We start from the raw sequence: 56,175 nt of genomic DNA on the forward strand, positions 1-56,175 counted from the left end.
CTCGTCCTCGGACAGCGGCCCCCGTTTGGGTACGGCGAGCCCGTGGTCGGCTCCCGGGACCACGGCCAGGTCGGTGCCACCCGGCAGCGGGTCGGGGAACTCCTCAGGCCGGCCGAACGGGTCCCGCTCCCCCTGCACGACCAGCGTCGGCACCCCGGCCCCGGCGAGCTCGTCGAGCCGGGAGCGCTCCGGACGGCCCGGCGGGTGCAGCGGGAAGGACAGCGCCAGGCAGCCGGCGGCGCCCAGCTCCGTGGCGGTGCGGCAGGCCGAGCGGGCACCTGCGGAGCGGCCACCGAGGACCAGGGGCGTGCGGGTGCGCAGCGCCTTCGCTGCCGCGCGCAGTGCGACGTCGAGGGTGGCCGGTGGGCTGGCGACCTTGCGACCGGCCCGGCGCCAGGGCTGCTCGAAGCGGGCCACGCTGATCCCCTGGCCCGGCAGCTGGGCGGCGAGCGCCTCGAGGTCACGGGCCTCGATGCCGCCGCCGGCGCCGTGGCTGACGAGCAGGGTGGCCAGCGGCCGGCGGGCGCGGCGTACGACGAGCCGGCCCTCGCCGTACGGGGTCTCGACGATGCGCTCCTCGCTCACAGCAGAATCCCCTGTCCGTCGTCGTCGGGCTCGTCGGCGAACGGGATCGGCTCGACCAGCTCGGGTCCGTTGTTGGCGACACTGCCGACCGCCGTCGAGACGGGGTAGGCGGTCAGGCCGGTCTGCTGGGCGGGCCGCAGCCCGCGCAGCAGGCCGGGCAGGTCGGCGGCGGGGGTGCGCGGGTCGAGCCACTCGTGGCGCCGCTCGGCCTCGACGAGCAGCGGCATCCGGTCGTGGATCCGGCCGAGGTCGTCGGTGGCCTCGGTGGTCAGCACGGTGCAGGTCCAGCGGAACCGGTCCTCGGCGTCCTCGGCCTTCGCCGGGTCGCGCCAGATCTCGTAGAGGCCGGCCATCGCCAGGCTCGAGCCGTCGCCGGAGGTGATGAAGAACGGCTGCTTCTTGGCCTTCCCCCCGGCCGTCCGCTGGTGGGTCTCGTACCACTCGAAGTAGCCGTCGGCCGGCACCACGCAGCGCCGGGCGGCGAACGCCTTGCGGAAGGCGGGCTTCTCGGCGACCGTCTCCATCCGGGCGTTGATCATCCGGCTGCCGATGCTGGCGTCCTTGGCCCACGCCGGCACCAGCCCCCAGCGCAGCGCGCGGAGCTGGCGGACCGGCTCGTCGCTGGTGAGGTCGCGGGACACGCGCTCCATGACGACGTACACCTCGTCGGTGGGCGCGACATTCCACGACGGCGGGAGCGCCCGCTCCAGACGCGGGTCGAGCACGTCGAACTCCTCCGCGAGATCCTCCGGGCTCCGGCTGGAGGCATAGCGGCCGCACATGCGCAGCAATCTATCGGTCTGCCCGGACAGCGGCCGGGTACCGCCCGACCATGGCACTGAGCAGACTGATCGCCCGGCCGCTGCTGGCGTCGTACTTCCTGGCGAACGGCGTCCAGGACCTGCGCGAGGCGCCGGCGCTGGCCTCCCAGGCGGCGCCGGTCACCGAGACCCTGGCACCCGCGCTCGACAACGCGACGCCCGACGCCCTGTCCGTGCCCCACGACCCCGTGCTGTGGGTGCGGGCCAGCGGCGCGGTGCAGGTCGTCGCCGGCCTGGCACTGGCGACCGGCCACTTCCCGCGGCTCTCCGCCGCACTCCTCGGCGGCACCCTGGTGCCGTCGACCGCGACCCGGTACCGGTTCTGGGAGGCCACCGACAAGGAGCAGCGCCGCGAGCAGCTCACCCACTTCGTGAAGAACACCGCCCTCGCCGGCGGTCTGCTCATCGCGGCACTGGACACGGCCGGCAAGCCGGGGATCGCCTGGCGGGCCCGGCACGCCACCCATGACGCCCGCCGCGAGGCCGCGCTGGTGGGCGCTCGGGTCAAGGCCAGGATTCACTAGACTCCTGCGGGATGACGACTCCCGCCACGCACGCCGACCCTTGGCCCGCGCCCACCACGACCGGGCCGCTCGACGCGACAGTGACGCTGCCGGGCAGCAAGTCGCTCACCAACCGGGCGCTCGTGCTCGCGGCGCTGGCCGACGGGCCGTCCGTCGTACGCCGGGCGCTGCGCTCGCGCGACACCCTGTTGATGGCGCAGGCGCTGACCGCGCTCGGGGCCCGGGTGGACACCTCCGGCGAGGACTGGACGGTGACGCCGCTCGACGGCTCGGTGCCGGGCGACCGGGCGGCGGTGGACTGCGGCCTGGCCGGGACCGTGATGAGGTTCGTGCCGCCGGCGGCGGGGCTGGTGCGGGGCGAGGTGGCATTCGACGGCGACGCCCACATGCGCCAGCGGCCGGTCGGCGAGATCCTGTCCGCGCTGGAGGCCCTGGGACTGCGGATCGACAGCGCGGACGGGGCGCTGCCGTTCACCGTGCATGGGTCCGGCGCGGTGCCCGGCGGGACGGTCGTGATCGACGCGTCGGCGTCCTCGCAGTTCGTCTCGGCACTGCTGCTGGCCGGTGCGCGCTTCGAGGCGGGCGTCGACGTACGCCACGACGGCAGTCCGATCCCCTCGCTCCCTCACATCGAGATGACCATCGCGATGCTGCGCGAGCGCGGCGTCGCGGTCGACGACTCCGACGCGAACCGCTGGGCGGTGTCGCCCGGCCCGATCGCGGCACACGACGAGGCGATCGAGCCCGACCTCTCCAACGCCGCACCGTTCCTGGCACTCGCTGCCGTCTCCGGCGGCTCGGTCGTGGTCCGCGACTGGCCGTCGACCACGACCCAGGCCGGTGACGCGCTGCGCGACCTGCTGGCCCGGATGGGCTGCGACGTCGCGCGGGTCGAGGCAGGGCTGCGGGTCACCGGGCCGGCCGAGGGCTGGCGCGGACTGCAGGGTCTCGAGGCCGACCTGCACGACGTCGGCGAGCTGGCCCCGGCGATCGCGGCGCTGTGCGCGCTCGCCCGGACGCCCTCGCACCTCACCGGCATCGCCCACATCCGGGGCCACGAGACCGACCGGCTGGCGGCGCTGGCCCGCGAGCTGGGCGCGCTCGGCGCCGACGTCGACGAGCACCCGGACGGGCTGTCCCTGCGGCCCGCCACACTGACCGGAGGGGTGTTCCACACCTACGCCGACCACCGGATGGCCCACGCGGGCGTGATCGTCGGCGCCGCGGTCCCCGGGGTCCTGGTCGAGAACGTCGCCACGACCAGGAAGACCTTCCCCGACTTCGCGGGCTTCTGGTCCGGGCTGTTCTGAGGCCACCGATGCCGAGGTACGACGAGCACGACGTCGAGCACTACGACCGGCCGCGTCGTCGTACCCGCCCCCGCACCAAGGACCGCCCCGCCCACGACGACGCCGTCGAGGGACTCGTCGTCACCGTCGATCGCGGCCGGTTCACGCTGCTCATCGACGGCCGCACCGTGCTGGCGATGAAGGCCCGGCCGCTGGGCCGCAAGGGCGTGGTCGTGGGCGACCGGGTGCGGGTGGTCGGCGACGTGTCCGGCGCGGACGGCTCGCTCGCGCGGATCGTCCAGGTGCAGGAGCGGCGCAGCACCCTGCGTCGTACCGCTGACGACGACGACCCGGTCGAGCGCGTCATCGTCGCCAATGTCACCCAGCTCGTCGTGGTCACCGCCCTCGCCGACCCCGAGCCGCGGCCGCGCTGGATCGACCGTGCCCTGGTGGCGGCGTACGACGGCGGGATGGCGCCGCTGCTGTGCCTCACCAAGGCCGACCTGGAGGACCCCGAGACCCTGCTGGCGACGTACCGGTCGCTGGGGGTGCCGTGGGAGGTCACCCGCCGCGACACCGACCGCACGATCATCGGCCTGGACGCGCTGCACGACCGGCTGCGCGGCGAGACCAGCGTGCTGATCGGGCACAGCGGCGTCGGGAAGTCCACGCTCGTCAACGCGCTGGTCCCCGACGCGCGCCGCGAGACCGGGCACGTGAACGCGGTGACCGGTCAGGGCCGGCACACCTCGACGTCCGCGCTGATGCTGCCCCTGGCGGACGGCGACGGCTGGATCATCGACACCCCCGGCATCCGGTCGTTCGGGCTCGCGCACGTCCAGCCCGAGCACCTGATCGAGGCGTTCCCCGACCTCGAAGAGATGACCGAGGACTGCCCCCGCGGCTGCACCCACGGCGACGACGAGCCGGAGTGCGGGCTCGACGAGGCGGTCGCGGCCGGCGAGGCCGACCCGGAGCGGGTGGCGTCCTTCCGGCGGCTGCTCGCCGCGCGGTCGGTCACCGACTACTGAGTCGGCTCAGCCGTCGATCTTCCAGGTGGCCTGGGCGCCGGCGTCGCCGGTGAGGTAGACCAGCACCAGCGTGACGGCCGCGGCGGCGACGGTCAGCGTCGTGAGCGCGCCGCGGGCGGCCCCCGAGCGGGTGTGGAGCCACGCCGCCGCGAACGCCAGCACCGCGAACACGCTGCCGCCGATCCGGAGCCGGTCGGCCCACGTCTCGTGGTCCTCGAGCCGCTCCTGGAAGCTGCCCGTGGCCGTGGCGAAGCGCTCGTCGCGCAGGTCGCCACCGGACAGGTACGCCACCCACACGCTGACCACCGACACCGCCGCGAGCACCACGAGCGGCCAGCGCAGCCGGTCCCGCCAGGCCGGCACGGCGTACCCGAAGGCGGCGAGACAGGCGAGCGGCGTGAACACCACTGCGGCGTGGACGACGAGCGGGTGGAGCGGGACGCCGTTGATCTCCATGGTTGAATCCTGCACGAGCCGTGGTCGCCCGGTCGGCACATCCTCCGGCGCGGCGCACTAGGGTGCCCCTGTGGCTGCCCCCGACTACACCGACGACCTGCGTCTGGCGCATCTGCTCGCCGACGACGCGGACTCGCTCACCCAGGCCCGGTTCCGCGCGCTCGATCTGCACGTGATGAGCAAGCCGGACCTGACGCCGGTGACCGACGCCGACCAGGCCGTCGAGGAGTCGATCCGCCGTACCCTCTCCAAGGCCCGCAGCCGCGATGCCGTCACCGGCGAGGAGCAGGGCACCTCGGGGCACTCCCAGCGGCGCTGGATCGTCGACCCGATCGACGGCACCAAGAACTACGTCCGCGGCGTCCCCGTCTGGGCCACGCTGATCTCGCTGGCCGTCGACGACGAGGTCGTCCTCGGGGTGGTGTCGGCGCCGGCGCTGCAGCGGCGCTGGTGGGCCTCGACCGGCCAGGGGGCGTGGACCGGCAAGTCGCTGATGAAGGCGACCGAGTGCCACGTGTCCGACGTACGGCGCCTGGAGGACGCCTCCTTCTCGTACTCCTCGATCAGCGGTTGGGAGGACCGCGGCCTCGGCGAGGACATGCTCGCACTGATGCGCCGGGTCTGGCGCACGCGGGCGTACGGCGACTTCTGGTCCTACATGCTGCTCGCCGAGGGCGCCGTCGACATCGCCGCCGAGCCTGAGCTCGAGGTCTACGACATGGCCGCGCTCGACATCATCGTGCGCGAGGCCGGCGGCCGGTTCACCTCGCTGGAGGGTCGCGACGGCCCGTGGGGCGGCAACGCGCTGGCCAGCAACGGGCACCTCCACGAGGCCGCACTGTCCTTCCTCGGCAGCGTCGGCGACCTCGACGACGACCCCGACTGGCCGCGTACCGGACCGGGCAGCGTGTCCGACCTGCGCCCGCGCCGGCACCGCGTGTCGAACGAGGGCAGTGACGGCGAGGGCGGCTCCGAGTAGCCTGCGTCACATGCGCATCGCTGACGTGCTCCAGTCGAAGTCGCTTCGCGACGTGGTCACCATCAGTCCCGAGGCCGGGGTCCGCGAACTGCTCGCGGTGCTCTCGGAGCACAACATCGGGGCGGTGGTGGTGAGCACGGACGGCACCTCACTCGAGGGGATCGTGTCCGAGCGCGACGTCGTACGCCGCCTCCACAGCGACGGCACCGTCATCAACAACGTGGTCTCGGCGATCATGACCACCGAGGTGAGCACCTGCTCTCCCGACGACGACCTCGACGAGGTGCTCGCCGTGATGACCGAGCGCCGCTTCCGCCACATCCCCGCCACCGACGGCGACCGGGTGGTCGGCATCGTCAGCATCGGGGACCTGGTCAAGCACAAGATCGACCAGCTGCAGTTCGAGCGCGACCAGCTCGACAGCTACGTGCACCAGAGCTAGTTCTCGCAACAGGTCAACCTGGGGCGCGAGCGAAGCGAAGCGCGGTAGCCGACCCGGCGGAAACTGCCCGCGAGCGCAGCGAGCCGGGGCAGTTTGCGCCGGGTCGGCGGGCGCGAAAGGTCAGTTCGCGCCGGGTCGACGGCGCCTCGAGGTCAGTTTGCGCCGGGTCAGCGTGCGCAGGCGGACCACGGGGCCGCGCCCGAGCAGCCAGCGGCCGAGCCGGCGCACGCGCCCGGCCAGCGCGCTCCGCACCCGGGCGAGGCCGGCCCGCCACGGCACCGACGCCAGCGAGAACCGGGCGAGCAGTCGACGCCACCAGGGCGTCGCCCTGCGGATCCGGCGCAGCGCGGTGTCGACGTCGGACCAGTAGGCGCGGGCCTCCTCCGGGGTCGGCTCGCCCTCGCCGTAGACGTGGCGGTCGGCGGTGTGGGCCAGTGTCACGACCGGCACCGCGTCGTACCGCTCCGCGACGGCGTAGGCGCTCTCGCGGCGGGTGGCACCCGGGGCGGCGCGCACCCCGAGGTCGCGGGTCCGGTCCGCGAGCTCGCGCCAGGCGCCGGTGAGGCGCAGCGTGGTGTCGCCGGCGCGGCGGCGGCGCCGGCGGCGCAGGTACTTGAACAGCAGCACGCCCCACAGCGGCGAGAGCAGCAGCGCGATCTTGGCGACGTCGAGGGCGATGCCGAGGATGGTGCCGAGCACGGCGAGGACGTCGATCTCCTTGCGATGCCCGTCGCCCTGCTGGAGGTTGTCGCTGGCCTCCTTCGGCTCGCCGGGCACGCGCGGCGGCTGCAGCACCTGCGGCTGGGGATCCTCGTTGGGGTCGTCGTTGGGGCGACGCAGCTTCTTCTCCTCCGGCGGGGTCGGGTCGAAGGGCACCCAGCCGGCGTCGGCGAGCTTGACCTCGGTCCAGGCGCTGATGTTCTCCCCGCGCACCTCGCCCCCGCCCGGCGGCACCTTGAATCCCATCACCACACGGATCGGCAGGCCCAGCCGCTGGCCGATCAGGGCCATCGCGGCGGCGTACTGCTCCGCGTCGCCGACCGGGGTCGGCGTCTTGGCGAGCTCGGCCAGCCGGCTGGCGCCGTGCCCGGCCGGGACGTCGTCGTCGATGCCGTCGGAGTAGAAGCCGTGCTCGCGGAAGGCGTCGCGGAGGAACTGGGCGAGCGGGCCGCCCTCGCCGCCCGCGAACCCGTCCTCGGCCTGCCAGCGCTTGACCCGCTCGACGAGCTCCTCGGGCACGATCGCGGGGGTGGGCAGCGACACGGAGCGGTCCGCCGCCAAGACGGCGATCTCCTCCTCGACGAGCGCCGCCGGCTCCACGGCCTCGACCTCGAAGGTGGTGCCGCTCTCGACCCCGCCGATCTGCGCGACGGTGCCGGTCTCGCGGTTGATCACGAGCTCGGCGGCGGCCTCGCCGTCGGTGCGGCCGTCCTTGATCGGCGTCATCGCCAGGGTCTCGCCGACGCTGGGCACCCACACGCCGGTGTAGCCCGTCACCGTGATCTCGGCCCGGACGGTGGCCCGGGCGGCGGCGTCGGGGTCGTTGCGCATCCGCCGGAAGGTGCCGGAGTCGTGAGCGGCGTCCGGGCCGCCGGACACGTTCCACACGATGCCGTCGTAGGTGTCCATCACCGCGAGCCGCACCAGCGTGCCGGACTCGAGGCCGTCGACGGAGAAGAGGGAGGTCTCGGTCCGCAGCGGCTCCTTCTTGTACGCGCGGAACTTCGCCAGCGGACTCGGGTAGTCGTGGGGGTCGAACGGCGGGTCGACGTGGTCGCGCAGCACGACCCGGTTGGCCTCGGGGTCGGCGAGGGAGCCCAGCCCGGTCGCGGCGCCGCCGGCCACGCCGACCACCACGAGGGTGGCCAGCACCCGGCGACCCCAACGGGCCCGGACGTGGCGCAGCGAGCGCCAGCGCAGCCACACCAGGCCGGCCACCGCACCGACCAGGCCGCGGGCCAGCGCGGCCTGGGCGGTGACGTCCCCGAAGGCGGAGGCCAGCACCAGGACCACGGCGAGCACCACGCCCGCCAGGCCCGGCCACCGGGAGCGCCACAGCAGCACCCCGGCCGCCAGTCCCCCGGCGAGCCCGGTCACGAGCGGGACGATGAGGACGACGCCGGTCTCGGCGAGCGGCACCGGCAGGGTCAGCGACTCGCGCCAGGACTGCACCAGGCCGACGACCAGGTCCCGCAGCGAGTCGGCGGTCGGCACGACCCCGTTGCGAGTCCGCTCCGGGACCGCGACCGCGGACCCGACGATCAGGTAGGCGGCGGCCACGACGAGCGCGGTCAGCCACGGCCCCAGGCGCCAGCGGGCGCCGGCCCAGGCGATGGCGACGCCGAGGACCAGGCCGACGACCACCGCGACCAGCCAGCGCTGCCCGACCCAGGCCTGCCCCAGCGGCCAGGCGCAGAGAACGCCCAGGCCCACGACCAGGGCGGCGTCGACCAGCACCAGCCACCACGGTGGCAGCGCGCCCCGGCCACGGCGGCGGTCCGGGACGATCAGCACCGGCCCGCTCCGGCTGGCCGAGCGCACGGGTGGCGCGAGCGGCGCGTCATTGGGCTGGCTCATGCCGACACCCGTCGTACGGCGACGCCCAGCTCCTCGAGGCGGCCCACCGTGGCGACGCCCAGGTCGCCGAGCCAGCGCACCGACGGCTCTTCGCCGACCAGGCAGCGTACGGCGATCACCCGGGTGTCGACGGGCAGGTGCTGGCGGGCCCGGCGCAGGTCGGTGATCGACACGCCGGAGCCGATGCACAGCACCATGACGCTGGCGGCCAGCTCGTCGGCGCTGAGGTGACGGGCCACGTCGACCAGCCGACCGGCCTGCCAGTCGTAGGTCAGCCCGGAGAGGCCGTCGAGGAACCGCTGGGCGCTCGTGGCCGGCAGCGAGCCGTGGGAGGAGGCGGCGCTGAGCTGCTGGCCGTCGGCGAGCGCCTGGGTGCCGAGGGAGCCGGCGACCGAGATGGCCAGCTCGAACTGGTCGTCGCTGGCGTAGTCCTCGAGCCGCGAGCTCACCATCGTCAGCAGGTGGGAGCGCCGGGTCTCCTCGAACTGGCGCACCATCAGGGTGCCGGTCTTGGCACTGGACTTCCAGTGGATGTGGCGGCGGTCGTCGCCGGAGACGTAGCCGCGCAAGGCGTGGAAGGACACGTCGTTGTCGGACACCTTCGGCACGGTGCGGCCCTCGAGGTCGCGGACCAGACCGGCGGCGGAGCCCTCGACGCGCAGGGTCTTGGGGTGGACGTAGAGGGTGTCCATCTCACTGAGGTGGCGCTCGCGGCGCAGCAGACCCAGCGGGTCCGCGCGCACCGCGGTGACCGGGCCGACGTCGAGCACCGCGCGGTGGGCGGTGGGGACCGCGAACAGCTCCTCGTGCTCGGCGCCGGGCGCCAGGCCGGGGAGCTCGAAGGCCGCCCGGCCGGCCCCGACGGGGAACTCCACGACGAGCGAGCGCGAACGGCGACCGCTCGGGTTGGCGACGGTCAGGTAGCCGTTGGCCCGCTCCCCCACGATCACCCGGTCCCGGGCCAGGTCCAGCCGGGCCAGCAGGGGCAGTCGGCCGATCACGAAGACCACGGCGAGGAGCAGCACGAGGGCCAGGAAGCTCCCGCCGACGACCAGCTCGCGCCAGTGCAGCATCGGCCCCGCCACGAGCAGCGCGAGCGCCATCACGGCGACCACCCAGCCGGCGGCGGTGACGGTCTGCGTGATCGGCTCGACCGCGCGGCGCGCCCGCCGGGTGCGCTCGGCGATGCCGTCGCGCAGCCGACCGCCCAGCGCCTGGCGGCGACGGGACAGATCGATGCGTATCCGGCGGACGCCGGCCGCCCAGGAGCGGGGGCCCTTCATGGACGAGCGGGCTCCAGCGGGACCGCCACGCGCTCGAGCACCCGGCGCACGACGTCCTCGGTCGTCGTACCGCGGAAGTCCTCCTCGGGGTCGAGGACCATCCGGTGCGCCAGGACCGGCACGGCGAGCGTCTTGACGTCGTCGGGCACGACATAGCTGCGGCCGTAGGACAGCGCCTGGGCGCGGGCCGCGCGGACCAGGGCGAGCCCGGCGCGCACACTGGTGCCGAGGACCACCTCGGGCGCCTCGCGGGTGCCCTCGGTGATGCTCGAGACGTACTCGTAGACGGACTGCTCGACGTGGACCTGCTGGGCGAGCCGGATCAGGTGGAGCACGTTGTCGCCGCTGATGATCGCCCGGAGCACTGTCGCCGCCTTGCCCTTCGGGGCGTTGGCGAGGATCTGGACCGTGTGCTCGTGGTCGGGGTAGCCGAGCGAGGTCTTGATCAGGAACCGGTCGAGCTGGGCCTCCGGGAGCCGGTAGGTGCCGGCCTGCTCGATCGGGTTCTGGGTGGCGATGACCATGAACGGCTGGCCGACCTGGTGGGTCACGCCGTCGACGGTGACCTGGTTCTCCTCCATCACCTCGAGCAGGGCCGACTGGGTCTTGGGCGAGGCCCGGTTGATCTCGTCGGCCAGCACCACGTTGGAGAAGATCGGCCCCTGGTGGAACTCGAACTGCTGCGAGCGCTGGTCGAAGATGGTGACCCCGGTGACGTCGCTGGGCAGCAGGTCCGGCGTGAACTGGATCCGGTGGTGGTCACCCTGGATGGTCTGCGCGATCGCCCGCGCGAGCGAGGTCTTGCCGGTGCCGGGGTAGTCCTCGAGGAGCAGGTGTCCCTCCGCGAGCAGGGAGACGAACGCCAACCGGACGACCTCGGTCTTGCCGACGATCGCCTGCTCGACGTTGGCGACGAGCTGGGCGAAGGTCTGCGAGAACCACTCGGTCTCCTCGGTGGTGAGCGACATGGCGTCCTTTCGTAGCGAGCTGGCGAGCAGTGGAGCGGGCTAGTGGAAGTCGAGCGGCGCGGTGCGGTTCTCGCCGCGCACGCTCACGGTGGCCGAGCCGTTGCCGGTCCACCGGCAGCCGCCGCCGGCGTAGAACGTGAAGCTCCCGTTCGACGTCGAGACGGACCGGTTCACCGCCCCGCACGAGTCGGTGGTGACGGTCTGCGTCAGGTTGGTGGTGTTGACGCTCAGGTCCTGGCTGCCCTTGAGGAAGCCGTCGCCGTCGATCAGGAGCAGGCAGCCCTTGACACTGCTGTTGTACTGGCAGCCCTCGAACCTGACGGTCAGCGACTTCTCCTTCGAGGTCGCGGTGAGGGTCACGACGTCGCTGAACTGGCGATCGCCGGTGGCGGTGGACTCGGTGCGCGCCCGGATCGACCTCGCGGCACCGCCCTCGGCGACGTCGAGGTACTGCGTGAGGTAGGGGTTGATGACCTCGAAGGGGCCGTTGTCGATGCTGACCTGGACGCTCTTGACGCTCTTGCCGTTGCCGTCGCCCGGCCGGATCGGGAACGCCGCCTTGTACGAGTCGTTGCTGGCCGTGCTGGACTGCAGCGAGGGCACCGTCGGCTTGCCCCAGGTCTCGACCCCGCCGATCGAGGCCTGTTCGCCGGTCACGGCACGGTCGCCGTTCATGGTCACCGCCCACACCGTGACGGTGTGCGCGCCGTCGTTGTCGGGGAAGACGATGGGCGTGCCGTTGCCGGGCGCCGCGTTGACCGTGACGCTGCTCGAGGGCCCGGTCTGCACGACGTAGTGGCGGATCGCGAGTCCCCCGTCGTCGGCCGGTGGGTCCCAGGCGATGACCGCGGTCCGGTCCGCCGGAGACTCGCCCAGCTGGCGCAGGTTGCGCACCTGGCCCGCCTTGGTCCACGGCCGGCCCGACACGCTCGGACTGCGGTCGCTGGTCCCGGCGTCGTTGGTCGCCGCGACGGTGAAGGTGAAGGTCCGCCCCTTCTGGATCCCGTCACTGGGGTCGAAGGTCTTCGACGTGGTCGCCGCGTCGACGGTGTACGTCGGCCGGTTGCAGCCGGCGCAGGTGATCTCGTAGGAGGTGATCGCGTTGCCGTTGCTCTGCGACTCCGACCACCGGCCCCAGTCGATGCGCACCCACGGGTCCTGGGTGACCGCGCCGGCCTCGCTGGCCGTCAGCTGCGGCGCGACCCCGGACTTCATCGGCAGGCCGAACGGCGCCACCGCCTTCGAGGGGCCCGAGAACTGCCGGCGCGGCTCGACGTCGTTGACCGCCCGGATCTCGAAGGCGTACGGCGTCCCGTTGGTCAGCCCCGGGATCACCCGGGAGGTGTCGTTGCCCCCGGCCGTCCAGGTGGTGGTGCTGCCCGCCTCCTTGATCTCGTACGACGTGATCGGCGAGCCCTCGTTGACGGGCGGCGACCAGCGCAGGGTGAGCTGGCGGTCCATCCGCCCTCCGGTCGGCTTCGACTCGATGACGATCGTCGGCGGCGACATCAGCTCCGGCGCCTTGTTGGGGACGATCTGCTCGGAGGCGGGCCCCTTCTCGCCCCAGCCCTCGCTGTTGCGGGCGCGGACCCGGAAGGTGTAGGCCTGTCCCGGCGTCAGGTCGACCAGCCGGCAGGTGGTGTCGAGACAGCTCTGCTGGAAGCCGTTGTCGCCGGTGACCTCGTACTCCTCGATCGGGGCGCCGTTGGTCGCCGGCTCCTGCCAGGTCAGCACCGCCGAGGACGCCTCGACCGAGGACAGGAACGGCCGGTCGGGCGCGTCGGGCACCGCGATCACCGTCACCGTGATCCGGGCGGTGGCGTCGCGCTCGCGGTCGTCGGAGGCGTCGGCGACGGTGACCCGGAGGATCGACGTGCCGGTCTCGGTGGGGGTGAACCGCACCCGGGAGCCGTCGGTCGCCACGCCCGCGAGCCGCCCGCCGCCGCCGTCGACCCGCGCCTCGCGGACCTCGATCGGCTCGCCGGGATAGGGGTTCACGGCGTAGTCGGCGATGTCGACGCTCTGCTCCTTGTCGCGCGTCGCCGTCACGCTGATCGCGGGGATCTGCAGCCGCGGGCGGTCGCTGCCGACCGCCCGCACGGTCACGATCCCCTCGTCCTGGCCACCGTGGCCGTCGTCGGCGAGCACCTTGACCTGCAGCGCGTCGCCGTCCTTCGCACCGCCGCCGACCTTGACGCTGAGGATGCTGCTCTCGGCTCCGATCTTGGCGCTCAGCCCACTGTCGGCCGACTCGACCGACCAGGTCATGGTTCTCAGGTCGTCCTCGTTGGGGTCGCGGGTCAGCCCCGCCAGATCGACCTCGCCGGGGTCGCCGTCCACGGTCACGTCGAGCGCGGCGTCGCGCATCTGCGGCGGCAGGTTCCCGGACGGCTTGACGTCGATCGGGACGGTCAGCAGCGAGGTGAGGGCGGCGTCCTCGGCGGCGGTGCGCCCGTCGGAGACCTTGACCGTCACCGACGCCGCGCCGACGTGGTTGCGCGCGGGCGTGAACACCAGCGAGGTCGGCGAGCCCTCGGCGACCTCGACCAGGCCGTTGACGGCCGACGGGACGGAGTCCGGGACGATCCGGGGCTCGCGGCCGGCTCGCGTGACCACGACGTCCTTGAGGTCGAAGGTGACCGGCTCCCCCGCGAGGGCCTTGACCGGCACCAGGTCCTTGTCGGTGGTCAGCTGCGGCGGCACGTTGTCGGTGCCGGTCACGTAGATCACGCCGAAGGTGTCCGAGGACTCCTCGTCGGCGTCGTCGAGCTGGTAGAGCACGACCTGGTCCTCGGCGGCCAGCTGGACCCGCACGCTGGCCTTGTCACCGCTGACCTCGCAGCGGCCCTTCTTGCCCGCGTCGCAGCCGGTGACCGACAGGTCGGCCTTGGCGCCGTCGAAGTCGAGGTCGTTGTCGAGCACCGGGACCTCCACCATGTCGCCGGGGTCGCGGCCGATGACGTCGCCGAGCTCGGCGACGTCGTCGCGGGCGATCGGCGCGTAGAAGGGCGCGTCGCGGCTCGCGGTCACCTTGAGCACCGCGTTGTCCTGAGCCCCCGCGGCGTCCTCGATGGTGTAGCCGATGTTGGTCGCCGAGGAGCCGGCCTCCGGCGCGTCGCCGACCTCGAGCTCGACGAAGCCGTTCTCGTGCTCGGGCTTCGGCTCGATGCTGCTGTTGAGCTCCGCGATCCGCAGCGGGTCGTCGTCGGGGTCGACGTCGTTGGAGAGCACGTTGTAGGAGATCGTGCGGTTCGGCTGGACCAGGACGCTGTCGTCGAGCGCGACCGGCGGCTGGTTCTCGCTCTCCTCGGGCACCACGCCGACGCGGACCTCCGCGACGCCGGTGGCGCCGTACTTGTCCTGGACCAGGATCTGGAAGAAGTCGGTGCCGAGCTTGTCGTCGAACGCCTCGTAGCGGATCCAGTCGACGCCGGTGTCGATGACCCGGCCCAGCGAGGGCGCGGTGAGGATGCTGCGGAAGGCCACCGAGTCGCCGTCGGGGTCCGCGCCCCCGAGGTCGACGCCGATCACCTTCGGCCGCCCGGCGATGACCCGGTCGGTGATCGGCTGGGGCAGCGGTGGGTGGTTGTTCTTCGGGGAGTCGGGGATCACGAAGATCGCGACCTCGGCCGTCGCCTTGAGGCCCTCGGTGTCGCGGACGCCGTAGATGACCGAGTAGTTGCCCGGCTCGTCGGGGGCCCGCAGCCGCAGCGCGTCGCCGGCCACCCACACGTCGAGGTCCTGGTCGTTGCGCAGATCGGACTGGAACAGCCGGGGCTTGCCGCCGTCGGGATCGGAGTCGTTGGCGAGCACGGGGATCGTGGTCACCGCGCCGGCCCGGACCGTGACCTGGTCCTTGTTGGCGATCGGGTGGCGGTTCTCCTTGGTCGAGCGCCGCTGGGCGATCACGAGCTGGCCGGTGACCGTGCTCCGGCCGTCGGACACCCAGTAGTCGACGGTCGCCGGCTGGCCGGTGAGGTCGGTCGCCGAGCTGACCACGGCGAGGCGCTTGTCGACCACGGAGACCTTGACGCCCGGGACCGACGGACGCCCGATCCGCTTGACGACGAGCACGTCGCCGTCGGGGTCGAGGTCGTTGAGCAGCAGGTCGACCTGGGCGGTGCCGCCCGGCGTGATCGCGGCCTTGTCGCGCACGGCGACCGGCGGACGGTTGTCCTTCGGCGGCGACTCGATGTCGAGCCGGATCAGCGAGGACTGGGTGGCCGAGGAGTTGTAGGCGGTGTACGACAGGTAGTAGCTGCGCGCCTTCTGCGAGGTGAAGGTGAAGGTGCCGGACTCGAGGTCCTTGGAGATCTCGGTGCCGGTGTCGTCACCGAGCACCTTCACGCTCTTGAGGGTGAGGTCGGTGCCCTCGGGGTTGCGGTCGTTGGTCAGCGGCTGGACCACGACGGCGGTGCCGGCGACGCCGGAGGCCAGGTCGGGGACCAGCTCCGGAGGGGCGGTGTCGCCGAGGATCTCGACCGGCAGCTTGCCGTCGAGCACGGTGGTGCCGTCCTCGATCGTGTAGTCGATCTCGGTGACCTTCGCGCCGGTGCCGTTGTCGGTGAAGGTGATGGTGCCGTCGGGGCGGTACTCGACCTCGCCGCCGCGCGCGTCGGCGTACGTCAGCGTGAGGTCGTCGCCGTCCTTGTCGTAGAAGTCGGCGAGCAGGTAGTAGCTGGAGCTGGCGCCGCTGGCGACGGTGAGCTTGGGGTCCCGCTTCGGCATCCTCTCCGGCTTGGCGTTCTGGTCGCTCTCGCGGATGTCGAGGGTCACCGTGGCGTAGACCTGCTCGTTGACCCGGCCGTCGGTGACGTAGTAGCGGAAGGTGGAGGTGCCGCTGGCGTCGGCGGGCACGCTGACCTGCAGCTGGGTGCCGCCGCCGACGATCTTGACCTCGAGCTCGGGGCCGCCGACGTGGGTCGTCTTGGCGATGCTGATGATGTCGCCGTCGGGGTCGTGGTCGTTGAGCGCCACCACCGGCAGCACCGTCGTGCGGCCCGGGCGCGCGCCGAGGTGGTCGTCCTCCGGCTCGGGCGGGCGGTTCTCCTGCTCGGGGACCTCCTCCTTGATCTCCTTGAGCTTGGACTTGTTCTCGTTCTGCGGGTCGACGGCCGGCCAGTTGTCGATCTTGGCCTTGCCGGGCTCCTGGACCAGCCAGGCGTCGCCCGTGACGGAGTCGTTGAGGACCACGACGTCGCGGTTGACCCGGAACTGTAAGAACGCGCCGGTCTGCATCCCGGGGATCGGCGTGGTGTCGTCCCTGTCGTCGCCGGCGCAGTCGCGCAGGTAGTTGTGGGGCGACTCGGGGTCGGACCAGGCGGCGTACACGCACCCGGTGCCGGTCATCTGCACCGGCGCGGCCGGGCGGCCGGAGACGGCGCCGGGGCCGACCTCGTGGAGGGAGCCGCCGGTCACCGGGGTGACCAGGAGACCCTCGCGGGTGGCGACGTAGACGTCGTCGCTGTCGTCGGAGGGCTGCTGGAGCTCGACCTCGGAGGAGTCGGCCGTCTCGATCACGACGGGCTTGGCGTCGGGTCGGGTGAGCTCGAAGGACGCCCGGTTGAACAGCACCGGCACCTCGCCCACGGCGGTGAGGGACACCATCGCCGGATCGGAGCCGACGCCGTCGCCGAGATCGGTGGTGTCGCCGGCCACCGCTTGGCCGTTCTCGTCGAGCGAGAAGGAGGTGACCTTGCCGTCGCGGCCGAGCACCCAGGCCCGTCCGTCGGTGCCGACCGCGGCGGTGAGCGCACCCTTGAGGTCGGGAGCCGTCTCCTTGGCCGCGAACCCGCGGAACCGCGCGGCCGAGCGGACCCAGGCGTTGCCGCTCACCGGGTCGACGACGGCGAAGGTGGCGCCGCCGTTGGCCACGACCGCGCCGGTCGGCAGCGAGGTCGGGTCGAGCACGTTCGCCCGGACGACGTCGACCTGCTTGACCGCGCGCTCGGAGGAGGCGTCGTCGACGTACAGGCTCGTGGCCCGCTGGAAGATGTCGAAGTCGGCGCTGCCGGCGTCGACGCCGAGGTCGAGCTCCTTGATCTGGGGGTTGAGCCGCGCGACCAGGCCGAGGTCGCGGTTGGTGACCCACACCCCGCCGTCGTTGAGGTCGACCTCGGTGAACGGCTTGCCGTCGTGCTCGAAGGCGAGCACCACGAGGGTGCCGACCACCAGCGCGAGCACGGTCGCGGACGCCGTACGGCGCCACCTGCGGATCCTGGTCATCGTCACCTGCCCGTCACGCACTTCTGGTCGGAGAGGGGTGAGGTGCGCCCGCCGTCGCGGGAGAGCGCCACCTGGACGCACACGGTCGCGTCGCGGCGCACGGTGAGCGTCTTGCTCGTGGCGTCGGTGTACTCGGGCGGCGCGGGGGTGACCCCGTCGCCGGTGATCAGCACCTTGAACTCGTCACCCTGCTGGGGATCGGCCTGGGTCCAGGTGAACGTCCAGCGGGTGCCCGTGCCGGACTTCGTCACCACCGGCGCCGGCGGGACGTCGAACGGCTCGATTGCGTCGGGCGGGTCCTCGCCGCGCAGGGTCCCGTCGTCGCCGTGGTCGTCGCCCGCGCTGCCCGCGAGCAGCGCCCAGCCGACCAGGCCGGCCACGGCGGCGACCGCGACGGCGATGCCGGCCCGGGCCGGTCCGCCGAGCCGGCGCTCACCCGAGCGCTCCGGGCCCGGACGGCGACCGGACCGGCCGCTGGACCGGCCACCGGACCGGCTGCCCGTAGCCCCGGGTCGGGAGTGGCCGGAGTGGCCCGGGTTGCGGACGTCGTCGGCGCGGCCGGGCTGCAGCGCGCCGGGACGATCGTGGACGGCGGCCGGGATGATCACCGACACCGGCCGGACCAGGGTCCGGGCGTCGTTGGGCTGTTCCTCGCCGAGCGCCGACGGCGAGGCGTCCATGACCTCGAGCCGGGTCGGCGACTGCCGCAGCTCGATCTGCACGTCCTGCAGCTGGCGCCCGAGCACCATCGCCGACACCGGCCGGCGCTCGAGCTCGACGGCCATCGCCCGGCGCAGCACGTCGACCAGGGACGCCGGCACGTCGGGCCTGCGCAGCGGCGTGAGCTGGCCACGCTCGATGCGGGTCATCAGGGTCGCGTTGTCGTTGGGCGCGTCGCGGCGCTCGAACGGCGGGTGCCCGATGAGCAGCGAGTAGAGGGTCGCGGCGAGGGAGTAGACGTCGCTGCGGACGTCGTGGCTGTCGGCGCTCAGCGACTCCGGCGGCGACCACGGGATCGACAGGCCCTGCGCCCCGGCCCCGGTCTCCCCCACGACCGAGGCGATGCCGAAGTCGGTGAGCAGCGGAACGCCGAAGGTGCTGGTGAGGATGTTGTGGGGCTTGATGTCACGGTGCAGGATCCCCGCGCGGTGGGCGGTCTCGACCGCGCTGGCGATCTTCACGCCGATGTCGAGGACCTCCGCGACGGCGAGCGGCCGGGCGCGGTAGCGCTGGGCGACGTGGGGCGGCGGGCAGTACTCCATCACCAGGAACGCGCGGCCGTCGGAGCTCACCCCGGCCTGGTAGATGGGCACGATCGAGGGGTGGTTGGACAGCTGGGCCATCACGTTGGCCTCGGCACGGAACAGCTCGATCGAGGCGGCGTCGTTGCCGCTGCGCAGCACCTTGATCGCGACCTGCCGGGTCGGCAGCTCCTGCTGGTAGCGGAAGACGTCGGCGAAGCCGCCCTCGCCGACGAGGTCGACGAAGGTGAAGCCGGGGATCTGCGGTGGCTGTTGCATGGGAGTCTCGCTCAGACCTCGTCCGGGGCGGGGACGACGGTGGCGGTCAGGCCCTTGGACAAGGTCAGCACGTCGCCGAGCGCGACCTCGGTCGCGACACCGCGGTCCAGCGGGACCGGGACCCGACCCTGGCGGGCCAGCAGCGTGCCGTTGGTGGACATGTCGGTCACGCTCACCCGGCCGCCGTCGGCGGAGACCTCCAGGTGGGTGCTGGACACGTACGGGTCGTCCACGGTGACCAGCGCCGGCAGGTTCTGGCTGCCGCCGACCTGCTGGATGCGGGGGCTGCGTCCGATCAGCACCCGGCGGCGGACCGGGACCACTCGCCCGGTCGACAGCGCCAGCGCCACCACCGCCCGCACCGGGGACGCGGGCGGACGCATGGTCGGTGGCGGGGTGCCCGGGGCCGCGGCGTCGCGCAGCGCCTGGAGCTGGGCGGGGGTGATGGTGCGGCCGTCGTGCTCGGGCGACGGGGCGCCGCCCGGCGGCTGCCAGCCCGGCGGCGGGGTGGACGGCGGTGGCACGGACGGAGGTGGCACGGGCGGGCGCTGGCTGCCGCGGACGACGGTGTACTCGGACGCCGGGGCGTGCGAGACGACCGGCGCGGGCGGCGCGGCGGACGAGACGACGACCGGGTGCCACGTGACGCCGGCGCTGCGGACCACGCCGGCGGTGAGCGGCAGGTCGGGCCCGGCGGCCGGTGCGCCGAGCGGCACGACCTCGACGACCGCGCCCGGGCTCAGCGTGGCCGAGGCCTCGGTCCACATGGTCGCGTCGCGACCGTCGACGGCGAACCCGTCGACCCGGACGACGAGCGCGCCGCGGACCAGGATCCGGGCCTCGGCGCCCTCGAGGCGCACCGCGGCGAACTCGGGCAGGGCGCGCAGGTCGCCGCGCGAGAGCACCTCGACGACCGTGGGGGCCTCGAGATCGCGCTCGCGCAGCGCGGCCAGCTCAGCGAGCCGGTCGGGGGTGGTGACGACGACTCCCTCGTCGGTGACGAGGGTGGCGAGGTCGCCGGGCAGGTAGCTGGTCACCGGCCCTCCTGGGGACCGGGAGCGGTGTGCTCGACGGCCGGCGCGGTGGCGCCGACGCCCTCGACGTCGACCACGACGGCCGTGACGTTGTCGTGGCCGCCCGCGGCGACCGCGGCGTCGACGAGGGTCAGCGCCGTCCGGTCGGGAGTCGTTCCCTCGGAGAGGATGTGCAGGATCGCGGTGTCGGACAGCTCCGAGGTGAGGCCGTCGGAGCACAGCAGCAGCCGCGAGCCCGGCTCGGCCGGGATCAGCGCGAAGTCGGCCTCCGAGCGCGTCAGCGCCCCGATCGCGCGGGTCACGACGTGCCGCTCCGGGTGGCCGAGGGCCTGGTCGCGGGTGAGCTGACCCGCGTCGATCAGCTCCTGCACCACGGAGTGGTCCTTGGAGATCTGCTCGAGGGCGCCGCCGGCCCACGTGTAGGCCCGCGAGTCGCCGATATTGGCCAGCAGCCAGTAGCCGCGGCCGTCCTCGATGACGTACGCCGCCGTGACCAGCGTCGACCCCGGAGCGGAGCCGAGCCGGCCTCGGTCGCCGTGCTCCCCGCCGACCGGCGCCTCCGCGGCCAGGGAGGCGACCCGGGCCTGCGCGGTCGCGATCGCCGCCTCGACGTCGACAGGCTGCACCTCGTGGACGCCGGCGAGGGACGCGAAGGACTCGACGACCAGCCGGCTCGCGACGTCGCCGCGGGCGTAGCCGCCCATCCCGTCGGCGACCAGGAAGACCGGCGGCGCGACCAGTGAGGAGTCCTCGTTGACGGTGCGGACCCGGCCCGGGTGCGTACCCGCGGCGTACACCAGACGCGTGGCACGTCCCGGCGACGACCAGGACTGCGCACCCGTCGCATCGACCCGCACCGCTCCCACCCCCGAGACCGTTCCCTGCCCCATGTCCCAAGCCCCCGACGGTTGAGACGCTGCGCGCAGCCTAACCCGCACCCCGGACTGGTGAGGCATTGATGGAGAGGACCGGCGGCGCCTCCTCTACGCTGGCCGGATGAGTCAGAAGCCCGAGATCGACTTCGTCGACCCCACCCCGCCCACCGACCTCGTCATCACCGACCTGAGCGTCGGCGACGGCGAGGAGGCCACCGCCGGCAGCACCGTGTCGGTCCACTACGTCGGCGTCGCCCTCTCCAGCGGCGAGGAGTTCGACGCGTCGTACAACCGCGGCACCCCGCTGCAGTTCCGCCTCGGCATCGGCCAGGTCATCCAGGGCTGGGACACCGGCGTGCAGGGCATGAAGGTCGGCGGCCGCCGTCAGCTGGTCATCCCTCCGCACCTCGGGTACGGCGACAGCGGCGCCGGCGGCGTGATCAAGCCGGGCGAGACGCTGATCTTCGTGGTGGACCTGCTCGGCGTCAGCTGAGCGAACCTTCCGCGCTGACGTCATTCGTTCCGTGGGCGATCGCCCACGGAACGAATGACGTTAGGTCGAGGAGAGCGGCGAGGCTCACCAGGGCAGGTTGTCCGGGACGTCCTCGTCGGACACCCGGGCGGCCTGCCCTTGCAGGTCCACGACGTCGCCGACGACGAGCTGGCGCCCCCGGCGGGTCTCGACCTCGCCGTTGACCCGCACGAGCCCGTCGGCGATGACCGGCTTGGCCTCGGCGCCGGACTCGACGAGGTTGGCGAGCTTGAGGAACTGACCGAGCCGGATCGACTCGTCGCGGATCGGGACGTCCATCGGCTCAGCCACCCGGCCAGCCTAGTCGCGGTTCAGCCACCGAATTCGTCGGGGCAGGGACCCGATCGCGACGAATCCGGTAGTCGAACCGCAACGACACGAGCCCTCAGCCGATCGCCACCGACACCGTGTGGATCAGCACGCCGACCAGGCCGCCGACGATGGTGCCGTTGATCCGGATGAACTGCAGGTCGCGCCCGACGTGCAGCTCGATGCGCCGGGCCGCCTCCTTGCCGTCCCAGCGCTCGATGGTGTGGGTGATGACGGCGGTCAGCTCGGCGCCGTACCGGTCGACGGCGAAGACGGCGGCATCGGCGGCGAGCCCGTCGAGCCGCTCGCGCAGGGCGGCGTCGGAGCGCAGGCGGGCGGAGGCGCCCTCGATCTCGACCAGCAGCCGGCGGCGTACGGCGCCCCCGGGGTCGCCGAGCGAGCCGAGCAGCGCCTTGCGCAGGGCCTGCCACAGCGAGATCGCGCTCGCGATGACGGCGGGATGGTCGAGCACCCGGTCCTTGAGCCGCTCGGCGCGCTCCTGGGTGTCCGGGTTGGCGAGCAGGTCCTCGGCGAGCTGGCCGAGCATCGAGTCGAGGGCGCGGCGGGCGCGGTGCTCGGGGTTGTCGCGGATCTCGGAGAGCCAGCGGACCATCTCGAGGTGCAGCCGGTTGATGACGTAGTTGTTGACCGAGTCGGGGGCCCACCAGGGCGCCCTCTCACCCAGCACCTCGTGGACGGTGTCGGGGTTGGCGAGCAGCCAGCCGTGCATCTCCTCGAGCATCAGGTCGACCAGGCCGTGGTGGAGGTCGTCGCGGATCGCCTCGGCGAGCAGTCCGCCCAGCAGCGGCGCGATCGGCTCCTCCCGGAACCGGGGCACCAGCGCCTCGGTCACCAGCGCCTCGATGTGGTCGTCGCGGACCTTGCCGAGCGCGAGGGCGGCGATCTCGGAGCCCTCGGCGACGACCCGTTCGGCGTTGGCGGGCACGGCGAGCCAGTCGCCGACCCGCTGCGCGATCTGCACCCCCTGTACCCGCTCGCGGATGATGTCCTCCTGGAGGAAGTTCTCCCCCACGAACTGCTCGAGCCCCTTGCCGAGGTCGTCCTTGCGCTTGGGGATCAGCGCCGTGTGCGGGATCGGCAGCCCGAGCGGGTGCTTGAACAGCGCCGTCACGGCGAACCAGTCCGCGATCGCGCCGACCATGGAGGCCTCCGCCCCGGCGTTCACGAACCCCCAGAGACCCTTCTCGCGGAGGGTGGCGACGTAGACGGCGGCGGCGAACAGGAGCAGCGACACCGCGACCGTGCGCATCCGGCGCAGGGCGGCGCGGCGGACGGCATCGGCCGACGGGTCGGAGGGGATCAGCGGGCCGGACACGGAACCATCCTGGCCTACCCGAGGAAGTCCGGGACGAGGCGCGGCCCCGAGGCGTCGCCCCGGGGCCGCTGCGACGGTGCGGAACCCCCCAGTCACCGCAGCTGTCGTACGCCGGGATCAACGACCGGTGAACGGAGAGGTTCCGGATTTACCCGTGATCGGTCGTCACGGCTATTGAACGGCCGTCAGTGGGTCGCGGCGGCCCGGGCGCGGGGCACCAACGCGGCCAGCAGCACGCCGACGAAGGCGGCCGCGGCACCCACCCCGAAGCAGATCGCGAAGGCCCTCTCGGTCGGCAGCGCGTGACCGGCGAGGTCGAGCGTCGAGGCGGTCAGGATCGCCGCCATCACGGCCGAGGAGACGCTGGTGCCGATGGAGCGCATCAGCCCGTTGATGCCGACCGCCGAGCCGGCCTCGGCGAGCGGGACCGACTCGAGGATGAGGGTCGGCATGGCGGCGTACCCGATGCCGACGCCGGCGGAGTTGATGCAGCTGGCGACCATCAGCTGCCAGGGGGCGTCCATCAGGAAGAAGGCGAAGACGTACCCGAGGCCGAGCACGGTGCCGCCGATCATCAGCGTCACCCGGGCGCCGACGACCCGGATCAGGCGGCCGGAGACCGGCGAGAAGAGCATCATCACCAGGCCGCCGGGCGCCATCCACAGGCCGGTCTCGAGCAGGGTCTGACCGAGGCCGTAGCCGGTCTGGACCGGCGACTGCAGCAGCCGGGGTACGACGATCGCCTGGGCCATCATGCCGAAGCCGATCGCGATGGCGGCGACATTGGTGAGCAGGACGGGTCGGCGCGCGGTGACCCGCAGGTCGCAGAGCGGGTCGGTGGTGCGCAGCTCGTAGCTGCCCCACGCCAGCAGCACCAGCACGGCGACCAGCAGCAGGCCGAGGGTGCGGCCGTGGCCCCAGCCCCACTCGTTGCCCTTCGAGACGGCGACGAGCAGCGCGACCAGGCCGACCGCGAGGCCGACGGCGCCGACGGCGTCGAAGCGGCCGGGCTGGGCGTCGCGGACGTGGGGCACCAGCGCCACGACGGCCAGCGCGATCAGGACGGCGAGGCCGGTCGAGACCCAGAACAGCGTGTGCCAGCTGAAGTCCTCGACGATCCAGGCCGACAGCGGCAGGCCGATCGCGCCGCCCACGCCGAGGGTGGCGCTCATCGCGGCCATGGCGGTCGCGGTGAGTCGCGGCGGGGTGACCTCGCGCAGCAGCGCGATGCCGACGGGGATGAAGCCCATCGCGAAGCCCTGGAGGAGCCGCCCGGCGAGCATCGGGACCAGCGACCCGCTGAGCGCGCAGACCAGCGAGCCGAGCACGAGCAGCAGCGCGCTGACGACCAGCACCCGCTGCTTGCCGTACAGGTCGCCGAGGCGCCCGGAGATCGGCATCGCGACGGCGCCGGCGACCAGGGTCGCGGTGACCACCCACGAGGCGTTGGCCTCGCTGGTGTGCAGCAGCCGGCCCAGCTCGCCTTGGATCGGGATGACCATGGTCTGGGTGAGCGAGGCGACCAGGCCGCCGAAGCAGAGCACGGCGACGGTGAGCAGGGCGGAGCGGGAGCCCTCCTCCGTCGTACCCGGGCCGGCGGTCGCGCCGCTGGCCGGCGCAGGAGAGGTCGCAGTCACGAGGGCTGAGTCAACGGCGTTGACCGGGGCGCTGTCAACAGCGTCGACCCGCCTCGACCATGCCCTACGGTTGCGGTGTGACGAAGACCTCCCCCGACGCGCAGCGACTGCGTCCCGCCGGCCTCGCCACCCGCACCGCGATCGAGGACGCGGCCCGCGGCCTGTTCGCCGAGCGCGGCTTCGACGGCGCCTCGGTGCGCGCGATCGCGGCGGCGGCCGGCACCGACCCGGCGCTGGTGATCCGGCACTTCGGGTCCAAGGAGGCGCTCTTCTTGCGCACCGTCGACACCTCGCTCGGCATCGGCACGGTCCTCGACGGCCCGCTGGAGACCGTCGGCCGCCGCCTCGTGGCGTACTTCCTCGACCCAGGTCGGCCCCTCATCCGGCAGCGGTACGTCGCCCTGGCCCAGGCCGCGCACCACGACCAGGTCCGCGAGGAGATGGTCCGCCACACCGCCGAGACGTACGTCGGCCCGCTGGCGCCCCGCCTGACCGGGCCGCACCCCGAGCTGCGCGTCGCGCTCGCGGTCGCCCAGCTCGGCGGCCTGCTCAACCTGCTCTTCCTCCAGCGCGACCCGATCGTCACCGCCGCCGACCCCGAGGTGGTCATCGCGACCTACGGCGACGCGATCCAACGGCTGCTCACCCCACCCGAGGACGCCTGATGCGCCACGCCCGGGCGTGGCACGCGCTGACCGCCCTGGTGACGACCGCCGCGCTGGTCCTCCAGCTGGTCCTGGTCGTCCAGGGCGGCACGGTGCTCGACGAGGTGGAGCCGCCCGGCCTCGGCCTGCGGCTGGCCCGGCTCGTCGCCTACTTCACGATCCAGAGCAACCTGCTGGTCGCCGTCGCCACCACCCTGCTCGCCCGCGACCCGCTCCGCGACGGCCCGGCCTTCCGCGCGCTCCGGCTGGCGTCGACCGTCGGCATCACCGTCACCGGGCTGGTCCACTTCCTCCTGCTCCGCCCGCTGCTCGACCTCGACGGCGCGGACTGGGCGGCCGACAAGCTGCTGCACATGGTGGTGCCGGTCCTGGCCGTCGTCGGCTGGCTCGCCCTCGGCCCGCGGCCCCGGATCGACGGGCGCGCGGTCGCGGTCGCCTTCGCCTGGCCGATCGCCTGGCTCGCGGTCACGCTGGTCGTCGCGGGCGCCACCCGCTGGGTGCCCTACCCGTTCCTCGACTTCCGCGAGGAGGGCTGGGGCTCGGTGGCCGTGGTCTGCCTCGGCATCACCGCGCTCTTCGCCGCCCTCATCGCCGGCTTCCGGTACGCCGACCGTCGGCTCTCCGCCTCTCGACAGGAGGCGCCGGTCACGGCACCCTGATCGCGTGACCACGCTCTACGAGCAGGCCGGCGGCTTCGACGCCCTCCTCGACCTGTGTGTGCGCTGGCACGACCTGTGCCTCGCCGACCCGATCGCCGCCCATCCCTTCGAGCACGAGATGCACCCGCACCACGACGAGCGGCTGGCGGCGTACCTCAGCGAGGCGCTGGGCGGCCCTCCGCTCTACACCGCGGGCTACGGCGACGAGAGCTCGATGCAGCGGCTGCACGCCGGCAACGGCGAGCATCCCGACCTCGACGAGGCCTGCCTCGAGCTCTTCGACCAGGCCCTCGCCGACGTCGGCATCGACGGGCACACCGGGCGCTCGATCTCGGCGTACTTCCGCCGGGCGACGCACGCCATGAACGCCTACGCCGACAGCCCGGACCAGGTGCCGGACGGGCTGCGCCTCAACCGCGCGTGAGATCGGCCGCCGCCAGCTTGGCCGGCGCCCGCAGCACGTCGACCCGGGTCGCCCGGTCGCCCGCGACGGTGAGCACCATCAACGACGTCAGCACGCCGTCCTCGCGCAGCGCGATCGCCGGGGCGCCGTTGGCCTCGACCAGCTCGACCTCGGCGTCGCCGACGTACTTCGCGACCAGACCCGCCAGGAACCGCGCCACCCGGTCGGCGCCACGGACCGGCCGCCGCGCCGAGCTGACCACGCCGCCGCCGTCGGAGGTGAGCACGACGTCGGGGTCGAGGGTCTCCAGCAGCGCGGTGAGGTCGCCGCCGGCGGCCGCGGCGAGGAACCGGCCGAGGACCGCCTCATGGGCGGTGCGGTCGACCTCGAACCGGGCCGGCTGGGCGGCGAGGTGGGCCCGGGCCCGGGAGGCGAGCTGGCGCACCGCGGCCGGGGTGCGGCCGACCACGGCGGCGACCTCGGCGAACCCCATCCCGAACACGTCGTGCAGCACCCAGGCGGTCCGCTCGGCCGGCGAGAGCGACTCGAGGACGACGGCCAGCGCATAGCTCACCGTCTCGTCGAGAGTGACCCGGTCGGCCGGGTCCAGGGACTCGGCGACATAGGGCTCGGGCAGCCAGGGGCCGACGTACTCCTCACGGCGGACCCGGGCCGAGCGCAGCACGTCGGTGGCCGCGCGGGCGACGGTGACGGTCAGCCAGCCGGTGAGGTCGCGGACCGGCTCGCGGGCGTCGGCCTCGACGAGCCGGGTCCAGCAGTCGGCGACCACGTCCTCGGCCTCGGCGCGGCTGCCGAGGATGGCGTAGGCGACGCGGACCATGCGGGGCCGCAGGGCGTCGTACTCCTCCGCGAGGCCCTCACGCACGAGCCAGCCACTCGTCGAAGGTCTCGGCACCCAGGGTCGCGCCGTCACCCGGCAGCAGCCCGCCGGCCCTGACCTGGCCACCGGCCCGGCCCGCCATCGGCACGGGTACGACGAGCCGCCGCGGCCCGCGCGCCCGAACCAGGTCGCGCACCATCCGGCCCATGTCCTCCGGGCGCGGGCCGCCCAGGTCGGGCAGCAGCCCGGCGGGCTCGCCGAGCGCGGCGGCCACCAGCGCGGCGGCGACCTCGCGGGCCGCGACCGGCTGGCTGCGCATCCGCAGCGCCATCGCGAACGGCCGCGGGCTGCGCTCGACCAGCTGCTCGGCGAACTCGTGGAACTGGGTGGCGCGCAGCACCGACCACGGCACCGGGCCGGCGGCCACGAGCGCCTCCTGACGGCGCTTGCCCAGGTAGTACGGCAGGTCCACCCGGTCGCACCCGACGATGGACAGCGTCACGTGGTGGCGCACCCCGGCCGCGGCGCCCGCGGCCAGCAGGTGGCCGGTGGCGGCCTCGAAGAAGGCGGTCGACCGCTTCGCGCTCAGCGTGTCGACGTTGCTCGCGTCGATGACGGCGTCCACGCCGTCGAGGGCCTCGGCCAGCCCGGCGCCGGTGGTGAGGTCGATGCCGCGCGAGCGGGCGATGACGACCGGGGTGGCGCCGGTGCGTCGCACCTCCTCGACCACCATCGCGCCGACCAGTCCCGTGCCCCCTGCCACTGCGATCTCCATGACAGGGGGACGAGACGGGTCGGCGGAGTGTGACATCAGTCCCCGCGCGCCTCGAGCGCGGCGGTGAGCAGCGCGACCAGGGCCTCGGTCTGCAGGTCGATGGCCCCGCCCTCGACCTCCTCGCCGGCGCCGTCGAGGGCGCGGGCGGCGAGCCCGGCCTTCTTGTCGATCAGCTCGGCGATCCGGGTGTCGAGGGTCTGCGTGGCGATCACCCGCCACGCGGTGACCGGCTCGGCCTGACCGATCCGGTGGACCCGGTCGATGGCCTGGGTCTGCTCGGCGTCGGTCCAGGAGAGCTCGGCGAGCACCAGGTTGGAGGCGACCTGCAAGTTGAGCCCCACGCCGGCCGCGGTGAGCGAGCAGACCGCGACCTGGACACCCGCGTCGTTGACGAAGGCGTCGATCTCCTTCTGCCGGGTCGTGGAGCTCTGGTCGCCGCGCACCGAGCTGTACGTGATGCCGCGCTCGGCGAAGGTCCGCTCGGCGGTGTCCATCACGTCGATGTGCTTGGCGAAGAACACGACCTTGCCGACGTTGCGCGCCAGCTGGGCGGTGTAGTCGGCCGCGAGGCCGGCCTTGGCCTGACCGATCCGGCGCATCATCGTGAAGACGTTCTCGCCGGTCTTGGCCGAGTTGTCCTCGCGCTCCCAGCCGGCGACCTGGCGGACCAGGCGGTGGTCGATGCCCTCGACCTCGGCGCCGGTACGGCGGGTGGCGATCGCGGCGTCGTACCGCTCCACCATCCGGCGGGCCAGCTCCTGCTCGGCCTTGCGGATGGAGCGGCCGGCCTCGCCCTCGAGCTCGACCGGGATGTCGGCGACCCGGCGGGCCGGGATGTCGGCGGCGACGTCGATCTTGCGGCGCCGGACGATGCCCTGCTCGATGACCGAGCGGCGGGCAGCCGGGTAGAAGGCGGGGTCGGCCGGGGTCAGCCCGGTCTCCTCCAGCGCCTCCATCAGGCAGCCCCGCGGCACGATCTCGTCGATCCAGCCGAGGAACTGCCAGATCGCCCGGAAGTCCTCGATGTCGTTGATCAGCGGGGTGCCGGTGAGCGCCATCATCAGCGGCCGCGCGATCCGCGACCGGATCCGCGAGGCGATCTCCAGCACGTTCTGGGAGCGCTGGGAGGTCTTGTTCTTGATGTAGTGGGCCTCGTCGACGATCATGCCGCGGAAGCCGTGGGTGCCGAGCCAGCCGACGTGGCGATCCAGGATCTCGTAGTTGACGACGAACACGTCGGCGAAGCCGTCGGCGTCGTCGCCGTCGCCGTGGAGCACGGTGGCGCGACGGTTCGGCGTCCAGATCTCGACCTCGCGCGCCCAGTTGGTCTTGACGACATTGGGCACCACCGCGAGCAGCGGGAACGCGCCGGCGGCCTCGGCGGCCAGCAGTGCCTGGGCGGTCTTGCCGAGGCCCGGCTCGTCGGCGAGCAGGTAGGTGCGATGCCCCTCGGCGGCCGAGGCGATCAGCTGGGCCTGGTGCTCCATCAGCTCGCGACCGACCGGCGCGTGCCGGCCGGTCAGTGCGGTGAGCTGGTCGGCGGCGGGCAGCGGCATGCAGGCCGGCGCGTCGGGCGCGGCCCGCTCGAAGGAGCGGAACAGCGGCTCGAGCAGCTCCCAGCCGGCCAGCCGGCGCGGCGAGACCTTGCCCTGGGCGTGCGCGAAGTCGGGCGCGAGGAAGGGGTGCGAGAGCTGGTAGGCCTGCACCGACAGCGGGGTGACCCGCTTGTCGGCGAGCGCCGCCAGCTCGGGGTCGACGACGATCGGCGCCGGCTCGGGCTCCGGCTCGTCGACCCCCGCCTTGCGCAGCAGCTCGCGCCGCATCGCCTTGGCCGACTCGGACACCTCGGCGTTCTCGTCGAGCAGCGTGAACAGCGTGCTGTCGCGGGCCGCCGTCTGGGCCAGGATGGTCGCGATCCCGTCGAGCCGCTTGAGCTCCTCGCCCCGCCGGCCGTCGGACAGGCCGGGGTCGGTCTTGACCCGGGCCCGCTCCTCGCGCGCCAGCAGCGCGACGACCTGGAACTTCGCGCGCACCTCCGGCATCGCCGAGCGCCGCGCTACCGCCGCCTCCACCTCGCGCACCGCGCGAGCCAGCTGCGGGATGATGCCCTCTTCGTTGCGACGCGTCCGCGCCGACTGCGAGTTGCGACGCTGCTGCGTCGCTCCCCGCTGGCCTCCTCGAGCCACAGGTGTCCTTCCCAGCGAGCCGCCGACAGCCGGCGGCGCAGGTTTCTTCGGCAGGTTCCGCCGACGGCTCGCGCTGCTGCGGGAGGGCGCCGGTCGGGCGTACGTCGCCGGGGGGTGGAGTCGCTCCACGACGTCCGGCGGTGCCGCCAGCGTACCGCAGCACCAGACTAGAACCTGTTCTAGAGTTCGGGTCGTGGGTACCTACGCAGTCACCGGCGCCGCCTCCGGCATGGGCGCGGCGGTCGTCGAGCGCCTCGTCGTCGACGGCCACACCGTCATCGGGGTCGACCTCGACCAGGCCGACGTCGCGGCCGACCTGTCCACCCCCGACGGCCGGCGTACGGCGGCCGCCACCGTCCTCGAGCTCGCCGGCGGCGTCCTCGACGGCGCGGTGCTGGCCGCCGGCCTCGGCCCCGCGCCCGGCCGCGACCGCGCGCGGCTGATCGCGGAGGTCAACTATCTCGGCGTCGTCGAGCTGCTCGACGCCTGGCGCCCCGCGCTCGCCGCGGCCGAGCGGGCCAAGGTCGTCGTGTTCTCCAGCAACTCGACCACGACCATGCCGATGGTGCCCCGCCGGGCGGTCCGCGCCCTGCTGGACCACGACGTGCCCCGGGCTCTCGGCACGCTCCGCCGCTTCGGGAGGATGGCGCCGTCCTTCGCGTACGGCGCCAGCAAGATCGCCGTCAGCCAGTGGGTCCGCCGCGAGGCGGTCACCCCGGGCTGGGCCGGCGCGGGCATCCGGCTCAACGCCCTCGCCCCCGGCGCGATCCGCACCCCGCTGCTGGAGCAGCAGCTCGCGACCCCCGCGGAAGCCCGGCGGATCAAGGCGTTCCCGGTGCCGATCGGCGGCTTCGGCGACCCCGGCCAGCTCGCCGACTGGGTGGTGTTCATGCTCTCGGACGCGGCCGACTTCCTCTGCGGCAGCGTCGTCTTCGTCGATGGCGGCTCGGACGCGTGGTTCCGCGCGACGGATTGGCCGCGCCCGGTGTCCGCCCTGCGGCTGCGCGGATACGTCCGGCGGATGAAGGAGTTCCGGGCCCAGCGCCGCGCGCGGTGACGACGTGACCGGCGCCTCGTGAAACGAGTTGCGCAACTAGTTGCATAGCCACCTCGGCTGCGGCATGCTGACGCCATGGCCCTCGAGCACGCGATCCTCGTGTCGTTGAGCGAACGCGCCGCCTCCGGCTCCGACCTGGTCCGGCGCTTCGACGCGTCGATCGGCTTCTTCTGGTCCGCGACGCACCAGCAGATCTACCGCGTCCTGGGCCGGATGGAGGGGGACGGCTGGATCACGTCCGAGGCCGTCGCCCAGGCCGACCGCCCCACCAAGAAGGTCTACGGGGTCACCGAGACCGGCCGGGCCGAGCTGGCCCGCTGGATCGGCGAGCCGACCACGCCCGACGCGATGCGCAGCAGCGTGAGCGTCAAGATGCGCGGGGCGTCGTACGGCGACCGGGCGGCGCTCCTCGACGACCTGCGTCGCCAGCTCGACGAGCACACCAAGCGGCTCTCGCTCTACGAGTACCTCGCCGCCCGCGACTTCCCCGACCCCGGCGCGCTGGCCGACGCCGACCTCGACATCTACCTCGTGCTGCGCGGCGGACTCCTCATGGAGGAGTTCTGGATCCGCTGGCTGACCGAGTACCTCGACGCCCACACCCGCAAGGAGTCCCGATGACCGCCTATCCCCTGCTCACGACCCCGGCCACGGTCGGCGGCCTGCAGCTCCAGTCCCGCGCGGTGATGGGCTCGATGCACACCGGCCTCGAGGACCGGCCGTGGCACATCGACGAGCTGGCGGCGTACTTCGCGGAGCGCGCGGCCGGCGGCGTCGGTCTCATCGTCACCGGCGGCTACTCCCCCAACGTCCGCGGCTGGCTGCTGCCGTTCGGCTCGCAGATGACGACCCGGCTCAACGCCCACCGGCACCAGCGGGTCACCGACGCGGTCCACGAGAACGGCGGGAGGATCGCGCTCCAGATCCTGCACGCGGGGCGCTACGGCTATACGCCGTTCAGTGTCTCGGCGAGCGCGACCACGTCGCCGATCACGCCGTTCAAGGCGTCCGCGCTGTCCGGCCGGGCGGTCGAGAAGACCATCGACGACTTCGTCGCGTCCGCGCAGCTGGCGCGGAAGGCCGGCTACGACGGCATCGAGATCATGGGCTCCGAGGGCTACCTGATCAACCAGTTCCTCGCGGTGCGCACCAACCGTCGTACCGACGAGTGGGGCGGGTCGGCCGAGAACCGGATGCGCTTCCCCGTCGAGATCGTGCGCCGGATCCGCCAGGAGCTGCCGGACTTCTTCGTCATGTACCGGATGTCGCTGCTCGACCTGGTCCCCGACGGCCAGACCTGGGCGGAGACCGTCGACCTCGCGCACAAGGTCGAGGAGGCCGGCGCGAGCGTCATCAACACCGGCATCGGCTGGCACGAGGCACGGGTGCCCACGATCGTCACCAGCGTCCCGCGCGGCGCGTGGGTCGACAGCACGCTGCGGCTCAAGGCCGAGGTCTCGATCCCGGTGTGCGCGAGCAACCGGATCAACACCCCCGACGTCGCGGAGTCGGTGCTGGAGCGGGGCGTCGACCTGGTCTCGATGGCGCGCCCGTTCCTCGCCGACGCCGACCTCGTCGCCAAGGCCCGCGACGGCCGGGCCGACGAGATCAACACCTGCATCGGCTGCAACCAGGCCTGCCTCGACCACACCTTCCAGGCCAAGCGCGCGTCCTGCCTGGTGAACCCGCGCGCCTGCCACGAGACCACGCTGGTGCTGAGCCCCACCCGCCGGGCCCGGCGGGTCGCCGTCGTCGGCGGCGGACCGGCCGGTCTCGCGACCGCCGTCAGCGCCGCCGAGCGCGGGCACGACGTGACCCTGTTCGAGGCGGCCGACGAGCTGGGCGGGCAGTTCCGGCTGGCGATGCAGATCCCCGGCAAGGAGGAGTTCGCCGAGACGCTGCGCTACTTCCGCCGCCGGATGGAGGTCCTCGGCGTCAACGTGAAGCTGTCCACCCACGCGACCCCCGAGCTGCTCAGCGGGTACGACGAGGTCGTGGTCGCCACCGGTGTCGCGCCCCGCACCCCGGCGATCCCCGGCATCGACCACGCCAAGGTGGTGTCCTACCCGGACGCGATCACCGGGCACATCGAGATCGGCGCGAAGGTCGCGGTGCTGGGCGCGGGCGGCATCGGCTTCGACGTGACCGAGCTGCTGGCCCACACCCCCGAGACGCTGGAGGAGTGGAAGGCCCACTGGGGCGTCGCCGACCCGGCCGTCGTCCGCGGCGGGGTCACCGACAAGACTCCCCGCACGCCGAAGCGCGAGGTCTGGCTGCTCCAGCGCAAGGAGTCCGCGCAGGGCAAGGGCCTCGGCAAGACCTCCGGCTGGGTGCATCGCGCCGCCGTCAAGGACCTCGGCGTCCACCAGCTCAGCGGCGTCACCTACGACCGGATCGACGACGCGGGCCTGCACGTCACGGTCGACGGATCTCCACAGGTGCTCGACGTCGACCACGTCGTCGTCTGCGCCGGCCAGGAGTCGGTCCGCGGCCTGTACGACGACCTGGTGTCCGGCGGGTTCCCCGGCGCCGTGCATCTGATCGGCGGCGCCGACGTCGCCGCCGAGCTGGACGCCAAGCGCGCGATCAAGCAGGGCACCGAGCTGGCGGCCGCGCTGTGAGCGCCGTCGTACCGGACTTCCGGGCCGCCGTCGAGGCCTGAAGCGACGGCGGCGCGTAGCACGGCCCTGTCACCGTGCCCGGCCGCGACTGGCGCGCGGGTCCTCCCCGTTGTCCCCGCCGCACCGTAGGGTTCCCCGCATGGGGATCGAGTTCCGAGACGTCGGCAAGACCTACCCCGACGGCACCGTCGCGGTGACGGGCTTCTCGTGCGCCGTCCCCTCCCACCGCACGCTCGCGCTGGTCGGCACGTCCGGGTCCGGCAAGACCACCCTGATGCGGATGGTCAACCGGATGGTCGAGCCGACCACCGGCTCGGTGCTGATCGACGAGCGCGACGTCCACGAGCTCGACAAGGTCGAGCTGCGCCGCTCGATCGGGTACGTCCCCCAGGCCGGGGGCCTGCTCCCCCATCGGCGGGTGGTCGACAACGTCGCGACCGTCCCGGTCCTCACCGGTACGCCGAAGCGCACGGCCCGCGCGGCCGCGCTCGCGCTGCTGGAGCGGGTCGGGATCGACCCCGCGCTGGGGAGGCGCTACCCGGCGCAGCTCTCGGGCGGCCAGCAGCAGCGGGTCGCCGTGGCGCGGGCGCTGGCCGCGGACCCCAACGTGCTGCTCATGGACGAGCCCTTCGGCGCCGTCGACCCGATCGTGCGGCGCGGGCTGCAGGACCAGCTGCTCCAGCTGCAGGCCGAGCTCGGCAAGACCATCGTGCTGGTCACCCATGACATCGACGAGGCCTTCCGGCTCGGCGACGAGGTGGTGATCCTGCGCACCGGCGGGATCGTCGCGCAGGCCGGCACGCCCCAGCAGATCGTGGCCGCGCCCGCCGACGGCTTCGTGCGCGACTTCATCGGGGCCGACCGCGCCGAGCGGGCGCTGCGCACCGTCGGCATCGAGGGCCGCAACGTCGTGGTCGACGGCGACGGGCGGCCGGTCGGGGTGCTCGAGTGAGCTGGCTCGACGCCAACCGCGCCTACGTCGTGGACATGCTGGTCCAGCACGTCCGGCTGTCGGTGCCCGCCATCGTGATCAGCGTCCTGGTCGCGGTCGTGCTCGGCCGGGTCGCCTGGCGATGGCCGCGTGCCGGCACCGTCGTCCTCGGCACCGCCAGCCTGCTCTACTCCGTGCCCGCGCTGCCGCTGCTCATCGTGATCCCGGTCCTGCTCGGCATCCCGCTGCGCTCGGGCCTCACGCTGGTCGTGGCGCTGGCCGTCTACGGCACCGCCCTGCTCGCCGGCACGGCGGCCGACGCGTTCCGCTCCGTCGACGGCCGGGTGCGCGAGGCGGCCGAGGCGATGGGCTACTCGCGCTCCGGGCTGTTCTGGAGGGTCGACCTGCCGCTCGCCGTCCCCGTGCTGCTGTCGGGCGTGCGGGTGATCACGGTCAGCACGGTCAGCCTGGTCACGATCGGCGCCCTGGTCGGCATCTCCAGCCTCGGCAACCTGCTCACCGACGGCTTCCAGCGCGGCATCCGCGCCGAGATCCTCACCGGCGTCGTCGCCACCATGCTGCTCGCCGTGGTCCTCGACCTGCTGCTCGTCGCGTCGGGCCGGCTGGTCACGCCCTGGCGGGCCGCCATCCCCACGGGGGCGACGACGTGAACCTCTTCGGCGACGCCCTGGCCTGGATCACCGACGGCGCTCACTGGGGCGGCCCGACCGGGATCGACCACCGGATCGTGCAGCACCTGCTCGTCACCTTCGCGGCCGTCGCGATCGCGGCCGTGCTGGCACTGCCCCTCGGCATCCTGATCGGCCACACCGGCCGCGGCCGGCTGGTCGTGGTCGCGCTCGCCGGCGCGGTGCGCGCGGTCCCGACCCTCGGCCTGCTCACCCTGCTCGGCCTGGCCCTCGGCATCGGCCTCCAGGCCCCACTGCTGGCGCTGGTCGCCCTCGCCTTCCCCTCGCTGCTGGCCGGCGCCTACGCCGGCGTCGAGGCTGCCGACCGGGGGGCCGTCGACGCCGCTCGCGCCGTCGGCATGAGCGAGTGGCAGCTGGTCGTCCGGGTCGAGGTCCCGCTCGGCGCCGACGTGATCCTCGGCGGGGTCCGCGCGGCACTGCTGCAGGTCGTCGCGACGGCCACGCTGGCGGCGTACATCTCCGACACCGGCCTGGGCCGCTATCTCTTCGCCGGCCTCAAGTCCCGCCAGTACGACGAGATGCTCGCCGGCGCGCTGCTCGTCGCCGCGCTGGCCCTCCTGCTCGACCTCACCATGGCTGCCCTCCAGCGGACCAGCCGCCCCACCACCCGAAAGGTTCCCTCATGACCCGCACCCCGCGCCGATCCACGCCGCTCGGTCTCGCCCTGGTCGCGGCCGCCGCGCTGTCCCTGACCGCGTGCGGCAGCGACGACCCGCTCAGCAGCGGCGACAGCAACAACGCAGGCGGCGACACGATCGTGATCGGCTCCCAGGACTACTACTCCAACGAGATCATCGCCGAGGCCTACGCCCAGGCGCTCGAGGCCGCCGACTTCACGGTCCAGCGTGACTTCCGGATCGGCCAGCGCGAGGTCTACCTGCCCGAGATCGAGAACGGCTCGATCGACCTGTTCCCCGAGTACACCGGCCCGCTGCTGCAGGTCTGGAAGCCCGACACCACGGCCCGCCTCGCCGACGACGTCTATGCCGAGCTCGAGGACGCGGCGCACGACAAGGGCCTGGAGGTGCTCGACCAGTCCCCCGCCACCGACCAGGACTCCTACGTCGTGACCCGGGAGTTCGCCGAGAAGTACGACCTGACCACCATCGACGATCTCGCCAAGGTCACCGAGAAGATGACCTTCGGCGCCAACTCCGAGGCCGAGAGCCGCCCCAACGGCCCGAAGGGCCTCAAGGACACCTACGGCGTCGACGTGGCCTTCACGCCCATCGAGGACAGCGGCGGCCCGCTCACCGTCAAGGCGCTCAAGGACGGCTCGATCCAGCTCGCGATCATCTACACCGGCGACCCGTCGATCAAGAAGAACGACCTGGTGACCCTCGAGGACACCAAGGGCCTGTTCCTCGCCTCCCACGTCGTGCCGGTCGCCGGCGAGGACCTGAGCGACGAGGCCGCAGGCATCATCAACAAGGTCAGCGCGGCGATGTCGCCCGAGGACCTGGTCGACCTCGACGCCCGCAGCGTCGACGAGCAGCTGCCCGCCGCGACGATCGCGAAGGACTGGCTGGAGAAGGAAGGCCTTCTGTGACCCTTGCGGTCACCGGTGCGACGGGAGCTGCCGCGCTGGTGTTCGCCGGGCTCGCCGCCCTGCTCCACGGATACATCTGGGTGATGGAGTCGCTGACCTGGACCAGTGCGCGCACCCGGGCGACCTTCGGCACCAGCCCGGCCGAGGCTGAGGCCACCAAGGAGCTGGCCTTCAACCAGGGGTTCTACACCCTCTTCCTCGCCCTCATCACCGCCGGCGGGATCGTCGCGTTCGGCGCCGACGACGACACGGTCGGCGCCACCCTGGTCTTCTGCGGCGCCGGCTCGATGGTGGCCGCGGGCCTGGTCCTGCTGCTGTCGTCGCCCGACAAGGCGCGCGCCGCGATCACCCAGCTCGCGCTCCCGGCCGTCGCCGTGGTCCTCCTGGCGATCGCCGTGAGCTGACCCGGGTGGCGGGCCGGCGCCCGGGTACCTCCCGGCGCATGGACGACTCCACCAACAACCGACCGCTGCGCGCCCTCGTGCTGTGCTGCACGCTCAAGCCGACCCCGGCGCCCTCCAGCTCCGAGCTGCTCGGCCGCCGAGTGCTGGCGGCGCTGGCCGAGTACGACGTCCAGGGCACCGTGGTGCGCATCGTCGACCACCACGTCGCCTTCGGCGTGAGCACCGACGAGGGCGACGGGGACGCGTGGCCGACGATCCGGCAGCAGGTGCTGGACGCCGACATCCTGGTGCTGGCCACCCCGATCTGGATGGGGCAGCCGGCCTCGGTGTGCAAGGTCGTGCTCGAACGGCTCGACGCCGAGCTCGGCGAGACCGATGACGAGGGCCGGATGCTCACCTCCGGCAAGGTCGCGGGCGTCGCCGTCGTCGGCAACGAGGACGGCGCGCACCACGTCTCGGCCGAGGTCTACCAGGCGCTCAGCGACGTCGGGTTCACGATCCCGCCCAACGGCGTCACCTACTGGGTCGGCGAGGCGATGCAGTCGACCGACTACCGCGACCTCGACCCCGAGCCCGAGAAGACCGCCGCCACGACGAAGACGCTCGCCGCCAACGCGGCGCACCTGGCCACGCTGCTGCGGACCAGCCCGTACTCCGCGGCGTGAGCGTCAGTCGCGCACCAGCACGAAGAGGTAGGGCGTCCGCAGCGCGGGCAGCGCCGCGCCACGCCGGGCTCATCTGCCTCCCGATGCCCGCTTCTTGACCTCGGCCCACGGGAACCGCTGGCGCAGCGTCGCGCCGCTCGGCACCCCGTCCTGGGCCTTGGCCCAGGACGCATAGTCGGCGAACGAGCCGGTGCTTCCGGGCTCGGCGAGATAGCGCGCGACGATCGCCACGACATCGTCGTCGCTCCACCTCCGGCTCGTCGAGCGGGTCTTGTTGGTGGCGACCCGGGCGCGCGCGCAGGCGGCGTTCCACGACCCGAACCGGCGGATCAGCAACGCGGGCGAGGCCGCGTCTCGCTGCCGCTGCCAGCCGTCGTACGCCGCCGCCGTCAACGGCTCGCCGAGCTCGGCGGCCGCGGCGGCGAGGTCGGCCGCGATCTGCTCGTCGGAGAACTCGGGAACCCGCATGGACCCCACGGTAGCCACCCCTGGCTGGGTCGCGCGGTGCTGGTCGAGGCGGGCTGATCGCCGTGGTGCTTGTGCGCCGGGACCAAAGCCGGCCCGCGAGGTCCGGCCTCTCGGGACGTGGGGCCCGAGCCCGCGGCCGTCGTACGGTCGAGCCATGACGGACGCCCTCGTGGTCGGCAGCGGGCCCAACGGCCTGCGGAGCCTGAGGGTCCGTCTGCCAGCATGGCCGGGTGAGTCCGAGCATCCTGTGGTTCCGTCGGGACCTGCGCCTCGGTGACCACCCGGCCCTGCTGGCCGCGGCGGCGGACGGTCCGGTGCTACCGCTGTTCGTGCTCGATCCCGCGCTGTGGGGGCCTTCGGGCGACGTCCGCCGCGGCTACCTGCTGCGCACCCTGCGCGCCCTCGACGCCGACCTGCGCCGGCACGGACCGGGCCTCGTGGTCCGCTCCGGCCGACCGGAGCAGGTCGTGCCCGCGGTGGTCGAGGAGGTCGGTGCGCAGGCGGTCCACGTCAGCGCCGACTTCGCTCCGTACGGCGCCGCCCGGGACGCCCGCGTCGAGAGGGCCCTCGGCGCGGTCCCCCTGGTGCGCACCGGGTCGCCGTACGCCGTCGCACCGGGCCGCCTGCTGACCAAGGGCGGCGGTCCCTACCGGGTGTTCACGCCCTTCCACAGGGCGTGGGTCGCCCACGGCTGGCGCGCGCCGGCCGAGTCCGATCCGGCCGCCACGGACTGGGTCACCGCGTCCGGCGACGACCTGCCCGACGAGCCGGACGTGTCCGGCGTCGACCTCCCGGACGCGGGCGAGGCGGCGGCACGCGCACGCTGGGATGCCTGGCGCGGGACGCCGTACGACGACGTGCGCGACCGCCCCGACCTCGACGCCACCTCGCGGCTCTCCCCCGACCTGCGCTGGGGCACGCTCCACCCGCGCACGGTGCTGGCAGACCTCGACGCGCGCGAGCCGCACGCCGCCACCTTCCGCAAGGAGCTGGCCTGGCGGGAGTTCTACGCGCACGTGCTGCACCACTGGCCGGCGTCCGCGCGCGACTACTTCCGGCCCGAGCTGCGCGATCTGCCCTATGTCACCGGCGCCGAGCTGCGCCGCCGGCTGGACGCCTGGGCCGCGGGACGCACCGGCTACCCGATCGTCGACGCCGGGATGCGGCAGCTGCTCGCCGAGGGCTGGATGCACAACCGGGTGCGGATGATCGTCGCGTCCTTCCTGGTCAAGGACCTGCACGTCGAGTGGCAGCACGGCGCCCGGCACTTCATGCGCCACCTGGTCGACGGCGACCTCGCGAGCAACCAGCACAACTGGCAGTGGGTGGCGGGCTGCGGGACCGACGCGGCGCCGTACTTCCGGGTCTTCAACCCGACCACGCAGGGCAGGAAGTTCGACCCGGACGGCGGGTACGTGCGGCGCTGGGTGCCCGAGCTGAGCGACCCCGCCGGCGACTACCCGGGGCCGATCGTCGACCACGCGGAGCAGCGCGCGGCGACCCTCGAGGCCTACCAGCTGCTCAGGAGGCACGGGCGATGACCACCCCGTCGTTCACCGACAGCTGGCTCCCCGCGCGGCCCCGGGCGATCGCGCTGGTGCTGCACGGCGGCGCCGAGCACGGCACCGACCCGCTCGACCGCCGCAGCCTGGCCTGGCGCCGTGGCCGCACCCTGGCCCGGCATCTCGCCGCCGCCGTGGCCCGCGACGACGTCGGCGTGCTGCTGCTGCGCTATCGGATGAAGGGCTGGAACGCCGCTGCCTCCGCGACCCCCGCACCGGTCGCCGACGCCCGCTGGGCGCTCGACGAGATCGCCCACACCCACGACCTCCCGGTCGCCGTCCTCGGCCACTCGATGGGCGCCCGCACCGGCGTCGCCGTCGCCGGCCACTCCTCCGTCCGTGGCGTGGTCGCCCTGGCCCCCTGGCTCCCGCCCGACGACCCGGTCGCGCCGCTGACCGGCAAGCTGCTCCGCGCCGCCCACGGCCGCCTCGACCGGATCACCTCACCCCGCGCCACCCGGGCCTTCGTCGCCCGGGCCGCCGAGGTCGCCGACGCCGAGTTCACCGACATGGGCGCGGTCGGGCACTACCTGCTGCGCCGGATGCCGCTGTGGGACGCGTACGTCGCCGCGAGCGTCCGTGAGGTGCTGAACGCATCCTGCGTGCCTGAGCCCCCGCGATCGTGAGGACTCGCAGGGTGTGGGGCGGGGTGGCTACTCGTCGGGTGGGTGGAGGGGATGGGTGCCGCGGTGGTCGACGCGGAACCGGTACCCGGCCGGGCTGGTCCACACATAGGTCGCCGGAGCCGGCGTCACGTAACGCCAGGCGGAGTGAGTCTTGGCGCGGTGGTGGCGTCGACAGAGCGGGACGAGGTTGCACGGACACGTCTGCCCGCCCTCCCCAAAGGGGGTCGCGTGGTCGAGGTCGCAACGCCGGGCCGGACGGGTGCAGTGCGGGAACCGACACGTGTGATCCCGCAACGCGACGCGGGCGCGGTGCCGGTCGGGGATCTCGTAGGACCCGACAGGGTGATGCTCGGCCAGGTCGATCACCGGGCGCACGATCACCATCGTGTTCTTGGCTCGGAGCCATGCACGGATCTGGGTCGAGGAGATCGGGCAGCGGCCCCCCTCCCAGCGCCCCACCGGATTCACGAACGGGCTGGCGAACGGATTGTCCCCGGTAGCAGTGGTGTCGGTGAGGGTGGTGTCGGTGAGGGTGGTGTCGGTGATGTGGATGTTGAGGATCACCGTGCGGCCGGGCTCTCGTGACGGTCGCTCCACGGCCTCCGCGACCTCCGCGACCTCCGCGACCTCCGGGGTGACCGGGTCGGGGATCGACAGGTCCAACGCGAGGTCGGCGCGGGCCAGTTCGGCGGCGGCCTTGGAGCGGCGCACGTCGAGCGTCGAGTCGTCACCGAGCCGTCCGAGGGTCTTGGCCCGCCGGGAGATGGCGAGGTCCAGGTCGTGTCCGTCGGCGGCGTCCATGACTCCGTCGAGGTGGACCAGACCGTGCTCATCGACCGCACCGATGTCGAAACGCCGCCGGTCGGTAGCACGCCGGCGGTCGGCCTCGGCGTGTTCGGGGTCGAACCGGAGCACCGCCTCGGCCACGAGTCGCTCCAACTGGGCCCACCCGACACCGGAGGCGTTCCAGAGCTGCCGGTCCACGAACCCCGCAGCATCCGCGCACAGGGGGCGGGTGAGGTCGGCGATCCGTTCGGCCGCCAGGGCGCCAACCGTCCCGCCACCACGGCGGCGTACACGTTCGGCAGGCGCCAGGCACACTCCAGGATCCGTCCGACATAGGCCTTGCCGCCATCGGGAGACCTGCCGAGCACCGCGACCAGCTCCATGACCGCGAACTCACTGACCAGCGGAGTGCCGTCCCCAGCGATCGGGACCACCGTGTCGAGGTAGCCCGCAGTGATCGTCGCGGCCCCTTCAGCGCCGGCGACGACGTGGTCGACGGCCCATTCCACGATCGTGGTCCATTCCTCGACCAGGGACTCCTCGCGAGCCCGGACCCCAGCGCTCAGCCGCGACAGCGGCGGGGCTGTCGAGCGAGGCGCGGTGGCGAGATCCATGACCGGATCCTCCCATCCGGCCCCGACACTTCAAGGCGTCGGAGACCCGCTTGTGGACAGGGAGAACCCGACTGACGCTGAGGGCTCAGGAGGGCCAGCCCGTGTAGCCCTCCGCCAGGTAGGTCGACCCGGCGGTCGAGGTGACCAGCGAGGTCAGCTCACCGACCTGCCGGCGTACGTCGAAGTCGCTCGCCTCGGGCAGGCGGTGCAGCATCGTGGTCATCCAGTACGAGAAGTGCTGGGCCTTCCAGACCCGCTGCAGCGCGCGCTCGGCATAGCGGTCGAGTGCGACCTCGTCCCCTCGGAGGTGGAGCTCGAGCTCCTCGGCGAGCACCCGGACGTCGGCCAGCGCCAGGTTGAGGCCCTTGGCGCCGGTCGGCGGGACGGTGTGGGCGGCGTCGCCGGCGAGCACCAGGTTGCCGTGCCGCATCGGCTCCTGCACGAAGCTGCGGAACGGCAGCACCACCTTGGAGGTGATCGGCCCCTCCTCGAGCGCGTAGCCGTTGGCGCCGACCCGGGCCTGCAGCTCCGCCCAGATCCGGTCGTCGGACCAGGCGGCGACGTCCTCGGCCGGGTCGCACTGGAAGTACATCCTCTGCAGGGTCTCCGTGCGCTGGCTGATCAGCGCGAAGCCGCGCTCGGAGTGGCTGTAGATCAGCTCCTCGCTGCTGGGCGGCGCCTCGCAGAGGATGCCGAACCAGGCGAAAGGGTACTCGCGGAAGAACTGGCGGCGCAGCACCTCGGGGAACTCGTGGCGGCAGATGCTGCGCGAGCCGTCGGCCCCGACCAGGACTCGTGCCGCGACCTCGTGGGGTACGCCGTCCGCGTCGGTGAACCTCATCAGCGGCCGGTCCCCCGTGATGTCGGCGACCGACACCTCGCTCACGCCGAACCGCACGTCCCCGCCGTCGCGCGCACGGGCATCGGCGAGGTCGATGAACACGTCGGTCTGCGGGTAGAGCTGGACCGAGGCGCCGACCAGCTCCTCGAAGTCGATCCGGTGCCCGCCGCCGCCGAAGGCGAGGTCGATCCCGGCATGCCGGTAGCCGTCGCGCAGCACCCGGTCGGACACGCCGCTCTCGGTCAGCAGGCGCACGCTGTCCTGCTCCAGGATCCCGGCCCGGTGGGTGTTCTCGATCTCCTCACGGCCGCGGATGTCGATCGCGACCGAGCCGATCCCGGCGCGCTGCAGCAGGTGCGCCAGCATCAGGCCCGCGGGCCCGGCGCCGACGATCGCGACGTCGGTGGTGATGCGGTTCATCGTTCCTCCTCCAGCACGCCCTTGGCGACGGCGAAGGCGTGGTTCGCGGCCGGGACGCCGCAGTAGATCGCGGCCTGCAAGATCACCTCGGCGATCTCGTCGTCACTGAGCCCGTTGGTGCGGGCCGCGCGCACGTGCATCGCGAACTCCTCCCAGTGCCCGAGCGCGATCATCGCGGTCAGTACGGCGACCGAGCGGCTGCGGCGGTCCAGGCCCGGCCGGGTCCAGACGCTGCCCCACGCATAGCGGGTGATCAGCTCCTGGAAGTCGTGCGTGAACGCGGTCTTCGCGGCCTCGGCCCGGTCGACGTGCGCGTCGCCGAGCACCTCCCGGCGGACGCTCATCCCGGCGTCGAAGGGGTCGTCATAGGTCATCGGTCGGCCTCCAGGAAGGTGGTGATCAGGTCTGCGGTGGCGGCGGGGTCCTCGGCGGGCGGCAGGTGGGCGACGCCCGCGAGCGCGACCTCGACCTGGTCGGGGGTCACGACGACGTCGTGCTCTCCACCGGCTCTCAGCAGCGGCACCGGCGCGAACGCGACCCGGTCCCGGATGTCATGGGCCGCGAGCGCCTCGCAGGCCAGCGCGTAGGACTCGTCGTCGACGGACTGCAGGGCGAGCAGCAGGCCGCTGCCCGTCGCCGGGTCGCGATCGAGGAAGCCGGGCGCGAACCAACGGGCCGCCGAGCCCTCCACCATGGCAGCGGTCCCGGCCTTGCGGACGTGTGCCGCCCGCTCGCGCCAGCCCTCCGGCGTACCGATCCGCGGGGCCGACGCCAGCGTGACGACCGCGTCGAACGGTCCGGGCTGGACCGCGATGGTGAAGCCGACCGCCCCGCCGAGGGAGACGCCGGCGTAGGCGACCGGCCGCCCCGCGGCGAGCCCGGTGGCCCGGTCCCGGACGGCGGTGGCCAGGTCCGCCACGGTGAACGCCGTCGTCGTGGGCGCTCCGGCGCCGTGGCCGGGCAGGTCCCAGCCGACGACCTGCCAGGTCGCCGGGAGCAGCGCGGCGCAGCGGCGCCAGAGGTCGGCGACGCCGGTGCCGAGGGACGGGCCGACGACGAGGACGCGCTCAGCGTCGCCGTCACCGGCGAGCTGGGTGAAGGTCAGGTCAACCACGGGTCTCCTCCCAGCGGGTGATCGCGAGGTCGACGAGGCGCCCGGCCTCGCCGGTTCCGCCGCGGGTGTCGAGGTCGCCGGTCGCGCTGGCCGCGTCGACCCGGGCCGCCATCGCGGAGGTGTCGACCCGCAGCCCGGCGACCAGCTCGGCCGCCTGGCTCGCCGCGGTGACCGCGAGCGCCAGGAGCCGCGCCACGACAGGCCATTCGGCGTGCCAGGCACCATCGGGGCGCTCGTCGACGGCACCCGCCGCGGACAGGTGCAGCTGTGCGGCCAGGCCGGGCGCCTGCTGCGCGGCGGCATGCACGAGCACCGACAGCACCGGGTTCTGCTTGTGCGGCATGGTCGAGGAGCCGCCCCGTCCGGCCACCGCACCCTCACGGACCTCGGCCATCTCGGGACGCCCGAGCAGCAGCACGTCGGCGGCCACCACGCCGAGCGCGTCGGTGGCGGTGGTGAGCGCGTCGCCGATCGCGGTGAGCGCAGCGCGGCGGGTGTGCCAGGGCAGGTCGGCGTCGGCCAGGCCGAGCGCCTCCGCGAGCGCCGGCGCGGCCGCCGCCGCCCCGGGTCCGGCGAGGTCGGCCAGCAGGGCGCGGGTGCCCGCCGCACCGCCACACTGCACCGGGAAGGTGAGCCCGTCCAGTCCGGCGACGGCAGCGCCCACGCCGGCCAGCCACTGGGCGGCGCGCAGCCCGAAGGTGGTCGGGACCGCCCACTGGGTGAGGGTCCGCGCGACGGCCGGGTCGTCGCGGTGGGTGCGGGCCAGCGCCGCGAGGGCGTCGCCGGTGCTCACCAGGTCGGTCCGGACCCGGGTGACGGCGTCGCGGGCGAGGAGGACGAGCGCGGTGTCGACGACGTCCTGGCTGGTGAGCCCCCGGTGGACGGCGCCCGCGGCATCGCCCGCGGCGACGCGGAGCAGCTCGACCAGAGGCACGACCGGGTTCCCGGCCGCCTCGGACGAGGCCACCAGGGCGGTCAGGTCGACGTCGAGTCCGGCCGCAGCCTCGGCGACCTTCGCGGCCTCGGCGTCACTCGCGACGCCCACGGCGACCAGGGCCCGCGCCCAGGCCGTCTCCACGCGCAGCAGGGCGGCCAGGACCGCGGTGTCGTCGGCGATCCCGGCGGCCCGGTGCGCGCCGGGGCGCAGCAGGTCGCTCATCCGTCGTGCCGCGGGTAGCGCAGGAACACCGTCTCCCGCTCGCCCTGCAGGTGGATGTCGAAGCGGAGACTGCCCTCGGCGTCGCGCTCGGCCCGCAGGGTCTGCGCCTCGGCCGCGGGAAGTCCGGCGAGGAAGTCGTCCGACTCCCCCGGCAGGTAGGCCCGGGTACACAGCCGGTCCAGCAGTCCACGGGCGAAGACGACGACCGAGAAGAACGCCGCCCCGCCGTCGACGCCGCCCGGCTCGACGGTCGTGAACGCGTAGCGGCCGGACGCGTCGGTGGCCGCCCGGCCCCACCCGGTGAACCGGCCGTCGCGGCGCAGCGAGCCCTCGACCCGCGGCGCCCGCCCGGCCGGGTCGGCCTGCCGGATCTCGACGAGCGCGTCGGGGACGGGGGCACCGCTGCCGTCGTACACGGTGCCGTGGAGACGGACCGCGCCGGCCGAGCCGGCGGGCACCAGGAAGGGGCCGCCGGCGTACGGCAGCGCGTCGTGGAAGAACGGGCCGATGGTCTGCCCGGGGGTGGGCGCGAGGGTCTCACTCATGGTCGGCACGCTCCAGGGGCGTCGCGTGGGTGCCGGTCAGGACGATGTCCCAGCGGTAGCCGGTCGCCCACTCGTGGGTGGTCAGGTCGTGGTCGTAGGTCGCGACCAGGCGGTCGCGGGCAGCCTGGTCGGTGATCGACTGATAGATCGGGTCGAGCGCGAACAGCGGGTCGCCCGGGAAGTACATCTGCGTGATCAGCCGCTGGGTGAACTCGGTGCCGAACAGCGAGAAGTGGATGTGGGCGGGGCGCCAGGCGTTGAGGTGGTTGCGCCACGGGTACGGGCCCGGCTTGATCGTGGTGAGCCGGTAGTTCCCGTCACCGTCGGTCAGGCAGCGCCCGACGCCGGTGAAGTTCGGGTCGATCGGCGCCGGGTGCTGGTCGCGCTTGTGGATGTAGCGCCCGCCCGCGTTGGCCTGCCAGATCTCGACCAGCTGGTGGCGCACCGGGCGCCCGTCGCCGTCGAGGACCCGACCGGTGAGCAGCATCCGCTCGCCGATCGGCTCGCCGCCGTGCTGGATGGTCAGGTCCGCCTCGACCGGGTCGATGTCGGAGTGCCCGAACACCGGCGCCACCAGCTCGATCCCCTCGGGGTCGGCGTGGCGCAGGTCCTTGGTGGGGTGGCGCAACGCGGAGCTGCGGTACGGCGGGAAGTCGATCCGCGGCTGCGCGGCGCCCGGTGGGGTCGCGGCGTGCGCCTCGGTGATCTCGGCGGTGATCCGCGCTTGCGAGTCCATGCCCCCACGCTAGGGGCCACAGGGTGTGCCGCGCGATAGACTTCTTCCACTGAGTGAAAGGTGGCCGGTTGGCTGGGAACACGTCCGTCCCGGGCGCGACCGTCGTGTCGCGCAGTCTGGCCCTGCTGTTCGCCTTCGACGAGACGCACCGCCGCCTCACCCTGTCCGAGCTGGCCCGGCGCGCCGACCTGCCGCTGCCCACCGCCCACCGCCTGGTCGGCGAGCTGGTCGCCGGCGGCGCGCTGGTCCGCCGGCCCAGCGGGGAGTACGTCGTCGCCCGGCGGCTGTGGCAGGTCGGCCTGCTCGCCCCTGTCGAGACCGGGCTGCGCGAGGTCGCCGCGCCGTTCATGAACGACCTGCACGCCACCACCCGGGCCACCGTCCACCTCGCCGTCCGCGAGGGCACCGAGGTGCTCTACCTCGAGCGCCTCTCCGGCCGCGCCTCGGTGCCTGTGGTCAGCACCGTCGGCTCCCGGCTCCCCCTCCACGCGACCGGCGTCGGCAAGGTGCTGCTCGCCCACGCGCCCGACGACGTCGAGGCCGCCGCGCTGGCCCGGCTGGCCCGGATCACGCCGTACACGATCACCCAGCCGGCCCGGATCCGCGAGCAGCTCGAGCAGATCCGCCGCGACGGCTACGCCACCACGGTCGAGGAGATGACCCTCGGCGCCTGCTCGGTCGCCGTACCCGTCCCCGCCGGCGGGCGGGTCGTCGCCGCGCTCGGCGTCGTCGTGCCCTCGCTCAAGCGCGACCGAGCCCGCCTGGTCGCGGCGCTGCAGGTCGCCGCCCAGGGCATCGGGCGGTCGGTGGGCTGAGCTGCAGTCACGCTGAGCCGGGTCGCCCGGGCAGATGGAGGCCCGCGTGCCGGTTGACGTCCTTGTAGAGCAGGTACCGAAACCGTCCCGGACCACCGGCGTAGCAGGCCTGGGGGCAGAAGGCGCGCAGCCACATGAAGTCGCCGGCCTCGACCTCGACCCAGTCCTCGTTGAGCAGGTAGACGGCCTTGCCCTCCAGGACGTAGAGGCCGTGCTCCATCACGTGCGTCTCCGGGAACGGGATCGCGCCGCCGGGCTCGAAGGTGACGATGTTGACGTGCATGTCGTGGCGCAGGTCCGTCAGGTCGACGAAGCGGGTGGTGGACCAGGCGCCGGCTGTGCCGGGCATCTCGATCGGCTCGACGTCCTGCTCGCGCATCACGAAGGCCGGCGGTATGTCCAGGCCGGCGACCCGTTCGTAGGACTTGCGGATCCAGTGGAAGGACGCCGTTGTCCCGGACGGGTTGTGCAGCGTCCAGGGCATCTCCGGTGGGAGATAGGCGTAAGAGCCGGGGACGAGGGCGTGCTCGGTCCCATCGAGGGTGAGCGTGAGCGCGCCGTCGACGACGAAGAGGACCCCCTCGGCGTCCGGATCGGTCTCGGGGGCCTCAGAGCCGCCGCCGGGGGCGACCTCGACGACGTACTGGCTGAAGGTCTCGGCGAAGCCGGACAGGGGCCGGGCCAGCACCCACAGCCGGGTGGCGTCCCAGCCAGGCAGGTGGGACGCCGTGATGTCGCTGAGCGTGCGCCGCGGGATCACGGCGTACGCCGTGGTGAACCGCGCGCGATCGGTGGTCAGCGCCGTCTGGGGCGGCAGGCCGCCCCGGGGCACGTAGTAGGTCATCGTCTTCCCCTCTCCAGGAGTCGTCCTCGTGGCTCGTCGTCGACGGGTACGCCGCGCAGCCAGGTCTCCCGGACGAGGCCGCGCAGCGTGCGCCCGGCGTACGCCGAGACCGGGTTGCGGTGCCGCAGCCGGGCCACGTCGACGGTGAGCTCCTCGTCGGGCGCGAAGCGCACCAGGTCGGCATCCGCGCCGACGGCTATCCGACCCTTGTGGGCGAGGCCGCACCGATCGGCCGGCGCGGTGGCCATCCAGCGCACGACGTCGGCAAGCGGCCGGCCGCGCTCGTGGGCGCCGGTCCACACCGCGGGCAGGCCGAGCTGGACCGACGCGATGCCGCCCCACGCGGCGCCGAAGTCGCCTCCGCCGCGCTGCTTGAGCTCGGCGGTGCATGGCGAGTGGTCGGAGACGACGAAGTCGATGTCGCCGACGGCCAGCGCGGCCCACAGCGCCTCGCGGTTGGCCGCCTCGCGGATCGGCGGGCAGCACTTGAGAGCGGTCGCCCCGTCATCGATGTGCTCGGCGTCGAAGGTCAGGTAGTGGGGACAGGTCTCGACGCTCACGTCCACGCCCTCGGCCCGGGCCGCCCGCAGCAGCGGCACCGCGTCAGCGTCGCTCAGGTGGACGACGTGCGCCCGGCCGCCGGTGGCCCGCGCCTCGTCCAGGACCAGGCGGATCGCGGCCTCCTCCGCCCCGCGCGGCCGGGAGGCCAGGAAGCCGGCGTACCGGACCCCGTCGAGCGCCCCGTCGTCGATCAGGGAGCCGTCCTCGGCATGCACGATCATCAGCGCGTCCAGCCGTGCGGTCTCGGCCATCGCGGCGGCGAAGGCGTCCGGCTCGAGGTGGCCGAACTCCACGACGCCCGCGTCGAGCAGGAAGCACTTGAACCCGAACACGCCCGCCTCGTGCAGGCCGGCCAGGTCCGCGAGGTTGTCCGGCACCGCGCCGCCCCAGAAGCCGACGTCGACCCACACCTGGCCGCGCGCCACGTCCTGCTTGACCCGGAGGTGCTCGACCGTGGTCGTGGGCGGGATCGAGTTGAGCGGCATGTCGACGATCGTGGTCACCCCGCCCGCGGCGGCCGCGGCGGTCGCACTCGCGAAGCCCTCCCACTCGGTGCGTCCCGGCTCGTTGACGTGGACGTGGGTGTCGACCAGGCCGGGTAGCAGCACCTCGTCGTCCTCCAGCGTGACGATGCGGGTAGCGGCCGGCGGCTCCGAGAAGCCCGCCACCACGGCGACCCGTCCGTCCGCGACGCCCACCGCGACCGCGCGCTCCTCGCCGTCCACGATCGCCCGTCGCGCCAAGACGACCAGGTCGAGGTCAGCTGCCACGGTAGGTCGAGTAGCCGTAGGGGCTGAGCAGCAGCGGGATGTGGACGTGCTGGTCCGCACCGTCGTCTGGGATCGTGAAGACCACGACCACCTCGGGATAGAAGCCGGTGACGTACGCCGCGACGTCGAACCGCAGCACGTAGTCGCCCGCGGCCAGCTCCGGGCCCAGTGCCGCCACCCGGCCGTCCGCGTCGGTCACACCCGCGCCCAGCGGCTCGCCGCCGCGGGTCTCCAGGCGCACCGGAACGCCCACGGCGGGGCGGCCGGCCGCGGTGTCGAGGACGTGGGTCGACAGGGCGCTCATCCGAGAGCCTCCTCGAGCCGGAGCAGGGCGATCTGGCGCAGGTTGTCGACGGTCTCGGCGCGCTCGGCGGCGTCGTCATTGCCGAGACGCCGGTCGAGCTCGGCGAGGATCGCGTCGGCGTCCCTGCCGGCCGCGCGGATCAGAAAGACCCGGTCGAAACGCTCCTCGTAGGCTGCGTTCCCGGTCGCCAGCCGCGCCGCGGTGTCGCCCGCCGCCGGATCGACGCCGGCCTGCTCGCGCCGGGACTGCGCTCCCCCGCGCTCGCCGATCCGCGGATGGCCCGCGAGCGCCTGGTCGAGCTCGGCGTCGCTGAGCTCGCGGGCCGCCGTGTCGGCCGCCTCGAGCAGGGTGGCCCGGTCGTCGTACGGCGTCCCGGCGAGGACGTCGTCGGCCCACCGCGGCACCGACAGGCAGCCGAGCAGGAGCTCCCGAGTCACGGTCACGCCGGACATCAGCAGAACCCCGGAACGGCCAGCCAGGCATCGCCCGCCGGCGGCGCGTCGTCACGCACGACCTGGGCCTCGATCAGCCCGTAGGGCCGGTCCGCGGCGACGAACACCTCCCCGTCGTTGGTGAGCCCGTCCACCCGGAACCCGCTGAAGTCGACCAGGAAGTGGTGCTTGTTGGGCGCCGAGAAGCGCACCTCGGCCAGATCGGGCTGGTCGTCCAGCAGCGCACCGCCCATCGCGTGCAGCGTCTCCTGGAGCGCCCGGGAGTAGGTGCCGGCGAAGGTGCTCAGCAGCGTCGCGAGCGCGGCGTCGTACGAGGAGTTCCAGTCGACGTCGGTCGTGGTGTGCCGCCACTGCGCGACCAGGGAGGTGGCCAGGATCCGGTCGTCCGCCTCGGCCAGGGTCGTGAACTCGTCGACCAGGAAGCCCTTGAACTCGGAGTCGGTGGTGTTCATCAGCACCAGGTCGCGCACGCCGGAGAGCACCGTGGAGGTCTCCCGCCCGACGGTGGCGAGGGCCGTGCGGGTGGCGCCGCCACGCCGACTGAACGAATGATCGCCGATCCGGTCCCAGGCGTACTGCTCGACCTTCACCTGCGCCTGGGCCGCTGCCGGGCAGGCCTCCAGCAGCCGGCGCCCCAGCGCGAGCGCGTAGTCCTCGATCGACGACACCCCGTGCAGCTTGGCGTAGGCGAAGGCGGTGTTCTTCTGGGTGTCGGTCGGCAGCACCCGCCCCTGGTCCCCGGACACGTGGGCCGCGGCGAAGTCGCCGCGCAGCGCCGTCGACACATTGAGGTCGTGGATCTCATGCAGGGGCGTGTCGCGGACGATGCGCACCACGCGCGTTTCCGCCTTGCCGTACTGGTTGGCTCCCAGGCGATGGGTCATCGGTCCGTCCTCACCGGCCGGCCCTCGGCCAGCCCTCGCAGGTCGTGCAGGCTCAGCGGCAGCGTCGTCACCTCGGCCGGGTCGACGGCGCCGCAGTCGAGCCCCCGCAGCAGGTACGCCGCCAGCGCCCGTGCCGTCGCCGGCTCATCCGCGATGCCACCCGACTCCCGCCGGGCGTAGTCGTCGAGTCGGGAGAGCGCCGGGGCGAGCCCGGAGCGGTAGAAGGCGTACGTCGCGGCGTACCGCGTCGGGAGCTGGGCCGGGTGCAGGTCCCAGCCCTGGTACAGGCCGTGCTCCAGTGAGCGGCGTGCCAGTCCATGGTGGTGGGCCCACGCGGCCCGCACCTGGTCGGGACTCCCGACGGGCAGGATGTTGGTCGAGCCGTCGGAGAGCCGCACGCCGGTGCCGGCCGCGGCCGCCTGCATGACCAGCTTCGCGTGGTCGGCCACCGGATGCGCGAGCGACTGCTGGGCGGCGGCGATGCCACAGAACGCCGAGTAGTCGTAGGTGCCGTAGTGCAGGCCGGTCAGCCGGCCCGCCGCCGCGTGGACCATCCGGGCCACCAGCGCGGTGCCGTCGGCGCCGAGGATCGACTGCGGCGTCTCCACCTGGATCTCGAAGCGCAGCGAGCCTTCGGCCAGGCCCAGGCCCCGCTCCAGGCTCGCGCAGGCATGCACCATCGCCTCGACCTGGTCGACACTGGTCACCTTCGGCAGCGTCACCACCCAGTCGGCCAGGTCTCCGCCGGCCTCGACCAAGGCGGCGACGTACGCCGTGAGGGTGCGCACCGCGCGGGTGCGGGTGGCCGGGTCGAGGCTCTTGATCCGGATGCCGCCGAAGGGCGCGGCGGTACCGGCCCGCTGGCTCGCCGCGAGGTCGGCCGCGGCCCGGCGGACGTCGGCCTCCTCTTCGGCGTCGGACTTGCCGAGGTAGCCGTCCTCGAAGTCGATCCGCAGGTCCTCGACCGGCTCGCTCACCAGCTTCGCCCGGACCCGGGCCACCAGGGCGTCGTCGGCCACCAGGTCGGCGAACGCCCGGGCGTGCTCGTCGAGGGCCGCCAGCGCCTCGCCGCCGTAGCGCGGCACCAGGCCGGCGTCGTACCGGTCGGCGGCGACGTAGACCGTATGCACCGGCTGCCGTCCGGGCCGCTCCCCGGGGTAGTCGCGGGCCAGCGCGGCGTCGGCGCCGGCCAGCCGCGCGTCCAGCTCCGCGGTCAGCTCGGCCGCGATCGCATCCGTGCTCACCCGGCCTTCACCTCGCGCCGCTGCCGGTGCAGGATCGGCTCGGTGTAGCCCGACGGCTGCGCCAGCCCCTCCAGCACCAGCGCGCGGGCGGCCGCGAACGCGTGACCGTCGAAGGCCGGGCCCATCGGCCGGTATCCCTCGCCGGCCTGCTGCTCGTCGACGACGGCCGCCATCCGGCGCAACGCCGCCTCGACCTCGTCGATCGTGACCACGCCGTGGCGCAGCCAGTTGGCGACGTGCTGGCTGGAGATCCGGCAGGTGGCCCGGTCCTCCATCAGCGCGACGCCGTGGATGTCGGGCACCTTCGAGCAGCCGATGCCCTCATCGATCCATCGCTTCACGTAGCCGAGCACGCCCTGCAGGTTGTTGTCGACCTCCGCGGCCTTGTCCGCCGCCGTCCAGGCGGCCACCTCGGCATCGCCGGCGAGGGGAACCGTGAGCAGCTGCTCGAGCGTCGTACGACGACCGCCGGCCAGCTCGCGCTGCCGGGCCGCCACGTCGACCTCGTGGTAGTGCAGCGCGTGCAGCGTCGCCGCGGTCGGCGAGGGCACCCAGGCGCAGCTCGCGCCGGCCCGGGGATGACCGGCCTTCTGCTCCAGCATCTCGGCCATCGCGTCCGGCTTGGCCCACATCCCCTTGCCGATCTGCGCCCGCCCGGCCAGCCCGCAGGCGAGGCCGATGTCGACGGATCGGTCTTCGTACGCGGCGATCCACGCCGTGCCGCGCATGTCGGCCTTGCGGATCATCGGCCCACCCAGCATCGAGGTGTGCAGCTCGTCGCCGGTGCGGTCCAGGAAGCCGGTGTTGATGAACGCGACCCGGCCCCGGGCCGCGTGGATGCAGGCGGCCAGGTTCGCCGAGGTACGCCGCTCCTCGTCCATGATCCCGAGCTTGATCGTGGCCCGGGGCAGGGCGAGCAGGTCCTCGACCGCGGCGAACAGGTCGTCGGTGAACGCGACCTCGTCCGGACCGTGCATCTTCGGCTTCACGGCGTACATCGCGCCGACCCGGGAGTTGGCCAGCTCGGCGCGGCCCTGGAGATCGGGCAGGCTGCACAACGCGGTCATGATCGCGTCCAGCACGCCCTCGGGCACCTCCTCGGGGCCGTCCGGGCCGTCGAGGAGCACCGCGTCGGTGGTCATCAGGTGGCCGACCTGGCGCACGAACAGCAGCGAGCGACCCGGCAGCCTCACCTGGCCCGACGGGCCGTCATAGACCCGGTCCGGCGCGAGACCACGCACGAACGACTGGCCACCCTTGGCGACCTCGGCACTCAGCGTGCCCTGGTTGAGCAGCAGCCAGTTGCGGTAGCCCGCGACCTTGTCGTCGGCGTCGACCGCGGCCACCGAGTCCTCCAGGTCCATGATCGTGGAGATCGCCGACTCCAGCAGCAGGTCCTTGACCCCGGCCTGGTCGTCGCGCCCGATCGGGTCGTCCCGGTCGATGAGGATCTCCACGTGCAGGCCGTGGTGGACCAGCAGCACCGCCTCGGGCGCCGCCGGGTCACCGCGCCACCCGACCAGCTGAGTCGGGTCGGCCAACGCGGGCACCAGCGCGCCGTCGACGACGGCGTACGCCTTCGCGTCGGCATGTGTGCCGTCCCCGAGGGGGAAGTGCGCGTCCAGGAACACCCGGGCGCGCCGGATCACCTCGGCGCCCCGGCGCGGGTTGTACGACGTCCCGCGCTCCCGACCGTCGTCCTCGCCGATCACATCGGTGCCGTAGAGCGCGTCGTACAGCGAGCCCCAGCGAGCGTTGGCCGCATTGGCCGCGAACCGCGCGTTGAGGACAGGCACGACGAGCTGCGGCCCGGCCTGCACCGCGACCTCCGCGTCCACCTCGCCCGGGTCGATCGAGAAGGCGGCCGGCTCCTCGACCACGTACCCGATCTCCCGCAGCATCGCCACATAGCCCGCCTGGTCCGCGACCGGTCCCGGGTGCGCCGTGTGCCAGTCGTCGAGCAGCCGCTGAAGCTCGTCACGCCGCTCCAGCAGCGCCCGGTTGCGAGGTCCGAAGGCGACCAGGATCGCCTCCACCCCGGCCCAGAAGGCTCCGTCGTCGAGCCCAGTGCCGGGCAGCGCCTCGTCACGCACGAACCTGTGGAGGACGGGCGCCACACGGAGCGCACCAAGGGCGATCCGGTCGTCTGCCTGCGGTGTTGCCATCTCTCAGAGCCTCTCTGGCACGGTCGGGGTCGGTGGGCGACGCCAGGGAGAAGCAGGGACGTCGAATGTAGACCTCGCGTCGAGACAGGGTCAACGGGCTCGCCGAGCTGTCCGAGCGGTCATCGGAAGCATGGCGGTGATGCCGCGGCGCGGGCATCACAGGAACTCGGCAGCTTCGCGCGCCGACGGCTCGGGCCGGGCGTGGCCCGCATCAGGCCTTCCGGTGGATCGACTTGAAGGTGAGGTACGCCGAGAGCCCCTCCACGCCGTACTCGACGCCGAGGCCGGAGTCGTGCCGACCACCGAAGGGCGCGGCGTGGTTGGAGGCGAAGAAGTTGAGCCCGACCGAGCCGGTGTCCATCCGCTCGGCCACTGCCAGAGCCTGCTCCGGCGAGGAGGAGAAGACCAGGCCGCCCAGGCCGAAGGAGGTGTCGTTGGCCAGCGCGATCGCCTCGTCGAGGGTCTCGTAGCGCAACACCGAGAGGACCGGGCCGAAGACCTCCTCCCGCGCGACGGTCATGGACGGCGTCACGTCGGCGAGCACCGTCGGCTCCACGAAGTAGCCGGGTCCATCGACGGCCGCGCCGCCGGTCGTGACCCGCGCCTCCTCGGCGACCGCGCCCTCGAGGTAGCCGACCACCAGGTCACGTTGCCGCGCCGTGGCGAGCGGCCCGAAGACCGTGTCGGGCTCGAACGGATCGCCCTGCTTGCCGGCGGCGATGGTCGCGGTGACCATCGCGACCACCTCGTCGTAGCGCGACGCGGGCGCCAGGATCCGGGTGGAGATGTAGCAGGTCTGGCCGGTGTTGCGCATCGACGAGCGCACCAGGACGGCGGCCATGGCGTCGAGGTCCGCGTCCTCCAGCACGATCGCCGAGGACTTGCCGCCGAGCTCCAGGGTCACCGGCTTGAGCAGCTCGCCGCAGGCCGCGCCGATCCGGCGGCCCACCGGCGTCGAGCCGGTGAAGGCGACCTTGGCGGTGTCGGGGTGGCGCACCAGCGCCTCACCGACCGCTCCCCCACCGGTGACCAGGTTGACCACGCCCGGCGGGACCCCCGCCGCCGAGGCGGCCTCGACGACGAAGCGGATCGACAGCGGGGTCGACTCCGCCGGCTTCAGCACCACGGTGCAGCCGGCGAGCAGCGCGGGCGCCAGCTTGATCACCATCAGGTTGATCGGGAAGTTCCAGGGCGCGATCAGCACGCACGGCCCGACCGGCTCACGTCGTACGACGGTCTCCGCGCCGCCCGCCGGGAACGGCCGCACGTCCTCGGCCTCCAGCCACGAGGCGAGGGAGGCGACATGGCGCAGGATCCCGGCCGCGTTGGCCGCGGCACCGGCGGTCTCGGCGACCGGCGAGCCGTTCTCGCGGGTG

At 73.3% G+C, this 56,175-nt stretch carries 53 protein-coding genes (2 of these 53 only partly in view); 21 read left to right on the forward strand and 32 right to left on the reverse strand.

What is annotated here, in order from left to right:
- Both ACUP6Y_RS14740 and ACUP6Y_RS14745 read right to left on the reverse strand, forming a co-directional pair.
- Nucleotides 1–585, reverse strand: the 5' portion of a protein-coding gene (locus tag ACUP6Y_RS14740; RefSeq protein ID WP_462551497.1) for an alpha/beta hydrolase family protein. Its footprint begins 75 nt before the window's first position; only the first 585 of its 660 coding nucleotides appear in the window; its start codon is at nt 583–585; its stop codon lies off the left edge, out of view.
- A complete protein-coding gene (locus ACUP6Y_RS14745) occupies nt 582–1,367 on the reverse strand; it encodes an SOS response-associated peptidase (protein ID WP_462551498.1) in 786 nt (261 codons plus the stop codon). The genes ACUP6Y_RS14740 and ACUP6Y_RS14745 overlap by 4 nt, the downstream gene beginning before the upstream one ends.
- A gap of 50 nt (nt 1,368–1,417) precedes the next feature.
- On the opposite strand from ACUP6Y_RS14745, the gene ACUP6Y_RS14750 reads away from it, so the two are divergent.
- The 3 genes from ACUP6Y_RS14750 to rsgA are packed head-to-tail and all read left to right on the forward strand — an operon-like array spanning nt 1,418 to nt 4,250.
- Nucleotides 1,418–1,930 (forward strand): DoxX family protein, encoded by a 513-nt coding sequence (locus ACUP6Y_RS14750; RefSeq protein ID WP_462551499.1) that lies wholly within the window; start codon nt 1,418–1,420, stop codon nt 1,928–1,930.
- 11 nt (nt 1,931–1,941) lie between these two features.
- Nucleotides 1,942–3,240 carry a 3-phosphoshikimate 1-carboxyvinyltransferase gene (gene aroA, locus ACUP6Y_RS14755; RefSeq protein WP_462551500.1) on the forward strand — a complete coding sequence of 433 codons (1,299 nt, stop codon included), beginning with the start codon at nt 1,942–1,944 and terminating at the stop codon, nt 3,238–3,240.
- An 8-nt stretch (nt 3,241–3,248) separates the two neighbouring features.
- Nucleotides 3,249–4,250 carry a ribosome small subunit-dependent GTPase A gene (rsgA, locus tag ACUP6Y_RS14760; RefSeq protein ID WP_462551501.1) on the forward strand — a complete coding sequence of 334 codons (1,002 nt, stop codon included), beginning with the start codon at nt 3,249–3,251 and terminating at the stop codon, nt 4,248–4,250.
- Nucleotides 4,251–4,256: 6 nt separating this feature from the next.
- On the opposite strand, the gene ACUP6Y_RS14765 is transcribed toward rsgA, so the two are convergent.
- Nucleotides 4,257–4,706, reverse strand: coding sequence for a DUF2231 domain-containing protein (locus tag ACUP6Y_RS14765; protein WP_462551502.1), 450 nt, complete (start codon nt 4,704–4,706; stop codon nt 4,257–4,259).
- A 70-nt stretch (nt 4,707–4,776) separates the two neighbouring features.
- Between ACUP6Y_RS14765 and ACUP6Y_RS14770 the strand changes: the two genes are divergently transcribed.
- Together ACUP6Y_RS14770 and ACUP6Y_RS14775 are read left to right on the forward strand one after the other, a co-directional pair.
- A complete protein-coding gene (locus ACUP6Y_RS14770; protein ID WP_462551503.1) occupies nt 4,777–5,685 on the forward strand; it encodes an inositol monophosphatase family protein in 909 nt (302 codons plus the stop codon).
- Nucleotides 5,686–5,695: 10 nt separating this feature from the next.
- Nucleotides 5,696–6,127 (forward strand): CBS domain-containing protein, encoded by a 432-nt coding sequence (locus ACUP6Y_RS14775; RefSeq protein WP_462551504.1) that lies wholly within the window; start codon nt 5,696–5,698, stop codon nt 6,125–6,127.
- Between the two features lie 120 nt (nt 6,128–6,247).
- Here the strand turns inward: ACUP6Y_RS14775 and ACUP6Y_RS14780 are convergent, their stop codons facing one another.
- From ACUP6Y_RS14780 to ACUP6Y_RS14810, 7 genes are read right to left on the reverse strand one after another with little or no spacing between them, the layout of a single operon-like run.
- Entirely contained in the window at nt 6,248–8,704 is a 2,457-nt protein-coding gene (locus ACUP6Y_RS14780) for a transglutaminase-like domain-containing protein (RefSeq protein ID WP_462551506.1), read from the reverse strand.
- Nucleotides 8,701–9,987 carry a DUF58 domain-containing protein gene (locus ACUP6Y_RS14785; RefSeq protein WP_462551507.1) on the reverse strand — a complete coding sequence of 429 codons (1,287 nt, stop codon included), beginning with the start codon at nt 9,985–9,987 and terminating at the stop codon, nt 8,701–8,703. The genes ACUP6Y_RS14780 and ACUP6Y_RS14785 overlap by 4 nt, the downstream gene beginning before the upstream one ends.
- Nucleotides 9,984–10,955: an AAA family ATPase gene (locus ACUP6Y_RS14790; RefSeq protein ID WP_462551508.1), complete on the reverse strand. Its 972-nt coding sequence runs from the start codon at nt 10,953–10,955 to the stop codon at nt 9,984–9,986. Before ACUP6Y_RS14790 ends, ACUP6Y_RS14785 begins: the two co-directional genes overlap by 4 nt.
- Before the next feature lie 39 nt (nt 10,956–10,994).
- Nucleotides 10,995–17,180: an Ig-like domain-containing protein gene (locus ACUP6Y_RS14795; protein WP_462551509.1), complete on the reverse strand. Its 6,186-nt coding sequence runs from the start codon at nt 17,178–17,180 to the stop codon at nt 10,995–10,997.
- A 2-nt stretch (nt 17,181–17,182) separates the two neighbouring features.
- Nucleotides 17,183–18,700 (reverse strand): serine/threonine-protein kinase, encoded by a 1,518-nt coding sequence (locus ACUP6Y_RS14800; protein WP_462551510.1) that lies wholly within the window; start codon nt 18,698–18,700, stop codon nt 17,183–17,185.
- An 11-nt stretch (nt 18,701–18,711) separates the two neighbouring features.
- On the reverse strand, nt 18,712–19,737 hold the full coding sequence (locus ACUP6Y_RS14805; RefSeq protein ID WP_462551511.1) for an FHA domain-containing protein: 1,026 nt from the start codon (nt 19,735–19,737) through the stop codon (nt 18,712–18,714).
- Nucleotides 19,734–20,624 (reverse strand): PP2C family protein-serine/threonine phosphatase, encoded by an 891-nt coding sequence (locus tag ACUP6Y_RS14810; RefSeq protein ID WP_462551512.1) that lies wholly within the window; start codon nt 20,622–20,624, stop codon nt 19,734–19,736. The genes ACUP6Y_RS14805 and ACUP6Y_RS14810 overlap by 4 nt, the downstream gene beginning before the upstream one ends.
- Nucleotides 20,625–20,730: 106 nt before the next feature.
- Here ACUP6Y_RS14810 and ACUP6Y_RS14815 point away from each other — a divergent pair, with 106 nt between their 5' ends.
- On the forward strand, nt 20,731–21,102 hold the full coding sequence (locus tag ACUP6Y_RS14815; protein ID WP_462551513.1) for an FKBP-type peptidyl-prolyl cis-trans isomerase: 372 nt from the start codon (nt 20,731–20,733) through the stop codon (nt 21,100–21,102).
- Between the two features lie 84 nt (nt 21,103–21,186).
- Here ACUP6Y_RS14815 and ACUP6Y_RS14820 read toward each other — a convergent pair whose 3' ends face one another.
- The 3 genes from ACUP6Y_RS14820 to ACUP6Y_RS14830 form a co-directional block, all read right to left on the reverse strand.
- Nucleotides 21,187–21,420 (reverse strand): RNA-binding S4 domain-containing protein, encoded by a 234-nt coding sequence (locus ACUP6Y_RS14820; RefSeq protein ID WP_462556737.1) that lies wholly within the window; start codon nt 21,418–21,420, stop codon nt 21,187–21,189.
- A gap of 106 nt (nt 21,421–21,526) precedes the next feature.
- Nucleotides 21,527–22,786 (reverse strand): DUF445 domain-containing protein, encoded by a 1,260-nt coding sequence (locus ACUP6Y_RS14825; protein WP_462551514.1) that lies wholly within the window; start codon nt 22,784–22,786, stop codon nt 21,527–21,529.
- A gap of 185 nt (nt 22,787–22,971) precedes the next feature.
- On the reverse strand, nt 22,972–24,423 hold the full coding sequence (locus ACUP6Y_RS14830) for an MFS transporter (RefSeq protein ID WP_462551515.1): 1,452 nt from the start codon (nt 24,421–24,423) through the stop codon (nt 22,972–22,974).
- A 77-nt stretch (nt 24,424–24,500) separates the two neighbouring features.
- Between ACUP6Y_RS14830 and ACUP6Y_RS14835 the strand changes: the two genes are divergently transcribed.
- From ACUP6Y_RS14835 to ACUP6Y_RS14845, 3 genes are read left to right on the forward strand one after another with little or no spacing between them, the layout of a single operon-like run.
- Entirely contained in the window at nt 24,501–25,088 is a 588-nt protein-coding gene (locus ACUP6Y_RS14835; RefSeq protein ID WP_462551516.1) for a TetR/AcrR family transcriptional regulator, read from the forward strand.
- Nucleotides 25,088–25,747, forward strand: a complete 660-nt coding sequence (locus ACUP6Y_RS14840) for a Pr6Pr family membrane protein (RefSeq protein WP_462551517.1) — start codon at nt 25,088–25,090, stop codon at nt 25,745–25,747. The genes ACUP6Y_RS14835 and ACUP6Y_RS14840 overlap by 1 nt, the downstream gene beginning before the upstream one ends.
- A 4-nt stretch (nt 25,748–25,751) precedes the next feature.
- Nucleotides 25,752–26,171 carry a globin domain-containing protein gene (locus tag ACUP6Y_RS14845; RefSeq protein WP_462551518.1) on the forward strand — a complete coding sequence of 140 codons (420 nt, stop codon included), beginning with the start codon at nt 25,752–25,754 and terminating at the stop codon, nt 26,169–26,171.
- Here the strand turns inward: ACUP6Y_RS14845 and sigJ are convergent.
- The 3 genes from sigJ to ACUP6Y_RS14860 are packed head-to-tail and all read right to left on the reverse strand — an operon-like array spanning nt 26,158 to nt 29,952.
- The gene (gene sigJ, locus ACUP6Y_RS14850) at nt 26,158–27,036 is read right to left on the reverse strand and encodes an RNA polymerase sigma factor SigJ (protein WP_462551519.1); all 879 of its coding nucleotides are present in this window, start codon (nt 27,034–27,036) and stop codon (nt 26,158–26,160) included. The two genes, ACUP6Y_RS14845 and sigJ, sit on opposite strands and share 14 nt — an antisense overlap.
- Nucleotides 27,029–27,766: an SDR family oxidoreductase gene (locus ACUP6Y_RS14855; RefSeq protein ID WP_462551520.1), complete on the reverse strand. Its 738-nt coding sequence runs from the start codon at nt 27,764–27,766 to the stop codon at nt 27,029–27,031. The genes sigJ and ACUP6Y_RS14855 overlap by 8 nt, the downstream gene beginning before the upstream one ends.
- A 35-nt stretch (nt 27,767–27,801) precedes the next feature.
- Nucleotides 27,802–29,952, reverse strand: a complete 2,151-nt coding sequence (locus ACUP6Y_RS14860; protein WP_462551521.1) for a DEAD/DEAH box helicase — start codon at nt 29,950–29,952, stop codon at nt 27,802–27,804.
- 193 nt (nt 29,953–30,145) lie between these two features.
- Here ACUP6Y_RS14860 and ACUP6Y_RS14865 point away from each other — a divergent pair, with 193 nt between their 5' ends.
- From ACUP6Y_RS14865 to ACUP6Y_RS14905, 9 genes are all read left to right on the forward strand, one after another.
- Nucleotides 30,146–31,009 carry an SDR family oxidoreductase gene (locus ACUP6Y_RS14865; RefSeq protein WP_462551522.1) on the forward strand — a complete coding sequence of 288 codons (864 nt, stop codon included), beginning with the start codon at nt 30,146–30,148 and terminating at the stop codon, nt 31,007–31,009.
- 75 nt (nt 31,010–31,084) lie between these two features.
- Complete coding sequence (locus ACUP6Y_RS14870) at nt 31,085–31,630, forward strand: PadR family transcriptional regulator (protein WP_462551523.1); 546 nt, start codon at nt 31,085–31,087, stop codon at nt 31,628–31,630.
- Nucleotides 31,627–33,630 carry an FAD-dependent oxidoreductase gene (locus ACUP6Y_RS14875; protein ID WP_462551524.1) on the forward strand — a complete coding sequence of 668 codons (2,004 nt, stop codon included), beginning with the start codon at nt 31,627–31,629 and terminating at the stop codon, nt 33,628–33,630. The genes ACUP6Y_RS14870 and ACUP6Y_RS14875 overlap by 4 nt, the downstream gene beginning before the upstream one ends.
- A 139-nt stretch (nt 33,631–33,769) precedes the next feature.
- Complete coding sequence (locus ACUP6Y_RS14880) at nt 33,770–34,582, forward strand: ATP-binding cassette domain-containing protein (protein WP_462551525.1); 813 nt, start codon at nt 33,770–33,772, stop codon at nt 34,580–34,582.
- Nucleotides 34,579–35,232, forward strand: coding sequence for an ABC transporter permease (locus ACUP6Y_RS14885; protein WP_462551526.1), 654 nt, complete (start codon nt 34,579–34,581; stop codon nt 35,230–35,232). The genes ACUP6Y_RS14880 and ACUP6Y_RS14885 overlap by 4 nt, the downstream gene beginning before the upstream one ends.
- The gene (locus tag ACUP6Y_RS14890; RefSeq protein WP_462551527.1) at nt 35,229–35,897 is read left to right on the forward strand and encodes an ABC transporter permease; all 669 of its coding nucleotides are present in this window, start codon (nt 35,229–35,231) and stop codon (nt 35,895–35,897) included. The genes ACUP6Y_RS14885 and ACUP6Y_RS14890 overlap by 4 nt, the downstream gene beginning before the upstream one ends.
- Entirely contained in the window at nt 35,894–36,820 is a 927-nt protein-coding gene (locus tag ACUP6Y_RS14895) for an ABC transporter substrate-binding protein (RefSeq protein WP_462551528.1), read from the forward strand. The genes ACUP6Y_RS14890 and ACUP6Y_RS14895 overlap by 4 nt, the downstream gene beginning before the upstream one ends.
- Nucleotides 36,817–37,224 (forward strand): DUF1304 domain-containing protein, encoded by a 408-nt coding sequence (locus tag ACUP6Y_RS14900; protein WP_462551529.1) that lies wholly within the window; start codon nt 36,817–36,819, stop codon nt 37,222–37,224. The genes ACUP6Y_RS14895 and ACUP6Y_RS14900 overlap by 4 nt, the downstream gene beginning before the upstream one ends.
- 38 nt (nt 37,225–37,262) lie before the next feature.
- A complete protein-coding gene (locus tag ACUP6Y_RS14905; protein WP_462551530.1) occupies nt 37,263–37,889 on the forward strand; it encodes a flavodoxin family protein in 627 nt (208 codons plus the stop codon).
- 69 nt (nt 37,890–37,958) lie between these two features.
- On the opposite strand, the gene ACUP6Y_RS14910 is transcribed toward ACUP6Y_RS14905, so the two are convergent.
- A complete protein-coding gene (locus ACUP6Y_RS14910; protein WP_462551531.1) occupies nt 37,959–38,357 on the reverse strand; it encodes a homing endonuclease associated repeat-containing protein in 399 nt (132 codons plus the stop codon).
- A 230-nt stretch (nt 38,358–38,587) separates the two neighbouring features.
- On the opposite strand from ACUP6Y_RS14910, the gene ACUP6Y_RS14915 reads away from it, so the two are divergent.
- Nucleotides 38,588–39,898 (forward strand): cryptochrome/photolyase family protein, encoded by a 1,311-nt coding sequence (locus ACUP6Y_RS14915; protein WP_462551532.1) that lies wholly within the window; start codon nt 38,588–38,590, stop codon nt 39,896–39,898.
- A complete protein-coding gene (locus tag ACUP6Y_RS14920) occupies nt 39,895–40,545 on the forward strand; it encodes an alpha/beta hydrolase (protein WP_462551534.1) in 651 nt (216 codons plus the stop codon). Before ACUP6Y_RS14915 ends, ACUP6Y_RS14920 begins: the two co-directional genes overlap by 4 nt.
- Before the next feature lie 27 nt (nt 40,546–40,572).
- Here the strand turns inward: ACUP6Y_RS14920 and ACUP6Y_RS14925 are convergent, their stop codons facing one another.
- From ACUP6Y_RS14925 to pcaH, 7 genes are all read right to left on the reverse strand, one after another.
- Nucleotides 40,573–41,529 carry an HNH endonuclease signature motif containing protein gene (locus tag ACUP6Y_RS14925; protein ID WP_462551535.1) on the reverse strand — a complete coding sequence of 319 codons (957 nt, stop codon included), beginning with the start codon at nt 41,527–41,529 and terminating at the stop codon, nt 40,573–40,575.
- Nucleotides 41,530–42,030: 501 nt separating this feature from the next.
- A complete protein-coding gene (locus tag ACUP6Y_RS14930) occupies nt 42,031–43,206 on the reverse strand; it encodes a 4-hydroxybenzoate 3-monooxygenase (RefSeq protein WP_462551536.1) in 1,176 nt (391 codons plus the stop codon).
- A complete protein-coding gene (gene pcaC, locus ACUP6Y_RS14935; RefSeq protein ID WP_462551537.1) occupies nt 43,203–43,580 on the reverse strand; it encodes a 4-carboxymuconolactone decarboxylase in 378 nt (125 codons plus the stop codon). Before pcaC ends, ACUP6Y_RS14930 begins: the two co-directional genes overlap by 4 nt.
- Nucleotides 43,577–44,320 carry an alpha/beta fold hydrolase gene (locus tag ACUP6Y_RS14940; protein ID WP_462551538.1) on the reverse strand — a complete coding sequence of 248 codons (744 nt, stop codon included), beginning with the start codon at nt 44,318–44,320 and terminating at the stop codon, nt 43,577–43,579. The genes pcaC and ACUP6Y_RS14940 overlap by 4 nt, the downstream gene beginning before the upstream one ends.
- Entirely contained in the window at nt 44,313–45,479 is a 1,167-nt protein-coding gene (locus ACUP6Y_RS14945) for a lyase family protein (RefSeq protein WP_462551539.1), read from the reverse strand. Before ACUP6Y_RS14945 ends, ACUP6Y_RS14940 begins: the two co-directional genes overlap by 8 nt.
- A complete protein-coding gene (gene pcaG / locus ACUP6Y_RS14950; RefSeq protein ID WP_462551540.1) occupies nt 45,476–46,024 on the reverse strand; it encodes a protocatechuate 3,4-dioxygenase subunit alpha in 549 nt (182 codons plus the stop codon). Before pcaG ends, ACUP6Y_RS14945 begins: the two co-directional genes overlap by 4 nt.
- Nucleotides 46,017–46,760, reverse strand: a complete 744-nt coding sequence (pcaH, locus tag ACUP6Y_RS14955) for a protocatechuate 3,4-dioxygenase subunit beta (RefSeq protein WP_462551541.1) — start codon at nt 46,758–46,760, stop codon at nt 46,017–46,019. Before pcaH ends, pcaG begins: the two co-directional genes overlap by 8 nt.
- 68 nt (nt 46,761–46,828) lie before the next feature.
- Between pcaH and ACUP6Y_RS14960 the strand changes: the two genes are divergently transcribed.
- Nucleotides 46,829–47,575, forward strand: coding sequence for an IclR family transcriptional regulator (locus tag ACUP6Y_RS14960; RefSeq protein WP_462551542.1), 747 nt, complete (start codon nt 46,829–46,831; stop codon nt 47,573–47,575).
- Between the two features lie 7 nt (nt 47,576–47,582).
- Here the strand turns inward: ACUP6Y_RS14960 and ACUP6Y_RS14965 are convergent, their stop codons facing one another.
- The 8 genes from ACUP6Y_RS14965 to ACUP6Y_RS15000 form a co-directional block, all read right to left on the reverse strand.
- A complete protein-coding gene (locus tag ACUP6Y_RS14965) occupies nt 47,583–48,419 on the reverse strand; it encodes a bifunctional allantoicase/(S)-ureidoglycine aminohydrolase (protein WP_462551543.1) in 837 nt (278 codons plus the stop codon).
- The gene (allB, locus tag ACUP6Y_RS14970; protein ID WP_462551544.1) at nt 48,416–49,750 is read right to left on the reverse strand and encodes an allantoinase AllB; all 1,335 of its coding nucleotides are present in this window, start codon (nt 49,748–49,750) and stop codon (nt 48,416–48,418) included. The genes ACUP6Y_RS14965 and allB overlap by 4 nt, the downstream gene beginning before the upstream one ends.
- Complete coding sequence (gene uraH, locus ACUP6Y_RS14975) at nt 49,740–50,054, reverse strand: hydroxyisourate hydrolase (protein WP_462551545.1); 315 nt, start codon at nt 50,052–50,054, stop codon at nt 49,740–49,742. The genes allB and uraH overlap by 11 nt, the downstream gene beginning before the upstream one ends.
- The gene (uraD, locus tag ACUP6Y_RS14980) at nt 50,051–50,497 is read right to left on the reverse strand and encodes a 2-oxo-4-hydroxy-4-carboxy-5-ureidoimidazoline decarboxylase (RefSeq protein WP_462551546.1); all 447 of its coding nucleotides are present in this window, start codon (nt 50,495–50,497) and stop codon (nt 50,051–50,053) included. Before uraD ends, uraH begins: the two co-directional genes overlap by 4 nt.
- Nucleotides 50,498–50,505: 8 nt before the next feature.
- Nucleotides 50,506–51,390, reverse strand: a complete 885-nt coding sequence (pucL, locus tag ACUP6Y_RS14985; protein WP_462551547.1) for a factor-independent urate hydroxylase — start codon at nt 51,388–51,390, stop codon at nt 50,506–50,508.
- Nucleotides 51,387–52,634, reverse strand: a complete 1,248-nt coding sequence (locus tag ACUP6Y_RS14990; protein WP_462551548.1) for a DUF6986 family protein — start codon at nt 52,632–52,634, stop codon at nt 51,387–51,389. Before ACUP6Y_RS14990 ends, pucL begins: the two co-directional genes overlap by 4 nt.
- Nucleotides 52,631–54,799, reverse strand: a complete 2,169-nt coding sequence (locus ACUP6Y_RS14995; RefSeq protein ID WP_462551549.1) for a malate synthase G — start codon at nt 54,797–54,799, stop codon at nt 52,631–52,633. The genes ACUP6Y_RS14990 and ACUP6Y_RS14995 overlap by 4 nt, the downstream gene beginning before the upstream one ends.
- 211 nt (nt 54,800–55,010) lie before the next feature.
- On the reverse strand, nt 55,011–56,175 hold the 3' portion of the coding sequence (locus ACUP6Y_RS15000) for an aldehyde dehydrogenase family protein (protein ID WP_462551550.1). The gene runs 296 nt beyond the window's last position; the window shows 1,165 of its 1,461 coding nt (coding positions 297–1,461); the start codon falls outside the window, past its right edge; it ends in the stop codon at nt 55,011–55,013.

The organism is Nocardioides sp. S5-5 (assembly GCF_054954065.1).

Coding starts and splice junctions, on each gene's coding strand:
- ACUP6Y_RS14815 (WP_462551513.1), top strand. CDS start 20,731: ATGAGTCAGAAGCCCGAGATCGACTTCGTCGACCCCACCCCGCCCACC.
- ACUP6Y_RS14910 (WP_462551531.1), bottom strand. CDS start 38,357: ATGCGGGTTCCCGAGTTCTCCGACGAGCAGATCGCGGCCGACCTCGCC.
- ACUP6Y_RS14965 (WP_462551543.1), bottom strand. CDS start 48,419: ATGACCTACTACGTGCCCCGGGGCGGCCTGCCGCCCCAGACGGCGCTG.
- ACUP6Y_RS14920 (WP_462551534.1), top strand. CDS start 39,895: ATGACCACCCCGTCGTTCACCGACAGCTGGCTCCCCGCGCGGCCCCGG.
- ACUP6Y_RS14745 (WP_462551498.1), bottom strand. CDS start 1,367: ATGTGCGGCCGCTATGCCTCCAGCCGGAGCCCGGAGGATCTCGCGGAG.
- pcaC (WP_462551537.1), bottom strand. CDS start 43,580: ATGACCTATGACGACCCCTTCGACGCCGGGATGAGCGTCCGCCGGGAG.
- ACUP6Y_RS14930 (WP_462551536.1), bottom strand. CDS start 43,206: ATGAACCGCATCACCACCGACGTCGCGATCGTCGGCGCCGGGCCCGCG.
- ACUP6Y_RS14945 (WP_462551539.1), bottom strand. CDS start 45,479: ATGAGCGACCTGCTGCGCCCCGGCGCGCACCGGGCCGCCGGGATCGCC.
- ACUP6Y_RS14870 (WP_462551523.1), top strand. CDS start 31,085: ATGGCCCTCGAGCACGCGATCCTCGTGTCGTTGAGCGAACGCGCCGCC.
- ACUP6Y_RS14875 (WP_462551524.1), top strand. CDS start 31,627: ATGACCGCCTATCCCCTGCTCACGACCCCGGCCACGGTCGGCGGCCTG.
- ACUP6Y_RS14810 (WP_462551512.1), bottom strand. CDS start 20,624: ATGGGGCAGGGAACGGTCTCGGGGGTGGGAGCGGTGCGGGTCGATGCG.
- ACUP6Y_RS14750 (WP_462551499.1), top strand. CDS start 1,418: ATGGCACTGAGCAGACTGATCGCCCGGCCGCTGCTGGCGTCGTACTTC.
- ACUP6Y_RS14795 (WP_462551509.1), bottom strand. CDS start 17,180: ATGACCAGGATCCGCAGGTGGCGCCGTACGGCGTCCGCGACCGTGCTC.
- ACUP6Y_RS14785 (WP_462551507.1), bottom strand. CDS start 9,987: ATGAAGGGCCCCCGCTCCTGGGCGGCCGGCGTCCGCCGGATACGCATC.
- ACUP6Y_RS14800 (WP_462551510.1), bottom strand. CDS start 18,700: ATGCAACAGCCACCGCAGATCCCCGGCTTCACCTTCGTCGACCTCGTC.
- ACUP6Y_RS14775 (WP_462551504.1), top strand. CDS start 5,696: ATGCGCATCGCTGACGTGCTCCAGTCGAAGTCGCTTCGCGACGTGGTC.
- ACUP6Y_RS14995 (WP_462551549.1), bottom strand. CDS start 54,799: ATGGCAACACCGCAGGCAGACGACCGGATCGCCCTTGGTGCGCTCCGT.
- uraH (WP_462551545.1), bottom strand. CDS start 50,054: ATGAGCGCCCTGTCGACCCACGTCCTCGACACCGCGGCCGGCCGCCCC.
- ACUP6Y_RS14780 (WP_462551506.1), bottom strand. CDS start 8,704: ATGAGCCAGCCCAATGACGCGCCGCTCGCGCCACCCGTGCGCTCGGCC.
- ACUP6Y_RS14840 (WP_462551517.1), top strand. CDS start 25,088: ATGCGCCACGCCCGGGCGTGGCACGCGCTGACCGCCCTGGTGACGACC.
- rsgA (WP_462551501.1), top strand. CDS start 3,249: ATGCCGAGGTACGACGAGCACGACGTCGAGCACTACGACCGGCCGCGT.
- pucL (WP_462551547.1), bottom strand. CDS start 51,390: ATGACCCATCGCCTGGGAGCCAACCAGTACGGCAAGGCGGAAACGCGC.
- pcaG (WP_462551540.1), bottom strand. CDS start 46,024: ATGAGTGAGACCCTCGCGCCCACCCCCGGGCAGACCATCGGCCCGTTC.
- ACUP6Y_RS14895 (WP_462551528.1), top strand. CDS start 35,894: ATGACCCGCACCCCGCGCCGATCCACGCCGCTCGGTCTCGCCCTGGTC.
- aroA (WP_462551500.1), top strand. CDS start 1,942: ATGACGACTCCCGCCACGCACGCCGACCCTTGGCCCGCGCCCACCACG.
- ACUP6Y_RS14855 (WP_462551520.1), bottom strand. CDS start 27,766: ATGGAGATCGCAGTGGCAGGGGGCACGGGACTGGTCGGCGCGATGGTG.
- pcaH (WP_462551541.1), bottom strand. CDS start 46,760: ATGGACTCGCAAGCGCGGATCACCGCCGAGATCACCGAGGCGCACGCC.
- ACUP6Y_RS14765 (WP_462551502.1), bottom strand. CDS start 4,706: ATGGAGATCAACGGCGTCCCGCTCCACCCGCTCGTCGTCCACGCCGCA.
- ACUP6Y_RS14905 (WP_462551530.1), top strand. CDS start 37,263: ATGGACGACTCCACCAACAACCGACCGCTGCGCGCCCTCGTGCTGTGC.
- ACUP6Y_RS14820 (WP_462556737.1), bottom strand. CDS start 21,420: ATGGACGTCCCGATCCGCGACGAGTCGATCCGGCTCGGTCAGTTCCTC.
- ACUP6Y_RS14880 (WP_462551525.1), top strand. CDS start 33,770: ATGGGGATCGAGTTCCGAGACGTCGGCAAGACCTACCCCGACGGCACC.
- ACUP6Y_RS14790 (WP_462551508.1), bottom strand. CDS start 10,955: ATGTCGCTCACCACCGAGGAGACCGAGTGGTTCTCGCAGACCTTCGCC.